Below are 56649 nucleotides of genomic sequence, written 5' to 3'. Positions count from 1 at the left end.
AGGCCCGCGGGTAGTCGGCACGGGACTGGCACCCACCTGCCGCTGTCCTCGTGCGGCACCCGCCGCCGCGGGGCCCCGGCCGCCGGTCGTCCGCCGGACCTCGTGGTCCGGACCCGCCACCCGATCTCTTCGCACCGTTGGAGCCGTCCGTGCCGCTGAACCGGCCCGCCCTCTCCCTGGGCTCCGGTCCCCGGGGCGTGCAGGATGCACGCCGCTGGGTGGTCGAGACGTGCCGCGACATCGGCCGCGACGAGCTCGTCGAGTGCACCGAGCTGGCGGTCTCCGAGCTGGTCACCAACGCCCTGCTGCACGGCTCGCCCCCCATCGAGGTGCGGGTGCGCGGCACCGTGGAGCACCCCCGCGTCGAGGTCCGCGACGGCTCCCCCGAGCGCCCCGTGCTCCCGACCGAGACCGGCGAGACCGACGACGACGACGTCGAGTCGCTGCTGCTCACCTTCGGCCGGGGGCTGAGCATCGTGGCGCGGTGCTCCCGGGCGTGGGGCGCCGAGATCGAGGCCGACGGCAAGACGGTGTGGTTCGAGCCGGCCGCGGAGTTCGCCGAGGACAACGGCGCCGAGGGCGTCGTCACCGGGCTCGACCAGCCACCCGCCGTGCCGTCCGACCCGGTCGCGGTGTCGGTGCACGGTGTGCCGCTGGACCGCTACGTCGCCTTCCAGCGCCACTTCCGCGAGCTGCGCCGCGAGGTCCGGCTGCTCGCGCTGGCCCACGAGTCGGAGTACCCCCTGGCCAAGGACCTCTCCGACCTCTTCGGCGACCTCGAGCGCCAGCTGCGCGGTGGCTCGGTCGGCCCCGACGTCGACCGCGCGGTCGCGGAGGGCCGCACCCACCTCGACCTCGACCTGCTCGTCTCCCGCGCGGCCTCGGGCAGCATGCAGCAGTTCATCGACCTGCTCGACATGGCCGACGTCTTCTGCCGCGAGCAGCGGCTGCTGTCGCTGGCCCGCACCCCGGAGCAGCGCCGCTTCCAGCAGTGGTACCTCGGCGAGTTCGTGCGCCAGGTCGCCGGCGAGGAGCCGCTCCCGTGGCGCGACCCGGCCTCCGGGCCCGACGACGGCGAGCAGACGCCCGAGGTGCGGCGTACCGTCGTCTCGTGACCGACGCCCCCACGCCGCGGTGAGCCCCGCTCCCCGGCTGCTCGCGCTGGTGGCGCTCGGCGGAGCCCTCGGCGCCGTCGTGCGCTGGGCCCTGCTCGAGGTCTTCCCCGACCCGGCCGGCGCCTTCCCCTGGACCACCCTGGCCATCAACGTGGTCGGCTCGGCGCTGCTCGCGACCGCGGGTCTCCTCGCCGCCGTACGCCGCAGCCGCGGCCGCGCGGCGTTCCTCGGGCCGGGGGTCATGGGCGGCTTCACGACGCTGTCGGCGGCCTCCGAGCAGACCCGGGCCCTGCTCGACGCCGGCCGCCCCGGGCCGGCCGCCGCCTACGTCGTGGGCAGCCTGGCCGCCGCGCTGCTCGCCGTCACCGCGGTGCACGCCTGGGCGGCGCGGCGCGAAGACGACCGCACGCCTCGCGGGGAGGGGCCGTGACGACCACCGACACCGTCGACACCGTGGTCCGCGGCCTGCTGGTGGCGCTCGGGGCGGGCGTCGGCGCGCCGCTGCGCTACGCCGTCGCCCAGCGGCTGGACGCCCGCTGGCCGACCGGGACGCTCGCGGTCAACCTGCTGGGCTCCCTCGTGCTCGGCGTGGTCAGCGCGCTGGCGCTCTCGGGCCACCTCTCGCAGGAGTGGGTCGCGCTCCTCGGCACGGGCTTCTGCGGCGGCTTCACGACGTACTCCTCCTTCGTCGTGCAGACCCGGGGCCTGGGCCCGCGCACCGGGGCCCTCTACGCCGCCGTGTCGCTGCTCGGCGGCCTCGGCCTGTGCGCCGTGGGCTTCCTGCTGGCCGCCTGAGGCCCTCAGGCGTAGCCCAGCTCGTGGAGGCGGTCGTCGTCGATGCCGAAGTGGTGGGCCACCTCGTGGACCACGGTGATCCGGACCTCCTCGACCAGCTCCTCCTCGCTCGCGCACATCCGCAGCAGCGGGCCGCGGAAGACGAAGATCCGGTCGGGCAGCTCGAGGATCGTGGAGAAGTCCCGCTCGGTCAGCGCGACGCCGTCGTAGAGCCCGAGCAGGTCGCGCGGCTCGCCCTCCGGCGGCTCCTCCTCGACCAGCACGACCACGTTGGTCACCAGCTGCGCCAGCTCGTCGGGGATCTCGTCCAGCGCGGCGTCGACGAGGGCGTCGAAGCGGTCGGGATCCATCGCGACGGGCACACCCGCATCGTGCCACCGCGCGACAACCGACCCACGCGGGTGGACCGCGCCCCAGGGTGCGGCGCCTAGGTTCGCCGGTGTGACCCACTACGACGTCGTCGTCCTCGGAGCCGGCTCCGGCAACACCGTCATCGACAAGTCCTTCGCGGGGCTCTCGGTGGCCATCGTCGAGCGGGGCCCCTTCGGGGGCACCTGCCTCAACCGCGGCTGCATCCCCTCCAAGATGCTCATCCGCCCCGCCGACGTCGTCGACGCCGCCGCCGACGGCCCCCGCCTGGGCGCGCGCACCAGCGCCGACGGCGCCGACTGGGACGCGGTCCGCGACCGGGTCTTCGGGCGCCTCGACGAGGTCTCCGCCGACGGCCGGGCCTACCGTGAGGGCCTGCCGGGCGTCGACCTCCTCTCCGGCACCGCCCGGTTCACCGGCCCGCGCGCCCTCCGCGTCGAGCTCGACGACGGCGGCACCGCCGAGCTCACCGCCGACCAGGTGGTGCTCGCCACCGGCAGTCGGCCGGTCGTGCCCGACATCGAGGGCCTCGACGAGGTCGAGCACCACACCAGCGACGACGTCATGCGCCTGGCGACCTTCCCGCGGCGCATCGGCGTCGTCGGCGGCGGCTACATCGGCGCCGAGCTCGCCCACGTCTTCGCGGCCTACGGCGCCACCGTGACCCAGGTCGAGTCGGGCGAGGCCCTGATCTCCAACCAGGACCACGACATCTCTCAGACCTTCACCCGGATCGTGTCGCAGCGCTGGGACGTGCGGCTCGGCACGTCGCTGGAGCGGGTCTCGCGCGCCGCCGGGGGCACGGTGATGCACCTCGACGACGGCAGCGAGGTGGAGGTCGACGCCCTCCTGCTGGCCATCGGCCGCCGCCCCAACGGCGACCTGCTCGACCTCGACCGCGCGGGCGTCGAGACCGACGACACGGGCCGGATCCTGGTCGACGAGCACCAGCGCACCAGCGCCGAGGGCGTGTGGGCGCTCGGCGACGCCTCCAGCCCCGAGCCGCTCAAGCACGTCGCCAACCAGGACGCCCGGGTGGTGAAGCACAACCTCCTGCACCCCGACGACCTGCGGGTCTCCGACCACCGCTTCGTGCCCAACGCCGTCTTCGCCTCCCCCCAGGTCGCCGCGGTCGGCCTCACCGAGGCCCAGGCCCGCGAGCAGGGTCTCGACCTCGCCGTCGCCCGCCACGAGTACGGCGACACGGCGTTCGGCTGGGCCCTGGAGGCCGACGACCGCCACGGCGAGGCGGCCGGCTACGTCGTCAAGCTGCTCGCCGACCGCGCGACCGGTCGTCTCGTGGGCGCCCACCTGCTGGGTCCGCAGGCCTCGGTGCTGGTGCAGCCGCTCATCCAGGCCATGAGCTTCGGCCAGCCCGTGGCCGACCTCGCCCGGGGCCAGTACTGGATCCACCCCGCTCTGACCGAGGTCGTCGAGAACGCGCTCCTCGCGCTGGCCGGGGAGCTCGCGGGCTGACCTGCGCACGGCCGGCGGTGACGTCGGCCCAGGCCTACCGCCACGGGCCGAGAACGACGACAGCCCCGGACCGTGGTGGTCCGGGGCTGTTCGCGATGGCGACCCCGACGGGACTCGAACCCGCGGCCTCCGCCGTGACAGGGCGGCGCGCTAACCAACTGCGCTACGGGGCCAGGTGCTCCGTCACCGGAGCGATGGAACCATAACCCACTCCTCGCGGGAGCACCGAATCGGAGTGGATCGGGCCCCGCCGGAGCGGGACCGCAGCACCCCCAACGGGATTCGAACCCGTGCTACCGCCGTGAAAGGGCGACGTCCTAGGCCGCTAGACGATGGGGGCCAGGCGCGGAGCAGTCTAGGGGAACCCGCACGCGCCCGACCCATCGGCGCCCGGCGCTCGTCCGGTGTCGGGCAGGGTCGATTCGTGGGGCCGCCCCCTCCCGTGTAACCTTCGTGTCGCTCGGGCAGGTAGCTCAGTTGGTACGAGCGTCCGCCTGAAAAGTGGAAGGTCGGCGGTTCGACCCCGCCCCTGCCCACGAGCACCGCAGGGCTCAGACCTGCGAGAAGGCCCCCGTCGGGATCCGACGGGGGCCTTCGCCGTTCCCCGCCCCTCACGGGCGTCCTCCCCGAACGCCTGCGGCCGTGGCGCCGCTCGCGGTAGAACCACCCCCATGAGCCTCCCCCACGCCCAGACCTCCCGGCCCACGACCGCTCGCACCGATGCGAGCGCGGGCCAGCGCGTCGGCGCCCTCCTGCTCGACACCCTGCTCGTCATGGCGCCGCTCTTCGTGGTCGCGGGGATCCTCTTCGGCGACAGCCAGGCCGGCGACGGCGGCGCGAGCGTCTCGCTGACCGGTGTGCCGTTCCTGCTCACGCTGCTCGTGGCGGCCGGGTACTTCCTCGTCCTCGAGCTGACGACGGGACAGACCCTCGGCAAGAAGATCGTCGGCATCCGCGTCGTCTCCGACAAGGGCGGCGACGTGACGGCCGTGCAGGCGCTCGTGCGCACCGCGCTCCGCGTGGTCGACGGCTTCGCCTTCTACCTCGTTGCCTTCGTGGCCGTGCTGGCCAGCCCGAGGAACCAGCGCCTCGGCGACATGGCCGCCTCCACCCGGGTCGTCCGCGCGAGGTGACGAGCGCCCGCCGGCACGCGGTGCGGGTCGGGCCCTCCGGGCACCGGGCAGACTCGCAGGCGTGACCCGCGCCCCGTGGAAGTGGCTGGCCGACCGGATCGAGTCCCTCGACCCGGAGACCGACAGCGACGAGATCATGCGACTGGTCGCCGATCACCAGCTCAACGACCCGATCGTCAACCTCACGCTCCTGGTCACCACCGCGCAGACCGCCCTGCCCCCGACGGCGTCGGCCACGCTGGTGGGCACGGGCAAGATGCTGCACCGCGGGGAGGAGCGCTTCCACGACGGCAGCGGCTACCTGATGACGTGGTTCACCCAGGGCGCCCGCAGCGAGGCCACCCGGGCCTCGGTGGAGCGGCTCAACCGCTACCACCTGGGGTTGGCCCGACGCTTCCCCGGCGCCTTCGGCGACAACGACGAGTACGTCTACACCCTCTGCGCCGTCGGTGACTTCCTGCCGCGCATGCGCGAGACCCTCGGCCTGCCGCCACAGAGCCCGACGCTCGACGTCGCCTGGTACCACTTCCTGCGCGACCTGGCCGGGCTCTTCCGCGGCGAGCAGGGTGACGTGACCGGCTTCCCCGACGACATGGCTGGGGTGCGGGCCTTCGCGGCGCGCTTCGAGGCGCGCGACTGGCCCTCGACCCCCGAGGGCCACGAGCTGGCCGAGGGCATGGTGCGTCAGTACGCCGAGCGCTTCTTCCCGCCGCCGATGCGGTGGTTCGCCCGCACCCAGGCACTGCTACTGATGCCGCCGCGCGTGCGCGAGGTGCACCGCACCGGTGAGCCCGGTCGGGTCGCGGGCGCCGTGGTGCGCCTGACCATGCGGTGGGTGATCCGGGCCCAGGAGTCGTGGTGGCCCGACCGGCGGCGCCGCTACTCCGAGACCCGCGCCGGGCGCCGCGGCCAGGCCCGCGCCCGTCGTCGTACGGCTCGGATGCAGCGGCGCTACGACCGCCGGGTCGCCCGCGGCGAGATCGCGCCGCCGCGACCCGAGGACGCCTAGGCCGTCGGGGCCAGGAGCCCCCGGGCAGACCACGACGCGAGCCCACCCCGGCGGGTGCGGTGGCCGTGCGAGCGCCTTCCTATCGTCGACCCATGGCTATCAGCAAGGGTGACGCGGTCACCTGGAACACCCCCCAGGGAAAGACGAAGGGCACGGCGAAGGAGAAGAGGACCTCGCCCTTCCAGCACGACAAGCAGACGTTCGACGCCAGCGACGACGAGCCCTACTGGATCGTGGAGTCGGAGAAGTCCGGCTCCACGGCGGCCCACAAGGAGTCGTCGCTGTCGAAGGCCTGACGGCAGGCCTCGACCGCGTCGTCGCGGTCCCCCACGCACAGGAGGAGCAGACCATGGCAGAGGGCAGGCACCAGCCGCCGAAGGGTGTGCAGGAGAACGGCGAGCGCGCGGTGCGCTGGATCGAGGAGGGCAAGGCCGGGCGCAACTTCACCGACGTGGGCGACCACCGCGCCCACCAGCTGGCCGCCGGTGAGAAGCTCACCGACGCGCAGGTCAAGAAGATGCAGGCCTACTTCAAGCGCCACAGCGTCGACAAGGACGCCGACGGCTTCACGCACGGCACCGACGGCTTCCCCTCCCCCGGTCGCGTGGCCTGGGACGCCTGGGGCGGCGACGAGGGCGAGCGCTGGGTGGGCGGCATCGAGCTCTAGCCCGGCCCGGTGCTGGGGCTGCCCGACTCAGTCCTCAGCCACCGCCTCCGGACCATCCACGTCCGGCGTGCTGACCGTCAACGGCCACCACGGCGGCAGCAGCCCCCGGTACACCTCGAGGAAGCGGCGTACGTCGAGCGACGGCTCGCGCAGCCACCCCTCGATCGCGCCGACCGTGCCGTCGGCGATGAAACGGGTGGCGACGTCAGCCACCACCGGGTCGGCGACTCCGGGCACGCTCACGTCGACCCCGGCGCCCACCAGCCGCTGGAGCAGCCGGCTCGACTCCTGGAAGTGGGCGCTGAGCAGGCCGTGCAGGCTGGCGGCGCCGCTGTCGGGCCCGAGTCCGCGGCGGTAGAGCGCCGCGTGGCGGGCGACGTGCTCGAGCACCCCCTCGGTCACCTCCCCCACGACCCGGGCGACCACGTCGGTCGCGACGGGTGCCGGGCCGGCGTCGGCCAGGTCGTCGCGCAGCCGGGCGCGCAGCAGGTCGAGTTCGGCCAGCAGCGCCGCCTGCAGCAGGTCGACCGGTGAGGAGGCGTGCTCGTAGAAGGTCGAGCGGTGCACCCCGGCCTCCGCGGCCACCGCGGTCGCGGTGAGGTCGCCGACGGGCCGGTCGGCGGCGAGCGCGAGCACCGCGGCGTGGAGCCGGGCGCGGCTGCGCTGCTGGCGGGGGTCCACGGGGTCCTCCTGGGGCGGTGGTGGGAACGATTTCCGACGATCGTAGGTTAGTCAGATAACCGACACATGTCGGATAGATTCGGCGCCGCCAGGGGCGACGCCCCGCACCCTGGAGGGACCCACCCATGGCCACCTACGACGTCTCCGACCGCTCCGCCATCGTCACCGGAGCCGGCTCCGGCATCGGCCGCGCCGTCGCCACGCTGCTCGCCGCCAACGGCGCCGCCGTCGTCGTCTCCGACCTCGACGCCACCGCCGCCGACGCGGTCACCGCCGAGATCACCGCCGCCGGCGGGCGCGCCACCGCCCTCGTGGGCGACGTGTCCGACCCCGAGGTCGTCGACCGGCTCGTCGCCGCCGCGGAGGACCTCGCCCCACTGCGCATCGCGGTCAACAACGCCGGCATCGGCGGCCCCGCCGTGCCCGTCGGCGAGTACCCGCTCGACGCCTGGCGCAGGGTCATCGAGGTCGACCTCAACGCCGTCTTCTACGCCCTGCGCGCCCAGGTGCCCGCAATGGCGGCCCACGGCGGCGGGGCGATCGTCACCATGGCCTCGGTGCTCGGCTCGGTCGGCATCGCCCACTCCTCGGCCTACGTCACCGCCAAGCACGCGCTGGTCGGGCTGACCAAGACCGCCGCCCTGGAGTACGGCGCGCAGGGCGTGCGCGTGAGCGCCGTCGGCCCCGGCTTCATCTCCACCCCGCTGCTCGAGGCCAACCTCGACGCCGCGACCCAGCAGGCGCTCGCTGACAAGCACGCGACCGGTCGCCTCGGCACCTCCGAGGAGGTCGCCGCCCTCGTCGCCTTCCTGGTCTCCGACGCCGCGACCTTCGTCACCGGCAGCTTCCACCTCGTGGACGGCGGCTACGCCGCCCAGTGACGGCCGCCTGACCAGCGCCTGACGAGCGCCTGAGGACAGGGGCCGCCCGGCGGGAGGGGCGGGCCTCAGGCCCCACCGAGCGAGACGAGCGGCTCGGTGGGGTCCACCTCGAGGCCCATGTCGCGCAGCACACCGTCGAGCACCGCCCAGATCCACCGGGCCAGCAGGTCGACCATGTCCTCCAGCGACACCCCGAGGGGGTCGTCGACCCAGCGACCGGCCGCGGCGTCGACGAAGCCGACCAGACCGAAGGACAGCGGCTGGGTGAGCCCGGGGTCGAGCCCGAGCAGCTCGACGTACTCGTCGAGCAGGCGGATCAGCAGGTCGGAGATCAGGCGCTTGACGTCGTTGACGACGTTCTCGCCGTCGGCGGTCGTCACGGAGTGGCGCACGAGGTAGCGGTAGAGCTCGTGATGGTCGGTCAGCCACCGCAGGTGGGTGGTCACGGCGGTGCGGATGATGCGGTCGGGGCTGTGCGAGGCGTCCCAGGCCGGGGCGAGGCCCTCGAGGATCATCTGCTCGGCGCGGGCCGCGATCGAGCGGTTGAGGTCCTGGGCGCCGGCGAAGTGACGGTAGAGACGCGTGCGCGCGACTCCCGCCCGCGCGGCGATCTGCTCGGTGGACACGTCGGCGCCGTGCTCCTCGATGGCAGCCAGCGCGGCCTCCACGAACTCCTCGCGACGCCGCTCCTGCTGGCCGGTCCACCGGGTCGCGCGACCGTCGACCCGGTCCGCCCGCCCTTCCGCGTCGGCGGGCTCGTCGGCGGGGTCGGACACCGTCCCGAGGTTACCGGGCTCACACCCGAAGGGGGCTGGGCACGTGGGGGTACACGCTGTACCTTCTATCTAACCGTGACGCCGCGTATCACTTAACCCACCCGTTGCGGCGTCACCCCACCCTTCTACGGAGGCCCGGCATGGACACGACCCTCGGCGCGACCCTGGACCCGGCTCGGCGCACCACCCACGACGCCTCGCAGCGTCTGCTCGACTCCTCGGCGGCGCTGTCCTACGACCCGATGACCGAGGTCGACTGGGACGCCCCCCTCGACCCGTCGCACTACGGGCTGAACCCCGAGTGGAGCACCCTCTACGGCACCCGGCTGTGGTCGGAGATGACCGAGCAGCAGCGCGTCACGCTGACCCGCCACGAGGTCGCGTCGATCATGAGCACCGGCATCTGGTTCGAGATGATCCTCCAGCAGATGGTGCTGCGCGACCAGTACTGCGCCGACTACTCCCGGCCCGACTTCCAGTTCGCGCTGACCGAGATCGCCGACGAGTGCCGGCACTCGATCATGTTCGCCCGGGCCTGCCAGAAGATGGGCATCTCGGCCTACTTCCCCACCCAGAGCAGCATCCAGCTCGGCCGCGGCTTCAAGTCGCTGGCCACCGCCGAGGTCGCCTACGGCGGGATCCTCGTCGCCGAGGAGGTGCTCGACGTGATGCAGCGCGACTGGATGCGCGGCGAGCAGGTGCTCCCGATCGTGCGCACCACCAGCAAGATCCACGTGGTCGAGGAGTCGCGCCACATGAAGTTCGCCCGCCAGGAGATGCGCGAGCGCATCGAGGGCGCCGGCCCCCGCCGCCGCCAGACCTCCGCGCTGGTCATCGCGGTGGCCGCCCACGTGATCGTCTCCAACATGGTCAACGAGAAGGTCTACGCCGCCGCCGGGCTCGACCCCGTGCGCGCCCTGGCCGAGGCGAAGGCCAACGAGCACCACAAGACCCTGATGCGCTCCAGCTGCGCCCACCTCATGGAGTTCCTCGACGAGCTCGGTCTGCTGACCCGCCCGGCGCTGGCCTTCTACAAGCGCGTGAGCATGGTCTGACCCATGGCCTTCGCGATCACGCAGTCGTGCTGCAGCGACGCCTCGTGCGTCTCGGTCTGCCCGGTCAACTGCATCCACCCGACGCCGGACGAGCCCGACTTCGGCACCACCGAGATGCTCTACGTCGACCCGCGCAGCTGCATCGACTGCGGGGCGTGCGCCGACGCCTGCCCCGTCGACGCGATCTTCCCGGTCGAGTCGCTCACCGGGCCGCTCGCGGCGTACGCCGAGATCAACCGGGCCCACTTCACCGGCCCGGGCGCCGCCCCGGCCGAGCCCGGCGAGGAGCCTGACGAGGAGCCTGACGAGGAGCGGGGTGAGGAGCCGGCGCCGGCCGCGGCGCGGGTCGCCTCGGCCGCGGAGCGACCCGACCCGGGCTGGACCGAGCCCCACTTCCCGGCGAGCCTCACCGCCCACGCCGCCGGGCTGCGGGTGGCCGTGGTCGGCACCGGGCCGGCCGCCAGCTACACCGCCATGGCGCTGCTGACCACCAGCGCGGAGGTCACCATGCTCGACCGGCTCCCGACGCCCGGCGGCCTGATCCGCTACGGCGTGGCGCCCGACCACCAGAGCACCAAGGCCATCGCCGACCGGTTCGCGACCGTGCTGCGCAACCCCCGCCTCGACCTCGTGCTCAACGTGGAGGTCGGCACCCACCTCTCCCACGCCGACCTGATGGCCCACCACGACGCGGTCGTCTACGCCGTCGGCGCGACCTCCGACCGCACCCTCGGCGTGCCGGGCGAGGACCTGCCCGGCAGCCTCGCTGCCCGCACCTTCGTCGGCTGGTACAACGCCCAGCCCGAGGTGCCCGCCGACGTCGTCGACCTCGGACCCGCCAGCCGCGGCCGCGCCGTGGTGGTCGGCAACGGCAACGTCGCCCTCGACATGGCCCGCGTGCTGCTCGGCGACGCCCGCCGCGGCGGCGACCTGGCCCGCACCGACATCGCCGACCACGCGCTCGCCGCCCTGCGCGGGAGCCAGGTCACCGAGGTCGTGCTGGTGGCCCGTCGCGGCCCCGCGGAGGCGGCGTACTCCCTCTCGGAGCTGCGGCCCCTGCTGCTGCGCGAGGACCTCGACGTGGTCGTCGACGCCGGACCCGAGATCGCCACCGCCATCGCCGAGGCCGCCCCCGGCAGCCACGCCGCCGCCCTCCAGGGCGTGCCGGTCGGCCCGGTCGACTACTCCGTGGCTCCTGCGTCCGGCCCCGGCGCCCGCCGCCGGCTCGTGCTGCGCTTCGGCAGCGTCGTCGAGCGCGCCGAGGGCGCCGACCGCGTGGAGCAGGTGCGCCTCGTGCCGACCCCGCTCCCCGGCACCGACCCGGGCTCCGCGGCCGACGCGAAGGAGCCGGGCGTGGCCGCGAGCACGGTGCCCACCGGGCTGCTGCTGCGCTCGGTGGGCTACCGCAGCGAGCCCGTCGCGGGCCTGCCCTTCGACGAGGTGGCCCACACGGTGCCCCACGACCGGGGCCGGGTCGTCGACCCGGTGACCGGCGCCGTGGTGCCCGCGACCTACGTCGTCGGATGGATCAAGCGCGGCCCGCGTGGCGGCATCGGCACCAACCGCGCCGACGCCGCCGAGACGGTCGCCGCGCTGGTCGAGGACGCCAACGCAGGGCGGCTCGACCACCGCGGCCCCGCCGGGGGCCGGGTCGGACGCGGCTCGCGCCGCTCCTTCCGCCGCCTGGTGCGCTCACGGCGCCCGGAGGCGATCGGACGCCGCGAGCACCTGGCCATCGACCGCGGCGAGCGCGAGCGCGGCGAGGCCCAGGGCCGGCCCCGGGTCAAGCTGGCCACGCTCGAGGACCTGCTGGCCACCGCGCGCCGCTGAGGTACGTGGGCCCCATGGTCGGGGTGGTCCGCGCCGGGTCGCGTGGCCCGGGTCGGGTCGCACGCTCCCGCCAGCGCAATGGCGCCGCTCGTGCAGCCCAGCCACGACACGGGCCGCACCAATCACGCAAACCGCCCGAGCGCCCCACCTGAGCCCACGCAATTGCGCCGCTCGCGCAGACGGGCCACCCCAGGAGCCGCACGGACCACGCAAACCGCCCGAGCGCCCCACCCCAGCCAGCGCAATTGCGCCGCTTCCGCAAACCGGCCACCCCAGGACCCGCACGAACCACGCATACCACCCGGGCCACCGCCAAGGCGACGGTCCGGTGGCGCTCGGTGGCGCTCAGCCCACCGCCACCTCTCGCCAGGCTCCCGCGGCCGGGGTCGCACCGGGGGCGCTCCGCTCGACGCGCTCGAGCGTGCCGCGCACCCACATCCGCTTGCTGGACCCGTAGCGGGGCCAGCAGGTCGTCAGCGTCAGCTGCCGCCCGGGGGTGGGGTCGAGCACCCAGGTGGCGTCGACGGGCACGACCTCGGGGTCGCGGGTGAGCCGGTAGGTCCACCGCACGCTCCCCTGGGTGATCACGACCTCGTCACCCCTCCGCAGGGTGTCGAAGTCCAGGAACGGGTCGCCGTGGCCCGCGCGGTGGCCCGCGAAGGCGCTGTTGCCGCGCGCACCGGGCAGCGGGGTGCCGGTGTAGTGGCCCGGCCCGGTGGCCAGCTGCGCGTCGTCGGTGCCCTCCACCGCGACCCAGGACCAGTCGGCCCCGAGCCGGGGCACGCGGATCTCGGCCAGCGCCCGACCGGTGGCGACCGGGCGGGCCACCGGCACCGGGCCGTGGTCGCCGTCGCCCACCACCCGCGGCCCCGCGGGCAGCTGGCCCGCGAGCCGCTGCTGGGCCGCGGCCGTCTCCCGCCCCTCCCCGACGTACGTCGTGCCCGCGGCCACCAGCACGGCACAGCCCGCGACCAGCAGCAGCCAGGCGAGGAGACGCCGGGGGTGGGGGCGACGGGGCCGGCGCGGGGTCACCGCTCGGCCCGCGGGACGGTGCGCAGCACGGCCAGGCCGAGCGCGAGCAGCGCGAACGCCGCGAGGAACATCCACAGCATGCCGGCGCCGAGGCCGGTCGCGGCCAGCACGCCGCCGCCGCTGACGACTGCAGGGTTGTTGTACATCTCCTTCACCACCTCCTCTCGCGACGCAGGGCCGACTGGCCCATCGCCTGGGCCTGCACGAGCTGCAGGAAGACGTCGTAGACCATCTCGACCACCAGCGGCGCGGCGAGCAGCTGCTGCCGCCAGCCGCGGGCGCGCACGGTGACCACGCGCTCGAGGGCGAAGACCAGCGAGGCGGCCAGCCAGAACGGGTGGAGCGTGATGCCGGCGACCACCCCCCACACCAGGGTGGCGAGGTAGAGCACCGTGGCCAGGACGCCGAGGGCGCTCATCGCCTGCCGACCCCAGTAGGGCGCGGTGATGCGGGTCAGGCCGTAGTCGACGATGTTCTCCAGGGCGCCGCGCTTCCAGCGGGCCCGCTGCTGGGCCAGGGCGCGCCAGGTCGTCATCACCTCGGTCTCCAGCGTGCAGCCGGCCGGCGCGGCGATGCCGTAGCCCAGGTGCATCAGGGCCAGCGACAGCTCGTTGTCCTCGGTGAGCACGTGGGTGTCGTAGACGCCGCCCGCCCCCGAGCGGTCGGGCAGCACGCCGGCGAGCCGGGCCGCGCGGACCTCGCGCAGCACCCGCACCGGGAAGACCGAGGCCGTGCCGGTGAGCACGAGCGCCTTGCCCTGGAGGCGGCGCACGTCGCGGGCGTAGCGGGCGTACTCGTTGCGCTGGAAGAGGCCGACGAGCCCGCCGCCCGGCCCGCCCTGGAAGGTGCCGCCGACGCCGCCGAGCTCCTTGCGGTGCCGGCGCGACAGGGGGCGCGAGCCGTCGAGGGTGGCTCGCGCCACCTCGAGGAAGCGGCTCTCCAGCAGCGAGTCGGCGTCCATGACCAGCACCAGGTCGGTGTCGTCGAGGGTCGGCAGGAGCAGGTCGAGGGCCTGGTTGAGCCCGCCGGCCTTCTTGTGGCGGTTGCCGACCGTGGTGAGCACCTCGGCGCCCAGCTCGCGGGCCACGTCCTCGGTGCGGTCGGTGCAGTTGTCGGCGATCACCACGACCCGGTCGGGCGGGCGGGTCTGCCCGGCCAGCGACCGCAGCGCCGGCGGCAGGCCGACCTCCTCGTCGTGGGCCGGCAGCAGCGCCACGAGCCGCCCGGTCGCGTGCGGGCGCGCCGGGCGCGGCGGCTGGATCTCGACACGGCGGCGACGGTGCCGGCCCCGCCGACGACGCTCCGCCTGCTGGTCGGACCGCTGCTCGGACCGTCGCTCGGGCTGCTGCTCGGGCTGCTGGTGCAGCGGTGGAGCCTGTGGTGCGGGCGCAGCGTCAGGCCGCGCCACGACAGTGGTCGTCACGTGTGTTCCCCCCAGAACATCCGGCCGTCCCCCCGACGACCGGCACGCGCGGGCCCGAGCCCCGTGCGATCCCCAAAATAGCCGACGTCGACGATCGACCCCAGGCGATGGCCCGAAGTGACTAGACCGGCTGTGGTCACCCCCGGCCCCCGGGAGCAGCCGGTCGGGCATTTCCGGCCCCCACCGGGGTGGAAGTGGCCCGCGAGGGGTGTGGTCGGGCGCGGTCCGGCCGATGGTCGCGGTGTGAGCGACCGTGACAGGTCCCCCCGGCTGTCGCGCTCACTCGGTCTGGCCCTGGTGTCGCTGGCGCTCCCCCTGGCGCTGACCCCGGCGGTCGCATCGGGTGTCGAGCACCCCGCCGGGACGACCGCCCTCCCCCCGACCCGCGCCACCGCCCCCGCAGCAGACCCCGCAGCAGGCCCCGCAGCAGGCCCCGCAGCAAGCCCCGCAGCAAGCACGGCAGCGAGCCCTGCCCCCGGCACCGCGCGAGCGGCCCGGACCGCGCCGCTCGTCGAGCGGGTCGACTTCGGCGCCTTCGTGCCCGGCATGACCACCGACCCCGGGCGGCTCGCCGCCTGGGAGCGCAGCGCCGGCACCGACGCCGCGGTCGCCTCCTACTACTACGGCTACGGCGACGTCTTCCCCGCGGCCACCGAGGAGCGGCTCGCCGACGACGGCGCGCGCGACCTGCTGCTGTCGTGGGACATGGGCCCGACCCGCTTCGCGGAGTGGACCGCGGGCGAGCACGACGCCTACCTCGACCAGATCGCCGCGGCCGCCCGCGCCTACCCCCACGACGTCTACGTGAGGCCCTGGCCGGAGATGAACGGCGACTGGCAGGACTTCCAGCCCACCGCGGCCGGCGAGCGCCGCTTCGGCGGCACCTTCCGCGAGTTCCGGCTCGCCTGGCGCCACGTCGTGACCCACCTGCGCGAGGCCGGGGCCGACAACCTGCGCTGGGTCTTCAACCCGACCGCCGACACCTACGCCGAGACCACGCCCGTGCGGCGGATCTGGCCCGGGGCGGCGTACGTCGACGTGCTGGGGCTCGACGGCTTCAACTGGGGCCGCGACGCCGGCTGGGGCCGGTGGCGCTCCTTCGGGCGGATCTTCCGCGCGCAGTACGACCACCTCGTGGCCCTCGCCCCGCGCCTGCCGGTGTGGATCTGCGAGGTGGCCTCCAAGGAGCCGCGCGTCGACGACGGGGCGCCCGTGGACCCCGAGCACAGCAAGGCCGCCTGGGTGCGCAGCATGCTGGCGCACCGCGGGATGCCGGCGCTGACCACCGTGGTGTGGTTCGACGAGCGCAAGGAGCGCGACTGGCGGCTGACCTCCTCGGCGGGCACGACCCGCGCGTGGCGTACCGCCGCACGCATCGCCGCACGCTGAGGGGCCCGGGACGCAGTACGGTGACGGCGCTCACCCCCCTCGGTCTCGGAGGTCCCCCATGTCCACGTCCACCACGTCCCGCCCGTCGGGCCCGGCCCCCCAGCCGAGCCGCGACACGGGCCGGATGACGCCACGCTCGATCGCCGTCTGGGTGGCCGTCGCCCTCGTCGGCGCCGTCTGCTGGACCGTGCTCGCGCTCAGCCGCGGCGAGTCGGTCTCGGCCCTGTGGATCCTCTTCGCGGCGCTGTCGTCCTACCTCATCGCCTACCGCTTCTACTCCCGCTTCATCGCCCGCCGCGTGCTGCGCCTCGACGACACGAGGGCCACGCCCGCGGAGCGGCTGGAGAACGGCAGCGACTTCGAGGTCACCGACCGCCGGGTGCTGTTCGGGCACCACTTCGCGGCCATCGCCGGCGCCGGGCCGCTGGTCGGCCCCGTGCTCGCCGCGCAGATGGGCTACCTGCCCGGCACGGTCTGGATCATCGTCGGCGTCATCTTCGCCGGCGCCGTGCAGGACATGGTGGTGCTCTTCCTGTCCATGCGCCGCGACGGCAAGAGCCTGGGCCAGATGGTGCACGAGGAGATCGGCGTCGTCGGTGGCACCGCCGCGCTGATCGCGGTCTTCGCGATCATGATCATCATCCTCGCCGTGCTCGCGCTGGTCGTGGTCAACGCACTGGCCGAGTCGCCGTGGGGCGTGTTCTCGATCGGGCTGACCATCCCGATCGCCCTCTTCATGGGCGTCTACCTGCGCTTCCTGCGCCCGGGCCGCGTGCTCGAGACCACCGCCATCGGCGTCGTGCTCCTGCTGCTGGCCATCGTGGGCGGCGGCTACGTCGAGACCTGGGGCCTGGGCGAGTCGCTGACGCTGTCGAAGGAGACGCTGACCGTCGCGCTGGTCGGCTACGGCTTCGTCGCCTCGATCCTGCCGGTGTGGATGCTGCTCACCCCGCGCGACTACCTGTCGACCTTCATGAAGATCGGCGTCATCCTGCTGCTGGCGGTCGGTCTCGTGCTGGCCCGCCCGGTGCTGCAGAACGACGCCGTCACCTCCTTCGCCACCGAGGGCGACGGGCCGGTCTTCGCGGGCCAGCTCTTCCCGTTCCTCTTCATCACCATCGCCTGCGGCGCCCTCTCGGGCTTCCACGCGCTCATCGCCTCGGGCACGACGCCGAAGATGGTCGCCAAGGAGAGCCAGGTCAGGATGATCGGCTACGGCGGCATGCTGATGGAGTCCTTCGTCGCCATCTCCGCCCTCATCGCCGCCTCGGTCATCGACCAGGGGCTCTACTTCGCCATCAACGCCCCCGCGGGCGTCACCGGCGGCACGATCGACGGCGCCGTGCAGTTCGTCAACGGGCTGGGCATGACCCTCACCCCCGACCAGCTCCAGGCCGCGACCGACTCCGTCGAGGAGGAGCTGGTCTCGCGCACCGGCGGCGCGCCGACCCTGGCCTTCGGCATCTCGACGATCTTCAGCGACGCCTTCGGCGGCGGGCTGGCGGCCTTCTGGTACCACTTCGCGATCATGTTCGAGGCGCTCTTCATCCTCACCGCCGTCGACGCCGGCACCCGGGTGGGCCGCTTCATGCTCCAGGACACCGTGGGCAACGTGTGGCCGCGCTTCGGCGACACCTCGTGGAAGCCCGCGGCCTGGCTCTCCTCGGCCGCGGTCGTGGCCTGCTGGGGCTACATGCTCTACGTCGGCGTGACCGACCCCCTGGGCGGCATCAACCAGCTCTTCCCGCTCTTCGGCATCGCCAACCAGCTGCTGGCCGCGATCGCGCTCACGCTGTGCGTGACGCTCTTCCTCAAGCACGGCTGGACGAGGTGGGTGTGGGTGCCGGCCGTGCCGCTGGCCTGGGACCTGGTCACCACGATGACGGCGAGCTACCAGAAGGTGTTCTCCGACAACCCCGCCATCGGCTACTTCGCCCAGGCCGACCGCTACCGCACCGCGCGCGACGCCGGCGAGGTCCTGGCCCCGGCGGCCGATCCCTCGCAGATGGACACCGTGGTCGTCAACTCCACCGTCAACGGCGTGCTGCAGGCCAGCTTCGCGCTGCTGGTCATCGTCATCGTGGCCAACGCCGCCCTGATCTGGGTGCGGGCGCTGCGGGCCGGCTCGCTGCCGACCACCGAGGTGCCGGCCGTGCCCTCGCAGCTGGTCGCCCCCGCCGACTTCGTCGCCACCGCCGAGGAGAAGCGGGCCGTCGCGGAGTGGGAGGCCCGGCGCGCGGAGACGGTCGGGAGCGGGCGGTGAGCGCGACGGGCCGGCCCGCCGCCGACCAGCGCCCCGGTGCCGTACGTCGGGCGCTGGCGGGGGTGCGGTGGTACGCCCGCGAGCTCAGCGGCGAGGGCCGGTGGGACGCCTACCTCGCCCGCTGCGAGCGCGAGGGCACCGAGCCGATGAGCCGCCGTGCCTTCGAGCGGCACCGCGACGACCACCGCGAGAGCTCCACCCAGGGCCGCTGCTGCTGAGCGCTGCTGCTGAGCCGCCCGTGACGCCTCCCGAGGGGGCCCGACGCACCGCGTCGGGCCCCCTCGCCGCGTCCGGCGCGGGACCCCGCACGACCCCCATGAGAGGACGCTCATCGGCGTCACAAGAAAGCCTCATGCGGCGTTCCTAGCGTCCTCGTCATGACCACGAACCCCGTCCTCCCCGCCCCCGCCGACCTCACCCCCGCCGGCACTGCCGCCGGCACCGCCGCGACGACCAGCACCCTCGAGCCGCTGCCCGCCGAGCGCCTGGCCCGGGCCAAGAAGGCCTACACCACCCGCTTCCTCGCGGCCGCCCTCGCGGTCGACGGCTCGGGGCACCAGCTGCTCCACGGCCCCGAGGTCGCCCCGCGCAGCGGCGACGTCGTGCTCGCCCGGGTCGAGGAGATCGGCAAGCACACCAGGCTCGAGGGCCCGGGCAGCCGGCGCCAGACCCTCTTCGTCGGCGACGAGGTGCTGGTGGCCTACGGCAACCGCTACGCCCCCGACCAGTTCGAGGCCGTCGTGCCCGACGACCTTGGCCCCACCGACCTCGTCGCGGCCGGCGGCGTCGCCGGCCGGGTCGTGGCCCAGCACGCCGCGCTCGACGACGCCACGCGACTGCGCCCCCTCGGCCTGCTCGCCCGCGACGGCGAGCGGGTGACCCTGGCCGACCACGCGCTGGTCGCCGCCCGCCCCGTGCGCGAGCGCGGTGTGGGACCGCGGGTCGTGGCCGTGCTGGGCACGTCGATGAACTCCGGCAAGTCCACCGCCCTGGCCTGCCTCGTGCGCGGGCTCAGCGCCGACGGCCTCCACGTCAACGCGGGCAAGGTCACCGGCACCGGGGCCGGCGGCGACCCGCGGCTCTTCGCCGACGCGGGCGCCCGACGGGTCCTGGACTTCACCGACGTGGGCCACCCGTCGACGTACCTGCTCTCCCACGCCCGCGTGCGCACGCTGCTCTCCACCCTGGTCGAGGAGCTCGCCGCCGACTCCCCCGACGTCGTGGTGGTCGAGATCGCCGACGGCGTCTACCAGGAGGAGACCGCCCGCCTGCTCGCCGACCCGCTCTTCGCGACGCTGGTCGACGACGTCGTCTTCGCCGCGGGCGACGCGCTCGGAGCGGTGGCCGGGCGACAGGCCCTCGCCGCCACCAGCGCCCGGGTGCGCGCGGTCAGCGGCGTGCTGACCGCCTCGCCGCTGGCGCACCGCGAGGCCGCCCGCGCCCTCGACCTGCCCGTCGTCGCGACCTACGACCTCTGCGACCCCGCCGTCGCCCGGGAGCTGCTCGCGTGACGCCCGCCCCCCACGCACCCCGCGAGGCCCCGGTGGTCGAGGAGCGAGCGCCGGCGAGCGTCCCGGGACCACCCGCCGACGACCGGCTACCCCCGCTGCTCACGGGCTCCCGCCGCACCACGCTGCTGCGCCTGCTCGGCACCGGGGCAACCCAGGCGGCGCTCGCGGTGCAGACGGTGCTGGTCGTGCCGATGGTGCTCGACGCCCCCACCACGCTGGTGCGGGTGCTCGGGGTGCTGGCGCTGGTCGCCGGCGCGGCGGTGCTCGGCCTCGTGCGGGCCCGCGAGCGGGTGCTGGCCGAGCGGCTCGGCCAGGACTACGTGCAGGAGATCCGCACCGGCCTGGTGGCCTCGGCGCTGACCGGGTCGGGGCCGAGCCTGGGCGTCACCGTCGCCCGCACCACCAACGACCTCACCTCGGTGCGCACCTGGGTCGCCCTCGGCGTCGCGCCGCTCGCGGTCGCCGGTCCGGTCGTGCTCGGTGTGCTCACCGCCCTGGTCGTGGTGCACCCGCTCCTCGGCCTGGCCGTGGCCGTGCCCCTGGTCGGCTTCGCGCTCAGCGTCGTGGTGGTCGCTCCACGGGTGCTGGCGCGTGCCTCCGAGCTGCGCCGTCACCGCGGGGTGCTGGCCGCCCACGTCGCCGACACGGTCGCCGCGGCGCCGGGCATCGTCGCCGCCGGCGGCACCACCCGCGAGCTGCGCCACGTCGAGCGCCGCGGGGCGCGGGTGCGCGACGCCGCGATCGCCCGCGCCGAGGCCAGCGGCGTCCTGCGCGGCAGCGCCGCCGCCACCGGCGCACTGGCCACCGTGGCGGTGCTGGCCGTCGCCGGACCCGCCGGTCTCGGCGCCAGCGGGGTGGCGACCGCGCTGACGGTGGTCGGCATCCTCGTCGCGCCGGTCGCCGACCTCGGCCGCGTGGTGGAGTACCGCCAGTCCTTCCTGGCCGCCCGCCGCATCCTCGGTCCGGCCCTGGCCCCCGGTCGCGCCGCGCGGGCGGCCGAGCTCGCTCGGCGTACGACGGGCCGCGCCGACGGGCGGGCCTCCTCGCAGCCGCCGGAGGCGCCGGCCGGGCTGGCCGTGCGGGGACTGGTCCTCGACGGCCGGGCGGTGCCCGACCTCGTGGCCACGCCCGGGGAGCGGGTGGTGCTGAGCGGGTCGGACCCCGCGCTGCGACGTGCCGTGCTCGAGGTGCTCGCCGGGGTGCGGGCGCCCGAGCAGGGCACGGTCGTGGTGGGCGGTGAGGACCTCGCCGGACTCGACGCCCGCCGACGCCGTGAGCGCGTCGGCGCCGCGCTGGCCGGGTGGTCCCTCGAGCGGGGCACGGTGGCCCGCGCGGTGGGCTACCGGCTGCCGGACTCCGGGGTGCCCGTCGCCGACGCCCTCGCCGCGGCGGGTCTCGACCGCACCCTGGCGACGCTGCCCGACGGCGACCGCACCCGGCTGCGGCGGGGCGGCGCACCGCTCGACCGGGCCGACCGCGCGCGGGTGCTGCTCGCCCGCGCCGTGCACGGTCGGCCGGCGCTCGTCGTGCTCGACCACCTCGACGACGAGCTCGACGGCGCGGGCCGCACCTCGTTGGCCGGATGCGTGCGCGAGCAGCCCGGCGTGGTCGTGCTGGCCAGCGAGGCGGCCTGGACGCTGGTGCCGCGGCACCGGGTCTGGGACCTCGACGCCGGCTGAGGTCCGGGTCCGCGGCCCCGGCGGCCACGGGGCCCGGGGCCCGGGGCCCGGGACGCTCGCTGCCGCCTCGCTCCTCGACCACCGTGGTCACCACAGCCGGGTGGCCCTCCGACACCGGTCGCGGCGGGGCGGCTAGCGGGCCTCGCGCTCCCGCAGCACCGAGAGCCGGGGCACGCCGCCGAGGGCCCGACGGTGCCGCACGTGGGCGGCGTGGCGGGCCAGGGCGTCCCAGAGCGCGGCGTGGGCCGCCCAGGGCAGGGGCTCGTCGCCGGTGCGCCAGGTGTCGCCGAAGGAGACGAGCACCGGCACCCAGTCGGCCGCCAGGTCCCAGGCCCCGCGGCGCGCCTCGATCATGCGGCGCCGCAGCTGGAAGGCCGCGCGGGGGCCGTCGACGTAGACCGGGGCCGTGGCCACCGGCCACACCCACAGGTCGAGGGCGCCCAGGTCGAGCTCGAGCTCGCGCAGCACGGCCGGGTCGACCAGCACCGTGGCGACGTTCTCGTGGGGCTCGCGCAGCACGACGGCTCCCCTAGACGTGACCCGAGAGCTGGGCCATGCGCGCCTCGAGGGCCTGGAGGTAGCGGTCGCGCTGCTCGGTGGAGACCGCGCCGTCGAGGTCCTCGAGGTGGCTGCAGGCGGGCAGCACGTCGACCGACAGGTTGGCCGCGCCCGCCAAGGAGCGCAGGTCGTCGAGCCGGTCGCCGAAGGGGGTGCCGCTGCCCGGGGAGTAGGAGCGCACGACCTCCTCGACGTCGTCGGCGAAGAGGTCGACCTTGGTCACCACGACCACGAGCCAGGTCGGCCGCGAGCGCCGCACGGCCATGGCGGCGATGCGGTGGGCGGTGACCGTCCAGTCCTCCAGCTCCGCCGCGAGCTGCTGCTCGCGCGTCACCTGCGCGGCGCCGCTGGTGCCGGCCGGGCGGCGACCCGTGGCGTGGCCGTGGGCCACGACGTGCAGGACCCCGTCGACGGGGTCGTCGTGGAAGACCTCGTCGAGGGCTCCGAGGCGGGTGGCGGCGTTGTCGCCGGGCACGACGCGGAACCGGAAGCCGGTGAGCCGTCGCCCGCGGCGCACCCGCCGCTCGAGCACCGCGGAGCCGGCCTCCGGGGTGCCGTCGGCGGAGGGGCGTCCGCAGAGGTGGTCGACCAGCTCGGTCTTGCCGACGCCGGTCATGCCGGTGACCGCGACCGAGGGGAAGCGGTGGCCCAGCACGCCGGTGACGCGCTCGCGCCCACGGCCCAGCGCGCCGCCCAGGCCGCGCACTCCCCCCCGCACCTCACGCGTACGACGATCCGGCACGGGCCCTCCCGGGGGTCGGTGGTCGCGGCGGGCCGGGTGCCCGTCGTGACGTCCCGACCGTAACCGGCGCACGGGGGCGGCGGCGCGGGGAGGGCCCACGGGCGGGCCGGGGCGGTGGCGGCGCCGGGTGCGGGGGCCGGGTCCGGCCCGGCGGGTGGCTCAGACGCCGGCGAAGCGCTTGTTGACCCGGCGGGTCAGCCAGGCCGGGGAGAAGCGCGCACCGAGGGCCATGGCCTTGGTCTGGGTGCCGACCGGGAAGTGCACCTGGTGCACGAGGCGTCGCGCCCGCGTGGGGTGCACGGCGTCCCAGATGGCGGTGGCGACGTCGTCGGCGCCCAGGTTGACGCCCAGGGAGTCGGTGGTGCCGGTGTGCACGCCCTGGGTCATGGCGGTCTGCACGAAGAGCGGCCACATCGCGACCACCCGCACCCCGTGGCGGCCCCACTCCAGGTCGAGGGCCTCGGTGATGCCGCGCAGGAAGAACTTGGTGGCGCTGTAGTTGGCCAGCTCGGCCTGGCCGTAGATGGCCGAGGCGGAGGCGAGGTTGACCACGTGGGCCGAGCCGTGGGCCGCGGCCGTCGCGCGCAGCGGCTCGAAGCCGGCGTGCAGGCCGTTGACGACGCCCTTGACGTTGACGTCGATCTCGCGGTGGTGCGCGGCGACGTCGATCTCGGCGAACTGCCCGGCCAGCAGGATGCCGGCGTTGTTGACGAGCACGTCGAGGCGGCCGGTCTCGTCCACGAGCTCGGCCGCGCGCGCGGCGTAGGCCTCGGCGTCGCGGACGTCGAGGGTGCCGCTGACGACACGGGCGCCGGTGCGCAGGGCCTCGACCTCGGTGGTCAGGGTGGCCAGCCCGGCCTCGTCGATGTCGTAGGCACCGACGGTCCATCCCTCCCGTGCGAAGCGGAGGGCGGTGGCGCGGCCGATGCCCGCAGCGGCGCCGGTGACGAGGACGGTCGGTGAGGTCATGACCCATGCCTACCAGTCGGTAACACGCCAGCGCGAGGGGCGATCTCGTCACACGGCACGCGAGGAGGCCGGGTCGGTCCCGGTGGTCCAGGTGGGTGATGGCCGCGGCCACCGGGCGGTGGGACGATCTCCCCGCCGCGCACGGCGGCCACGACCTGGGGGGCCCATGGGCACGACGCTGGTGTTCCTCGCCGTGATCGGCGGGCGGTTCCTGCTGCCGCTGGCGATCCCGCGCTGGCCGCTGCCCGCCATCGTGGCCTGCCTCGTGCTCGACGGCGTCGACCAGACCATCTTCCAGCTCTTCGGCCACGACCCGCCGGGCTACCAGTCCTACGACAAGGCGATGGACGTCTACTACCTCGCCATCGCCTACCTCGCGACCCTGCGCAACTGGACCAGCCTGCCGGCCTTCCGGGTCGCGCGCTTCCTCTACTTCTACCGCCTCGTCGGCGTGGTGGCCTTCGAGCTCAGCCACGCCCGCGCGCTGCTGCTGGTCTTCCCGAACACCTTCGAGTACTTCTTCATCGCCTACGAGGCGGTCCGCGCGCGCTGGCGCCCCACCCGCTTCGGCCTGCGCTGGTGGATCACGGCTGCGGCGCTGATCTGGGTGCTGGTCAAGCTGCCCCAGGAGTGGTGGATCCACGTCGCCCGGCTCGATGTGACCGACATGGTCGGCGACCACCCCGTCGGCGGTCTGGTGGTCGCCGCGGGCGCCGTCAGCGCCGCCTCGATCGGGTGGCGCCGCTACCACGCGCGGCTGCGCCCGCCCGACCACCCGACGCGCTTCGCGGCCGACCCGCTGCCCGCCGAGGTCGACACCGCCGAGGAGCGGCTGCAGTGGCACTGGGTGCACGGCGCCCTGCTGTCGTGGACGACGGTGGAGAAGGTCGTGCTCGTGGGTCTGCTGGCCGTCGTCTACGCCCAGACCCTCCCCGGGGTGCGGTCCACCCCGCTCCAGCTCTTCCTCGGCGTCGGCGTCGTCGTGGTGGTCAACGCCCTGCTGACCCTCGCCGCCGCCAGCCGGCGCCGCAGCATCGAGTCCTCGCTCATGGCCTTCCTGGCCCGCATGCTCGTCAACGTGGTGCTCGTGCTCGCCGCCGAGCTGCTGCTCGGCGTGACCGGCGGCGACCTCGACATCAGCGCCACGCTCTTCTACCTCGCCCTCATCAGCCTGGTCACCACCCTCCACGACGCCTGGCGACCGGTGCTGGCGCTGCGCCAGCGCGACGAGGCCGCCGCACCGGCCTAGGCCCTCCTACCCAGAGGCGGGAGTACGTCGGCCCTGCCGCGCGCCCCGCGGGCGCGCGAGGCTGCCCGCATGCTGCGCTACGCCGACCCCACCGTGTGCCCCGACTGCCGTGCCCCGCTGCCTCCCGCGCCGGCCGTCTGCCCGCGCTGCGACCTCCCCCTGCGCGGCCCCGTCGCCGCCGACCTGCTGAGCACGCTGACCCGCGCCGACCTGCTGCTCGAGCGCCTGCGCGCCGAGGCGCCCGTGCTCGTCGGCGCCACGGGAGCCAGCGCCGCGGGGGGCGCCGTCGACGGTGGGCGCGCCGGCAGCCCGGCCGGTCGTGCGGCCGGTGCAGCCGGTCGTGCTGGGCTGCTCGACGGCGTCGGACCGCTCCCGCGGGCCGACCGGGCCGACACGGTGCCCGGCGGACCCGACGGGCGGAGCACCGGGCGGGCCACCGGGCGGGCCACCGGGCGGGGGCTGTCCGCGTGGTCGGTGCCGCGGCTGCTGCTCGGCCTCGGTGCGCTGTGCCTGCTGGTGGCGGCCGTGGTGTTCCTCGCCGTGACCTGGTCGGCCCTCGGGGTGGGCGGCCGCACGCTCACCCTGCTCGGCCTCACCGTCGCCGCGGGCGTCACCGCCGACCGGCTGGCGCGACGCGGCCTGCGCGTGGGCGCGGAGTCGCTGACGGTCGTGGCCCTGGGGCTCGTGGTGCTCGACACCGTCGGCGCGCTCTCGGCCGGCTGGCTCGGCGACGTGGGGCCTGCAGGCGCTCTGCTCGCCTGCGGGGCCGCCCTGCTCGCCGGGGGCGCCGTCGTGCTGCTCGCCCGCACCGACCTGGTCGCGGCCCAGCTCGCCGTGCCGGTCGGCCTCGGCCTGGTCGGGGGCGCCCTGGTGGCCGACGGCGGCGACGCACGGCTCGTCGGGGCGCTGCTGGTGCTCGCCCACGCGGCCGTCCGCACCGCCCTCCGGCTGCTCCCGGGCGAGCCCGTGCCCGCCCGGGCGCTGCCCGGCGCGGCGCTGGTCGGCGCCACCGCGTGGTGGGGCCTGCTCCTGCTCGCCTCGCTCGGCGCGGCCGCCGACCACGCCTCCCTCACCGGGCTGTGGACCACGACCCACGGCCCGGCGCTGCTGGTCACCGCCGCGCTCGCGCTGCTCCCCGTCGTCTGGTCCCCGGCCCGCACCACCGCGGCCTCCACCGCGGCCTCCACCGGGACGCCTCCCGGGTCCGTCGCCGCTCCCGACGTCCCCGCCGGTGGAGTCGCCCCTGACGCGGGCGACACCTCCCGCCGTGGCCACGCAGGCCGCGCCGCCCACCCGGACCACCCGGACCACCCGGGCCGCGCGGACCGCGCGGGCCACCCGGGCCGCCGGCCGACGCGGCTGCACGCCTGCGTCGTGCTGGCGGGCGCCCTGGCCTCCCTGGCCCTCGTCCTGCCGGCCCTCGACGAGGGGCCCACCGGAGTCACCCTGGCCGCCGGCGCGGTCTGCGTCGCGTGGGCCCTGGCAGCGCGGGGCGTGCCGGCCCCGTGGCGGGTCGCGGTCACCGTGCCCGCCGTCGTCGCGGCCGCACCGGTCGCCGTCACCACCGCCACCCTGGCCGCGGCCGCCGTGGTCAGGCTGCTGGCGGTCGGCGAGCCGCTGAGCCGATCCGCCGGTGTGCGGCTCTCGGGCGAGCTGCCCGCCCCGGCCTGGCTGGTGCTGCCCTCCGCGCTCGCCCTCGGTGTGCTCGCCGCGACGCTGACGCGCCCGGGCACTCGGCCGGACGTCGCCGCCACCCCGACCCGCGCCCTCCGCGACCCGGCCCTCCGGCGCGGTGCGGCAGCGGTCACGCTGATCGCCGCGGTGCTGGTCGCGCTCACGAACGCCCCGCTGGCGGCCGTGGTGCTCCTCGTCTGCGTCGCCGGCGGCCTGCTCGCCCTCCCCGCCCCCGGAGCCGGCACAGGCACCGGAGCCGGCACCCACGAGACCCGTGGCACCCGCGACACCGACGTGGGTCTGGCGCTGCTCGTCGTGGCCGTTGTGGCGGCCCTCCCCAGCGCCGCCCTCGGCGCCGTGGCCGCCGTCGCGGCCCTCGGCGTCTCCCTGGCCGCGGCCCACCGGCGACCCGCCCCGCCGTCGCTCGTGGTGCTCACGGCCACCTGCGGGTGGGCGGTGTGGTCGGGCGGTGACGCCGCAGGACTGGGCGCCACCACGCTGGGCCCCGCCGTCGTGGTGGTCGTCGGGGCGCTCGCCCTGTGGCGGGCCCGGCCCGTGGTCGAGCTGACCGCGCTGGCGACCGCCACCCTCGCCTCCGCCGCGGCCGTCGACGCCGCGGCCGCCGCGGCCGGTGGCGACGGCGCGGGGTCGACGTACGACGCAGCGGCGGCGCTGGCCCTCCACCTCACGCTGGTCGGCGCCCTCGTCGTGGCCGCGGCGCTGCTGCGGGTCGAGCGACGACCGGCGGGGTGGCTCGGCGGCGCGCTGCTCACGGCCGCCAGCTGGGTGCGGTTGGCCGACACCGGCGTGACCCAGCCGGAGGCCTACGCGCTGCCGGCCGCGCTGGCCCTCCTCGTGCTGGGTGCGCTCCGGCTACGGCGCGACCCCGCCGCCTCGACCCGGTCGGCGCTCGGCAGCGGCCTGCTGCTCGCCACCGTGCCCAGCCTGCTGCGGGTGCTGGTCGACGACCCGGTCAGCCCCCGCGCCCTGCTGCTCGGGCTCGCCTGCCTGGGCCTCGTACTGCTCGGGGCCCGGCTGCGCCTCGCCGCTCCCCTGGTGGTCGGTGCCGTCGTCGGCGGCGCGCTCGTGCTGGCCGAGGCGGCGCCGTGGGCGGCGCAGACCCCGCAGTGGGTGCTGCTCGGCCTCACCGGGACGCTGCTGACCGTGGTCGGCGTGACCTGGGAGCGCCGGCTCGCCCAGGTGCGTGCCGGGTCGGCCTACCTGGCCCGGCTGCGCTGACCCGCCCGCCGGTGGGCCCGGCCCTCCCAGCGTCCCCTCTCAGCCCCCGAGGAGCGCGGCCACCTCGGCGGGCCGCTCCAGCACGGTGAGGTGGCCGGTCGCGGGCAGCACGTGGAGCGACGTCGGCAGGTGGTCGGGCCGCAGCCGCGCCATCTGCGTCGCGCGCTCGGGCGGGGTCTCCCCGTCCTCCTCGCCGAAGAGCAGCACGACCTCGCGGGGGTGGCCGGCCACCACCGCGGACGTGTCGGGCCGCCCGGCGACCGCCCTGGCGACCCAGGCGACGCCGTCGGGGTCGGCGCCCAGGATCAGCCCCCGCACCAGGTCGGCGAGCCCGGGCTGCTCGCGGCGGGCGGTCGGGCCGAGCCCTCCCTCGACCGAGTCGAGCAGCGAGGTGGTCGACCGGCTGGTCTCGACCTCCTCGGCCGTCGCCCGCCGCTCGGCGGGCACGTCGGGCTCGATGGGCCACGGGGTCGTGCTGGCGAGCACGAGGCGACCGACCCGCTCGGGTGCGAGGCCGGCCAGGCGCAGGGCGGCGTAGCCCCCGGTCGAGATGCCCAGCACGTCGGCCCGCTCGACCCCGGCGGCGTCGAGCACGGCCAGCAGGGCGGCGGCGACGTGGTCCATCGACGCCTCCTCCGTCGGCACGGCGCTGCGTCCCAGCCCCGGCAGGTCGACCACCAGCACCCGCGCGTCCTTCGCCAGCAGGGGGGCCAGCCGCTCGAAGATCCGACCCGACAGCGGGAAGGCGTGCAGCAGCAGCCAGGTGCGCTCGCCCCCGCCCAGGTCGTCGTACGCCGGGAGCGCCCCGGTCGAGGTCGGGGCCGGGGGCGGCGTCGTCGTGTCCACCGCTCGATCATGGCGGGCGCCCGAAACCGGACGGCGCTCGCCAGCCCCGGGTGGGCGACGCCGCAGGCGTCTCGACGTGAAGGTTCTGTGTAGGAGCCTCACGTCGGACTCGGCGGGGCCGACGATGGTCGGGTGACCACGTCCGCTGCTCTCGGACGCCGCGGGCCGTCGGCGCGCGGCGGCAGCCCCGACACCCTGCTGACCCTGCTGGCCCTGGCCGCGACCTTCGCCCTCAGTGTCGCGTCGGTGACCCTGCGTCCCGAGGGCGCGCCGGTGGCGGCGTGGTGGCCCGCCGCCGGGGTCTCGGCCCTCGTGGTGGCCCTCTCGCCGGTACGCCGGTGGGCGCTGCTGGCCGCGGCCCTCGTGGGCCTGTCCTTCGCGGCCAACCTGGTCGGCGACCGGCCACCGGGGCTGGCGTTGATGTTCGGCGTCACCAACACCGCCGAGTCCCTGGCCGTCGCGCTCCTGCTCGGGGCCCACCGCCGTCGCCCCGTCCTGGCGAGCTTCGAGGACCTGGGTCGACTGTTCCTCGCCGCGGCCGGGGGCGCGGCCGTGGCGGGCCTGCTGGCCGGTCTCGCGGTGGAGCTCTTCGGCACCGGCTCGCTGCTCGTGGTCGCGCGCACCGTGATGGCCACGCACGGCGCGTCGGTGCTGATCGTCGTGCCCCTCGGCCTCCTGATGGCCGGGAGGCTCACCGAGGGTGGGCCGGCGCGCGTCGCATCGTTCGAGGTGCTGGTGCAGTCGCTGGCCGCGGCCGCCACCTTCGGCGTCGTGTTCGGCGCCACCAACGAGTACCCGATCGCGTTCCTCCCGCTCCCGCTGCTGGCCTGGGCCGCCGCACGGTTCCCGGCGCGCGTCGCCTGCGGCCAGATGCTCGCGGCCGGTGTCGCGGTGACCGTGCTGAGCGACCTGGGCCGCGGTCCGTTCGGGGACCTCAGCGGCCCGGCCACCACGCTGGCGGCGCTCCAGCAGAGCTACCTCGTCATCCTCGTCCTGGTCACCCTCCCCCTGGCCATCGCCACCAGCCAGCGCGCCGCCGCCCTCCGGGTGGTCGTCGGCGAGCGCGAGCGCTACCGCCGCGGGATCCGGGAGTCGCTCATCGGCATGGTGCTGCTGCGCCACACCGACGGGGACCTCGTGGTCGTCGAGCTCAACGACGCGGCCGCCGACCTCCTCGGCGTCCCCGAGGCCGAGCTGGTGGAGCGGCCCTGGACCCGGGGCCTGGCCGCCTCCCAGCGCGCGCTCCTCCGCTCGGCGGTGGGGTCGCTGGAGGCCGGGCACTCCCCGACCTGGGAGAGCGAGCTGTGGCTGGACACCTCTCCGCCACGCTGCGTGCGGCTCGGCCTGTCGGTGGTGCCCGACGCCGCCGAGGGCCGGCTCGTGGTCGCGCAGCTGGTCGACCTCACCGCGGCCCGCACCTCCCAGGCCGAGCTCACCCACGAGCGCGACGTCACCCGCGCCGTGCTCGACAGCGTCGGCTCCCTCGTCGTCGTGCTCGACGCCGGCGGAGGTGTGCTCCAGGTCAACGCCGCCACCGAGTCCAGCACGGGGGCGCGCGCGACGAGCCTCGTCGGGGCGCCGGCGACGGCGGCGCTGGTGTGCCCCGACAGCGCGGCCGCCTTCGAGGCGGCACTCGCGGCGTGCCTGGCCGGGGAGACCGGCGCGGTGCACGAGCTGCTGTGGCGCGGGCGGTCGGCTCGCCGCGAGGTGCTGACCACGCTGGCGCTGCTCCGGCACGACACCGGCGCTCCGCTCGTGGTGATGACCGGGCTCGACGTGACCGACCAGCGCCACACCGCGCACCAGCTGCAGACCGTGCTCGACGCCACCTCGGGCGCGATCATCGTCGGCACCGACGCCGCCGGCCTCATCACCTTCTTCAACCGGGGCGCCCAGGAGAGCCTGGGGTGGAGCGCGGAGGAGGTCGTCGGGCGCATGACCAAGCTGGCGCTCCACGACCCCGAGGAGGTGGCCGGTCACGCCCGCCGTCTCGGCGTCGCTCCCACGTTCGAGGTCTTCACCGCGCTCGCCCAGCAGCCCGACCCGCCCGAGCTGGACTGGACGCTCATCCGCAAGGACGGCGGTCGCCTCACCGTCAGCCTCACCGTCAACCTCCTGCGCGACGCCTCCGGCGCGGTGACCGGCGTGGTCGGCGTGGCCCAGGACGTCACCGAGCGCCGTCGCAGCGAGCAGGCGCTCGAGATCGCCCTCGAGCACGAGCGGCAGGCGGTGAGCCGGCTCTCGGAGCTCGACCGCATCAAGACCGACTTCGTGGCCTCCATCAGCCACGAGCTGCGCACGCCGATGACCAGCGTGCTCGGCTTCACCCAGGTCCTCGACTCCGAGGCGGCCGGGCCCCTCTCCGAGGAGCAGCACGCCCTGCTGGGGCGCGTCGACCGCAACGGTCGCCGCCTGCTGCGCCTGATCGAGAACCTCCTCGACCTCTCCCGCATCGAGTCGGGCGCCATCTCCATGGCCCGCGAGCGCCTCGACGTGCACCGCGTCGTGATCTCGGCGATGGAGGCCTGCTCCGAGCTCGTCCGGGCCCGGTCGATCGAGCTGGTGCACGACCTGGACACCCCGCCCGCCGAGGTCGTCGGCGACTTCGACCAGCTGGAGCGCGCCGTGATGAACCTCGTCGGCAACGCCGTGAAGTTCACCCCCGACGGCGGCCACGTCACGCTCACCGTGACCACCGTCGGGTCAGAGGCCGTCATCGAGGTCAGCGACGACGGCATCGGCATCGACCAGGCCGACCTGCCTCGGGTGTGGGACCGGTTCTACCGCTCGGCCAGCGCCTCCGACGCCGCCATCGAGGGCACCGGGCTGGGCCTGAGCATCGTCCGCTCCATCGTGGAGGCCCACGGCGGGCGCGTCGACCTCGACTCCGCGCCCCACGCGGGCACGACCGTGCGCCTCGTCCTGCCGCTCGCCTGCTCCCCGAGCGAGCACGGTGCGACGCCTCAGGCCGGTCGACCGTCGGCGACGAGCCGGCCGACCCTCTCCACGAAGTAGCCCACGTCGAAGGGCTTGGCGATGTAGTCGTCGGCGCCGCTGTCGATGCCGGCCCTGACGTCGTCGGCGCGCGCCCGGGCCGTCAGCAGCAGCACCGGCAGGTCGGCGGTGGCCGGGTCGGCGCGCAGCGCCCGGGTCACCGCCAGGCCGTCGAGGTCCCCGGGCATCGCGATGTCGAGCACGGCGACCGCCGGGCGCCGCTCGCGGCAGGCCACGAGGGCGGCGTCGCCCTGGCCCACGCCGACCACCTCGTGCCCGGCCTGGCCGAGGATGAGCGTGACCAGCTCCCGCAGGTCGGGGTCGTCCTCGGCCACCACGATCACCGCCACGACGACCCACCTGCCTCCCCGACCGGCAGGGCGGGCGCGAGCACCCCGGGGTCGCGGACGCAGCGCCCCTCCAGCTCCACCGCATGGGTCGCGACACGGGCCAACAGCTGCTCGAGCCGGTCGAGCAGGTCACCGGGCGCCTGGGCGGCGCCGACCGGGGCGACCACCGCGCCGCGCAGCAGGTAGACCGTCACCCGCACCGAGCTCAGCAGCGTGCTGAGCTCGTGGACGAGCTCGCGTGCCCCCAGCCGACCGGGTCCGGCCTGCTCGAAGGCCCGGGTGTCGGCGGTGGCGCTCGGCACGGCGATCCAGCGGTAGCCCGTGCCGCTCTCGGTCCGGATGAAGGTCGGCGCGGACGCGTCGTCGCCGAGCTTGGCCCGCAGCGAGCGGATGTGGGCGCGCAGGGCGTCGCGCGTCTCGTCGCCGTGGCTCTCGTCCCAGGCCGAGCGCAGCAGCCCGCGATGGGTGAGCAGGACCCCCGGGCGGGTGGCCAGCGGCTCGAGCAGCCGCCACTCGGTCGGGGTCAGCCGCACCTCGCGACCGTCGCGGCGCACGCTGCGCTCGTGCAGGTCCACGACCAGCGGACCGAAGCGCAGCAGCGGTCCGGTCAGTGCCGCGTCGGGGTCGGGCTCGGCCCCGCACCGCCGCTCCAGGGCCCGCAGCGCCGCCGCGAGCAGCGCGTCGCCGCACCCGAGGTCGCGGACGTCGTCGGCGCCCGCGTCGAGCAGCCGCGCCGCGAGGAGCTCACCGGGCGCCGCGCCGTCGTCGTCACCGTCGTCGTCACCGTCGAGGTCACGGCCGAGGTCGGAGTCGCGGTCGAGGTCGGCCAGCACCAGCACGGGCAGCGAGGACCACGCCCGCAGCTCGGCGAGCAGCGGTGCGACCCACCCGCCGTCGGTGCGCTCGGCGGCCACCACGACGCACCGCGGACCCGTCGTGGCCACCGCCTCCAGCGCCGAGTCGCGGTCGGCCGTCGCGGTCCGTCGGTCGGCGGACTCGATGCGGGCCGCCACGGCGTCGGCGCGGTCCTGCCCACCGGCGACGACGAGGATGTGGGGCATCGAGCCAGGCTAGTGCCCCGCCGGGCCCGGCGGGGCGCTTCGGGCCTGCTCCACACGCCCAACCGGGGGAGCGCAGCCGCCGCCCGCCGACCCTAGGCTGTCCGCGCCGGCACACCGCCGACCCACCGAGCAGATGGAGCGTTGACGATGGAAGTCCCCACCTGGGTCTGGACCCTCACCGTGGTCGGCATCGTCGGCATGCTGCTCTTCGACTTCGTCTTCCACGTGCGCAAGGCCCACGTGCCGACGCTGAAGGAGGCCTCGGTCTGGTCGGCGCTCTACGTCGGCATCGCCGTGCTGTTCGGCCTCGGGGTGCTGTGGTTCGGCGGCGGCACGATGGGCGGGGAGTACTTCGCGGGCTACATCACCGAGAAGGCGCTCAGCGTCGACAACCTGTTCGTCTTCCTCATCATCATGACCAGCTTCCGGGTGCCGCGCGAGGACCAGCAGAAGGTGCTGCTCTTCGGCATCGTCTTCGCCCTGATCGCCCGCACAGGCTTCATCTTCCTGGGCGCGGCCCTCATCAACCAGTTCGCCTGGGTCTTCTACTTCTTCGGCCTCATCCTCATCCTGACCGCCGGCAACATGCTCAAGGGCGAGGCCCAGGGCGGCCACGACGAGGACGAGCAGAACTTCGTGGTGAAGCTGGCGCGCCGCTTCATCCGGACCTCCGAGGAGTTCGACGGCGACAAGCTGACCACCGTGGTCGACGGCAAGAAGATGCTCACCCCGATGCTGCTGGTCATGGTGGCCATCGGCGGCACCGACATCCTCTTCGCCCTCGACTCCATCCCGGCGATCTTCGGCCTCACCCAGAACACCTTCATCGTCTTCACCGCCACGGCCTTCTCGCTGCTGGGGCTGCGCCAGCTGTTCTTCCTCATCGAGGGCCTGCTCGAGCGCCTGATCTACCTGTCCTACGGCCTCGCGGCGATCCTGGCCTTCATCGGCGTGAAGCTCATCCTCCACGCGCTGCACGAGAACAACCTCGGCTTCATCAACGGCGGCGAGCACGTCGACGTCACCGAGATCAGCACCGGGGTCTCCCTCAGCGTGATCCTCGGCATCCTCGTCGTCACCGTGGTCGCCTCCCTGGTCAGCAAGAAGGGTCGGGCCAAGACCGCGATCGGCAACGCCCAGCGCCACGTCGACGCCTACCTCGACCTCGACTACACCGCCGACACCGCCGAGCGCGAGCGCATCTTCGGCAAGCTGATCCAGGAGGGCGAGCAGATCAAGGCCCTCGGCCCGAAGTACCGCCGCATGGTGCGCGACGAGCCGGGTCTCATGGCCAAGATCGAGAAGGCCCGCCAGCAGCACGAGGAGACCGTCACCGACGGTCGCCAGCGCAACCCCCTCACCGAGGTCTGAGCGCGGGCCCGCCGGTCCGGAGCGGACCGGCGGGCGGCGCGGAGGGGCGGCGCAGCGCGGGCACAGCGGCGTCTCATCGGGTCCTCATCGAGGCGACCTACCCTCGTGCCATGGCACCCGAGCCCACCCCCGGTCCCCCGGCCCCGCGTCGCCGTACGACGGTCGTGCTCAACGCCGGCTCCCGCAGCGGCGCCGCGGCGCGCGACCGGCTGCCCGCCCTGCTGGCGCGGCACGACCTCGCCGACGCGCGGGTGCTGAGCGTCACCACCGGCTCCGAGCTCGCCGCCACCTTCGAGCGGGCCCTCGCCGAGGGTCCCGACCTGCTCGTGGTGGGCGGCGGCGACGGCAGCGTCTCGTGCGCCGCCGACCGCGTGGCCGGGTCCGACGTCGTGCTCGGCGTGCTGCCGCTCGGCACCGCCAACGACTTCGCCCGCACCCTGGAGATCCCGTCGGCGCTGGAGCAGGCCGTGGAGCACCTCGCGACGGGCAAGGTCGTCGACGTCGACCTCGGCCGCTGCGACGGGCGCGGCTTCCTCAACGTCGCCTCCCTCGGGCTCTCGGTCGGGGTCACCCAGCGCCTGCGCCCCGGCCTGAAGAAGCGGCTCGGCCCGCTGGCCTACCCCGTGGCGACGCTCGGGGCCTACCGCGGCCACGAGCCCTTCACCGCCCGGCTGGAGTTCCCCGACGGCGACCACGACACCCTCGCGCTGCACGACCTGATGCAGGTCGCGGTCGGCAACGGCCGCCACTACGGCGGCGGCAACGCCGTGGCGCCCAACGCCTCGGTCGACGACCACCTGCTCGACGTCTACGCCATCGAGCGCGGCGGGCTGCGCGACCACGTCTCGATCGCCCGCTTCCTCAAGGACGGGTCGTTCGTGGAGCACGAGAAGGTCCACCACCTCACCACCCGTCGGGTCCGCGTGGTCACCGACGAGCCGCTCCCGGTCAACCTCGACGGCGAGATCGCCGCGACCACGCCCGCGACCTTCGAGGTCCAGCGCAACGCCCTGCACGTCGTCGTGCCGCAGACCAGCCGCGCCGCCGAGCTCGACGGGCCCCGCGCCGCCGCCGCCGACCAGGGCTGAGCGCTGCGACCACGGCTGAGGGCTGCGACCACGGCTGAGCGCTGCGACCCGGGCCGGGAGCGGGGCCCGTAGGCTGGAGGGGCCATGAGCACACCGACCCCGCCGGCCCCGCGCCGCGCCCGCCACCTCATCGACCCGGCCAACCCGCCGGCACCGCCGTCGAGCCGGTCGCTGACCAACGTGCAGCAGTGGGTCATGTCGGTGCTGGCCGTCACCACGATCATGCACCTGTCGGTGGGGCTGGTGATCTCGGCGTTCTTCCTCGACGACTCCGAGGTCTCCGCCCGGGTCGGCCTCAACGTCATCGGCGCCGCCTTCGGCGTGGTCGCGGTGGCCGCCGGGCTGGCCATCCACCGTCGCTCCCCGCTCAGCCCGTGGCTGCTGCTCGGCACCCTGCCCGGCGTCGTCGGGCTCGTGCTCGTGCTCGCCTGACCCCGTGGGCGGCGCGACGGGCCTGCCCCGCTTCGAGGTGGCGGCCCGGCTGCGACCGGTCGACCTCGTCTCTCCCGGGTCGGTGCTGGTCGACGACGCCGCACCGGGCCCCGCCTCGGCCCACCCCACTCCCCACCCGGCGCCCTACGCCGCCGTGGAGGTCGAGCTGCCCGCGGCGGGGACGGCGCCCGGCCGGGACGCCCCGGTGCGCCTCGCCCTCGCCTCCGGCGACGACGAGCTGGGAGCGCTGTGGGACCCCGCCACCGGGGAGGTCTCCCTCGAGCTGCGCGTCGGCGCCACCACGTCACGTCACCTCAGCCGGCGGCACGGCCGGCCCGAGCAGCGCCCCGTGCGGCTCGGCCTGACCCTCACCGGGGTCCACCTCGCCGTCCACACCCACGACGGGCGGGCCTGGACCACCCGCGCCCGGGTCGCGCTCGGCGCCGAGCGCGCCGCCGACCGCGGCGGGGCGGGCCGGGTCGACACGCGCGACGAGCGGTGGCTCGCGGCTCTCGTCACCACCCACTCCGGCCCCGTCGCGCGGGTGCGCGCCGGCGGCTTCGGCCAGCTCGGCCTGCGCGACCTGCGGCTGGTCGGCCACGCCGACGGCTCGGCGTACCGGCCCGGGGGCGACCTGCTGCTCACCGCCACCAGCGCCGGGCCCGGCTTCTTCGACACCGCCCACACCGCGGTGTGGTCCCTCGACCCCGTCACCCTGGCACTCACGCACCGCTCCGACCTGTTCTTCCGACGGCCCGACCGGCCCGGGGCCTTCGGCGACCACGCCACCCACCTCGTGCGCGACGGCGAGCGCTGGCTGGTGGCCACGAGCACGTGGGGCGACTTCGACCGGCGCCGCGACGACGCGAGCGTCGCCGTCACCCTCGCCCGCCCGGACGGCGACGTCGACCTGCTCTCGGGCCGCCACCTGCTCGACACCGAGCCGCTGGCCCTCCCGGTCGACGGCCTGCGCGCGGCCGGGGTCCGCTCGGTCGGGGTGTGGGACCCCCACCTCGTGCGCGACGGCGACGACTGGCTGGTGGGCTTCGTCTCGGCCCGGCGCTTCTTCGACTTCCACCCCGCCCTCGCCACCGGACCCGCCCTCGACGCCCTCACCCTGCGCGCGGTCTCCGCGCGGCGCCGCGCCACCGAGGGCACCACGCTGCTGCGCGTCGACGGCGCGTGGCGGGTGCTGGTCAGCGACGGGCGCGACGGGCGCCGGGGCCAGCGCCAGCAGCACGCCGTGCTCGACCTCGACCTCGCCGAGGTCGGCGTGCTCGACGCGCCCTACCCCACCAACATCCCCTGGCCCACGCTCGTCGACCTGGGCGAGGAGGGCTGGCTGATGGTCGCCTTCGACGGCACGCCGTACGCCGGGCCGCTGCCGGGCTACGGCACCCACGGGCGGGTCGTGGTGGCCCGGTCGGTCGCCGGGACCTGAGCCGCGGGGGCCGCTAGCCTGGACGTGACCCGCGCCACCCCTGCGGGTCGTCCGTCAGCGCCACACCACCTCGTGGCCCGAGCAGAGAGCGGCCCCACCATGCCGACCAGTCCCACCATGACGACCAGCCCCACCACGACCGGCAGCCCCACCACGACCGGCAGCCACACCACGACGACGCGGCCCGGCCCGGCGCAGCCGGCGTCGGTGCCCCTCGACGTCTTCGAGGCCGGCGCCGAGCACGAGCAGGTCGTCTTCGCCCAGGACCCCGCCACCGGCCTGCGCGCCGTCGTCGCGATCCACTCCACCGCCCTGGGTCCCGCCCTCGGCGGCACCCGGTTCCACCCCTACGCCTCGACCGCCGACGCCGTCCGCGACGTGCTCGCCCTCTCCCGCGGGATGTCCTACAAGGCGGCGCTGGCCGGGCTCGACCTGGGCGGCGGCAAGGCCGTCATCATCGGCGACCCCGCCACCCTGAAGTCCGAGGCCCTGCTGCGGGCCTACGGCCGCTTCGTGCAGACCCTCGGCGGTCGCTACAACACCGCCTGCGACGTCGGCACCTTCTCCGAGGACATGGACCACGTGGCCCGCGAGTGCGACTTCGTCACCGGCCGCACCCAGGCCCACGGCGGGGCCGGCGACAGCTCGGTGCTGACCGCCTACGGCGTCTTCCGGGGCATGCTCGCCTGTGCCGAGCACGTGTGGGGGTCGGCCACCCTGGCCGGACGCACCGTGGGCGTCGCCGGCGTCGGCAAGGTCGGACGCCACCTCGTGGGGCTGCTCGTGGAGGACGGCGCCGACGTCGTGGTCACCGACGTGCACGGCCCGGCCGTCGACGCGGTGCTGGCCGCGCACCCCGGGGTCCGCGCCGCCGCCTCGACCGCCGAGCTCGTCGCGCTGCCGCTCGACGTCTACGCACCCTGCGCGCTCGGTGGCGCGATCGACGACGACGTGCTCGCCGTGCTGCGCGCGAGCGTGGTGTGCGGCGCCGCCAACAACCAGCTCGCGCACCCCGGGGTCGACAAGGCGATGCTCGACCGAGGAATCGTCTACGCGCCCGACTACTGCGTCAACGCCGGCGGCCTCGTGCAGGTCGCCGACGAGCTCGACCCGCGTGGCTTCTCCTTCGAGCGCGCCCGCGCGCGGGCCCACCTGATCGGCGACACCACCCGCCGGGTGCTGGGACTCGCCGACACCGACGGGGTCTCCCCCGCCGTCGCCGCCGACCGGCTCGCCGAGGCCCGCATGCGCGACGTGGGTCGCCTGCGAGGCATCTGGGTCGGCTGAGGCCGAGAGCGACACCGGGCACACGCAGACGGCCGCCGGGCAGGGCCCGGCGGTCGTCTGGTGCGTGCGTCAGACGGAGTCAGTCACGACGCGGGTCGGCGTAGTCCGACCACTTCTCGAGCTCTTCGGGCTCGAGCTCGTCGGTGCTGTCCTGGTGGTTCTCGCCATGCAGCTCGTTGGCCAGCGCCCCGAAGTCCGTCTCGTGAGTGCGGTACTTCAGGTCGCGGGCGACCTTCGTCTGCTTGGCCTTAGCTCGGCCGCGCCCCATAGGGTCAGCCCCCTCGCACGCTCGGCCGGGGCCCATGGCTCCCGGGCTGTCTCTCGAATACTCGTGGCGCCAACGCTACCTGCTGCCCGGTCGTTCCCGCACACCAGTCCGGTGTTTCGGACCACCGATCTCGTCGGTCCGCCCCGCCGCGGGGCCGCCGACGGTGGATCGTGTCGTCGAAATCACCGTGGCCGGGCGAGCCGGGCCGTGCCGGGCCGGGCCGGTCCGAGCCCCGGTCCGACCCCGCCCGGAGGCCTCACCAGCCCGGGTGCTGGCCCGTCAGCAGGACGCGTCCGCCGTCGGTGTCGCTGCTGCTCACGTGGCCCGCGACCCAGGCCCGCACGCCGTGGCCGGCGAGCACGCCCACGGCCCGGTCGACCTCGGCGGCCGGCAGCATCGCCACCATGCCGACGCCGCAGTTGAGGGTGGCCTCGAGGTCGGGCTGCGAGACGTCGCCGACGCGCCGCACCAGGTCGAAGATCGGCTGCGGGGTCCAGGTCGCACGGTCGAGCACGGCCACGAGCTCCTCGGGCATGACCCGCTCGAGGTTGGCCGCCAGGCCACCGCCGGTGACGTGCGACATCGCGTGCACCTCGACGCTGTCGGCGAGGTCGAGGCAGGCCTTGGCGTAGATCCGGGTGGGGGTGAGCAGCTCCTCGCCCAGGGTGCGGCCGAGCTCGGGCACGTCGCGGTCCAGCGCCCAGCCGGCGCCGCCGTCGGCGGGGGCGCCGAGCAGCACGTGGCGCACCAGGGAGTAGCCGTTGGAGTGCAGGCCGCTGGCCTCCATGGCCAGCACCACGTCGCCGGGGCGCACCCGGCCCGGGCCGAGGAGGCGGTCGGCCTCGACCACGCCGGTGGTCGCGCCGGCCACGTCGTACTCGTCGGGGGCCAGCAGGCCGGGGTGCTCCGCGGTCTCGCCGCCGATGAGGGCGCAGCCGGCCTCCAGGCAGGCCTCGGCGATGCCCTTGACGATCGCGGCGATGCGCTCGGGCACGACCCGGCCGGTGGCGATGTAGTCGGTCATGAAGAGCGGCTCGGCGCCGCAGACCACGAGGTCGTCGACGACCATGCCGACCAGGTCGAAGCCGATGGTGTCGTGGACGTCCATCGCCTGGGCGATCGCCACCTTGGTGCCGACGCCGTCGGTGGAGGTGGCCAGCAGGGGCCGCTCGTAGCGGGTGAGGGCGGAGGCGTCGAAGAGGCCGGCGAAGCCGCCCAGCCCGCCGATCATCTCCGGGCGCCGGGCCTTGTCGACCCACACCTTCATCAGCTCGATGGCCTTGTCGGCCGCCTCGATGTTGACGCCCGCCTCGGCGTACGCGTTGGACTCGCTCACGGGTGACCTTTCGGGGTGGTGTCAGGGGTTGTTGAGCACGGGCAGCGCCTTGCCCAGGGTCGGCGAGGAGAGGGTGGTCTCCAGCAGGTGCTTGCCCAGCAGGTTCTCGTCGGGCAGCGGCACGGGGTACTCCCCGGTGAAGCAGGCCTGGCAGATCCGCTCGGCGGGCTGCTTGGTGGACTGGATCATCCCGTCGAGGGAGATGTAGCCCAGGGTGTCGGCGCCGACGCTGGCGGCGATCTCCTCGGGGCTGAGGCCGTTGGCGATCAGCTCGGCGCGGGTGGCGAAGTCGATGCCGTAGAAGCAGGGCCACTTCACCGGCGGTGAGGAGATCCGCACGTGCACCTCGCGGGCGCCGGCCTCGCGCAGCATCCTGACCTGGGCCCGCTGGGTGTTGCCGCGCACGATCGAGTCGTCGACCACGACGATCCGCTTGCCGCGGATCATGTGCTCCAGCGCGTTGAGCTTGAGCCGGATGCCGAGCTGGCGCAGCGTCTGGCTGGGCTGGATGAAGGTGCGCCCGACGTAGGCGTTCTTGACGAAGCCCTGACCGAAGGGGATGCCGCTCTCCTCGGCGTAGCCGGCAGCGGCCGGGGTGCCCGACTCGGGCACCGGGATGACCAGGTCGGCCTCGACGGGGTACTCGCGCGCCAGCTGGCGGCCCATCTCCACGCGCGACTCGTGCACGCTGCGCCCGGAGATGGTGGCGTCGGGGCGGGCGAGGTAGACGTACTCGAAGACGCAGCCCTTGCGGTCGGGCTCGGCGAAGCGGTGCGAGCGCAGGCCGTTCTCGTCGATGACGATCATCTCGCCCGGCTCGACCTCGCGCACGACGGAGGCGCCGATCGTGGCCAGGGCGGCGTCCTCGGAGGCCACGACCCAGCCGCGGTCGAGGCGGCCCAGCACGAGCGGGCGGATGCCCTGGGGGTCACGGGCGGCGTAGAGGGTGTTCTCGTTCATCCACACGAAGCAGAAGGCGCCGCGCAGCAGCGGGAGCACCTCGAGGGCACGCTGCTCCAGGGTGGAGTCGGGGTGGTGGGCCAGCAGCGCCGTCACCAGGCCGGTGTCGTTGGTGGAGTGCTCCACCGGGCGCTGGTGCAGGTCGAGCTCGTCGTCGGGGCCGGGCAGCGCCTCGACCATCTCGCGCAGCTCGTGGGAGTTGATGAGGTTGCCGTTGTGGCCCAGGGCGATGGACCCGTCGACGGTGGGCCGGAAGGTGGGCTGAGCGTTCTGCCACGTGCTGGCCCCGGTGGTGGAGTAGCGGGAGTGGCCGATCGCGAGGTGGCCCTTGAGCGAGTCGAGGGTGGTCTCGTCGAAGACCTGGGAGACCAGGCCCATGTCCTTGTAGACCAGGATCTGGCGGCCGTTGGAGACCGCGATGCCGGCCGACTCCTGCCCGCGGTGCTGGAGGGCGTAGAGACCGAAGTAGGTCAGCTTGGCGACGTCCTCCCCCGGGGCCCAGACGCCGAAGACGCCACACGCGTCCTGCGGTCCTTGGTCCTGCGGGTCGAGGGCCGTCGTGAGCCGGCCGTCCCCACCCCTGCGCGCGCTGCTGATGAAGGGCACGGCCCCCAGTCTAGGGCCCTCCCGGGGCGGCCGCCGACCATCGCCCAGCCCGCGGCGGCCGTGGCGCACGACACCCGGCGCGGCTCGCGCCGAGCCCCCTCCCCAGGTCGGGTGCCGCCCGGACTAGGCCGATCGACCCACCCGGCCCCGGACCGAACGGACAGGAACCGGGCCTGGCCTGGGCCGATCCCGGGTCAGCGCAGCCCCCTCACCCCTACTCTCGGGAGGAGCGCCCCACCGCCGGCGGGCGCTCGGAAGGGGTGCAGGGTGACGACGTGGCGCGCAGCGCTCGACGAGCCGACGCACGCTGCCCGCACGCTCGCGACCCGCCCCGCCGACGCACCCCGCCCCACGCCCAGCCCGGCCGGCGACGGGCTCCAGGTCGTCGCCGAGGGCGTCACCCGCATCGCCGGCTTCGGCGTGGCCGCCCTGTCGCTGGTGCGCGACGTCGACCAGCTCGAGGTGGTGGCGGTGGCCGGCGACGAGGACGCCGCGGGCGCGCTCCTCGGCACCCGCACCACGGTCGCCTCCCTCGAGGCGGAGATGGAGATCGCCGACGCGTGGGGGGCGCTGCGCTTCGTGCCCCAGGAGCGCCTCGACCACCTCGACCCCGACCTGACCGTCGACGGCTGGGTGCCCGAGCTCGTGCCGCTCGAGGGCCCCGACGCCTGGCACCCCCTCGACCTGCTGTGCGCCCCGCTGCTCGCCCCCGACGGCCGGCTCATCGGCCTGCTCTCGATGGACCTCCCCCGCGACGGTCGCCGCCCCGGGCCCGCGGCGCGCCGGGTGCTGGAGGAGTACGCCCGTCAGGCCGCCCACGCGGCGCTGCTCACGCTCCAGCGCGAGGAGCTGGCCGAGCAGGTGCGCCTCGCCGGCACCGCCCGCGAGATCGTCCGCAACGCCAGCAGCCACCACGGGCTCGCCCAGATCCTCGAGGAGACCGGCTCGGCGCTGGTGGAGGGCTTCGGCGCCGCCGGCATGTGGATCCAGGTCTTCGACGCCGACGACCGCGGCGCCAGCGTGCTGCTCGCCGTCGACGGCAGCGAGGTGGTGCTGCCCGCGCGCCTGGTGCGCGTCGCCGAGGTCGCCGCCCGCGAGTGCTGGTCGCGCCAGCGGGTCGAGGTCATCGACACCGGTCGGGAGCGCCACGCCGAGCTGCCGGCGGGTGACCACGCCGCCGTCGTGGCCTTCCTCGACTCGATCGGGGTCGGCTCCATCATGTTCGTGCCTATCGGCGCCGGCCCGGAGTGCCTGGGCAACCTCGTGCTCACCCGCGCCGCCACCTGCCCGGAGTGGACCGACGTGCAGGTCGAGGCCGTGCTCGACATCGGCCACGACCTGGGCCGGGTCGTGCTCAACGCCCGCGGCTTCGAGCGCGAGCACCGGCTGGTCAAGGAGCTCCAGGCCCTCGACGTCTACAAGACCCGCCTCATCGCCACCGTCTCCCACGAGCTGAAGAACCCCCTCACCTCCGTGGTCGGCCACCTCGAGCTGCTCACGGTGCTCGACGAGCTGCCTGCCCGGGCCACCGCCTCGCTCGCCGCGATCGGTCGCGGCACGACCAAGCTGGCCCGCGTGGTCGACGACCTGCTGCTGCTCTCGCGCGTCGGCGACCCCGAGCGCCTCGTCGAGGCCGAGCGCGTGGACCTGCTCGGCGTGGTCGCCGAGGCCCACGACCTGGTGCGGGTGGAGGCCCAGCGCCGCGAGGTCGCCCTCGCGCCGCCCCGGGCCGACGGCGCACCCGCGCGGCTGGTGGTCGAGGGCGACGCCGACGAGCTCGAGCGCGCGGTCACCAACCTGCTGGGCAACGCGGTCAAGTACAGCCCCCCGGGCAGCGAGGTGCAGGTGGTCGTGCGCTCGCGGCGTACGGCGGGGGCGGCGGAGGTCGTGGTCGACGTCGTCGACCAGGGCATCGGCATCTCGGCCGAGGACCGCGGTCGGCTGTTCGAGGAGTTCTTCCGCTCGACCAACCCCGAGGCGCTCAGCCGCCCGGGCACGGGCCTGGGGCTGGCCATCGTGGCCCGCATCGCCGCCGGGCACGGCGGACGCGTCGAGGTCGCCTCCGAGCTGGGCCGCGGGAGCACGTTCTCGCTGTGCCTGCCCGCGGCCGCGCCCTGAGGCGACCCCGACTGCTGCTCACATGTCGCGGGCGCCCTGCAGGATCGCCTCGCGGATGCGGGTGTAGGTGCCGCACCGGCAGATGTTGCGGATGGTGTCGAGGTCGCGCTCGGTGATGCTGCGACCCTCGCGACGCACCTTGCGCACCAGCGCCACCGCGGCCATGATCTGGCCGGGCTGGCAGTAGCCGCACTGCGCGACGTCGCGGTCGATCCAGGCCTGCTGCATCGGGTGGAGCTTGCCGCCGTCGGCCAGCCCCTCGATGGTGGTGACGCGGTCCTTGGGCTTGAGGTCGCCCACCCGCACCGAGCAGGGGTTGAAGGCGCGGCCGTTGATGTGCGACGTGCACGCCTTGCACACGTTGATGCCGCAGCCGTACTTGGGGCCGGTGACCCCGAGCAGGTCGCGGAGCACCCAGAGCACGCGCACGTCGTCGTTCACGTTCACCGTGACCGGCTTGCCGTTGAGGATGAAGGTCTGCTTCGCCATGTCGGGCTCCTGGTCAGTAGGTGAGCTTGAGCCCGTTGGTGGGCGAGGGGGGCACGGGCGGCACGAACGACTTCGGCTTGAAGGCGATCGGGTCGTCGTGGTTGATCGGGAACCGCTTGGGCAGCGTGCCGGTGGCGCGTGCGTAGGCACAGGCCACCGCGGCCGCCGTCGAGCCCACCGCGGCCTCGCCGACCCCGCCCGGGGTGTCGGAGTCGGTCTCGATGATGTGCACCTCGACCTCGGGCGGCACGTTCCACTGGCGGGTGTAGAAGTAGTTGTCCCAGCTGGCCTCCAGGAAGCGCCCGTTCTTGAAGTGGCAGGAGCTGGTGAGGGTCAGCGCGATGCCGTCCATCACCCCGCCCTGCATCTGGGCCTCGACGCCGCGGGGGTTGATCACCAGGCCGCAGTCGACGGCCACGACGACCTTGGTCACGCGCGGGCCGGTCACGGTCTCGGGACCGAGGTCGCGGTTGACCGTGGAGGGACGGGTGTCGATCTCGACCAGGATGGCCGTGGCGCCCTTGTACTCCTTGTGGATGGCCACGCCCTGGGCCACGCCGGCGGGCAGCGAGCGACCCCAGTTGCCCTCCTTCCCGACCTTGTCGAGGACGGCCTTGACCCGGTCGTTCTTGAGGAACTTCATGCGGAACGCCAGCGGGTCCATCCCCACCTTCTTCGCCAGCTGGTCGATGGTCAGCTCGGCGGCCACGGCGACGTCGGGAGAGTAGATGTTGCGCATGGAGCCGGTCCGGAAGCGCTGGTCGGTCTCGTTGAGCAGCTGCGTCACGACACCGAAGTCGTAGGGCAGCTCCTGGGTCAGGGTGAAGATCGACTGCGAGAAGGTCAGGCCGCCGAGGTAGCGGCCGACCTCGGTGGGCAGCTCGTCGGCGGTGGCGGTGAGGATCTCGCCGAGCCCGTGGCTGAAGTCGGTGACGACGCTGGTGTGGCGCTGCTCGAAGCTCAGCACCTGGTCCTCGCCGGTCAGCCCGCCCTTGAGCACCGTGGCGCGCACCCGGGAGGTGGCCATCGGGTGCAGGCGACCCTGGCGCGGCTCGTCGGCGCGGTGCCACATCAGCTTCACGGGCACGCCCATCGCCTTGCTGATCTCGGCCGCCTCCAGGGCGTGGTCGCCGAAGAGCTTGTGACCGAAGGAGCCGCCGCCGGTGATGACGTTGACCTTGACCGCGTCGACCGGCAGGCCGAGCATGATCGCGATGTTCTCCTGGGCCAGGATCGGCACCTTGAGACCGGCCCAGATCTCGGCGCCGTCCTCACGCACGTCGGCGATGGCGGCGTAGGGCTCGAGGGCCGCGCTGCTGCGGAACATGAACTCGAACTCGGTCTCCACCGACTCCGCCAGCACCGGCACGTCGGGCACCACGAGGGGCAGCTCGGCGCGCTTGATGCCGGCCAGGACGGTCTCGTCGGACTCGCCGCTGGCGGTGCCGGGGTTCCAGTCCACCTGCATCTCGCGGATGGCGTCGATGCAGTGGCCGAAGGTCTTGGCCCGCACGGCGATGCCGCTGCTGATCTGCGCGACGTGGGTCACCCCGGGCATCCTCTTGATGGCGGCGAGGTTCTTGAGGCCGTTCTCCTTCGGGGTGCCCTGGTGCTCGGGGGCGCGGCACACCATGGTCGGCAGCGCGCCGGGCACGTCGAGGTCGGTGGTGAAGTCCTTCTTGCCCGTGACCGCCGCGCGGGCGTCGAGCCGGTTCTTCGGGGTGCCGATGACCCGGAAGTCGGACGGGGGCCGCAGCACGACCTCTACGGCCTCCACGACCTGGCTCGCGGCGTCACCGGCGATGTCGCCGTAGGTGACGTTGTTGCCGGCCAGGTCGCTGATCACGCCGCCGGTGGTCGTGAGGCGGTCGGCGGTGGTGCCGAACAGGATGGCCGCCGCCTCGAGCAGCTTCTGCCGGGCCAGCGCTCCCGCGACGCGCACGGGCGTGTAGGTCGAGAAGGTGGTGTTGGAGCCGCCGGTGAGCTGGTTGAAGACCAGCTCGGGACGAGCCGGGGCCAGAGTGACCTTGACCTTGCTCATCGGCAGGTCGAGCTCCTCGGCGAGGATCATCGTGGTCGAGGTGAGGATGCCCTGGCCGACCTCGGTGCGGGGCAGCTCGAACGACGCGGTGCCGTCCTCGTTGATGGTGACGGTGATCAGCTGCGAGGTCGGCAGCGCCGAGTCGGTCTGCAGGTCCTCGAGGTCGTAGAGCTCGGGCAGCTGCGGGCCCGACGGGATCGCGGCCGAGGCACGGTTGCTGCCCGTGGCGAGGTCGGCGCCGACGACGAGGGTCGTGCCGGCGAGGACGTAGCCGATGAAGCTGCGGCGGCCCAGGGCGGCCGGCGGGGCGGCTGACTGGTGGTCGTGGAGCTCGGTCATGCGTGGCCTCCAGGTGGGTGCCGGGCGCTCCCCCATGAAGCGTCCCGAGGATGACAAGACTGACAGGGAGTGCTGTCAGTCACCATGCCCACCGCGCCCACGATGTGACCACTGCCACTGTGCATCCTGCACAGCGGCGCCAGGTCGGGGCCGCGCCGGCTCAGCCGCCCGTGCGCAGCGCCCGCAGCGCGAGGTCGAGCTCGACCGGGGGTGCGCCGCCGAGCACGTCGCGCCCGGTGAGCTCGCCGACGCGGCGCAGCCGGTTGAGCACGGTGTTGCGGTGGCAGTGCACGCGCTCCGCGGTGGAGGTGGCCGAGCCGCCGGTCGCCACCCAGGCCTCGAGGGTGTCCACCAGCGGCACGAGCTCGACCCGGGGCAGTGCGAGGAGGGGGCCCAGCCACACCGACACCAGCCGGGCCGCGACGTCGGGGGCGCTCATGAGCAGCGCCTCGGGGAGGCGGCTGTCGAAGGTGGCGAGCCCCCCGTCGCGGCCCAGGGTGCGCAGGGCGAGCGAGGCCTGCCGGAAGCCGGTGTCGACCCCGGCGAGGCCGTGGACGACGGCGGAGACGCCGAGCCCGCCCGCCGCGGCCGCGACGCGCTCGAGGCGCTGCAGCGCCTCGCGCGGTGAGTCCTCGCGCAGCGCGACCAGGCCCACGACGCCGCCCGTGCGGCGCACCCAGGCCGAGGCGTGGGGCGCCACCACCGACCCGGCCTGGAGCGGGTCGACGCCGCCACCGATCGCGACGATGACGTCACCGGACACCGGCAGGTCGAGGATGCGCGCCGCCTCGAAGGCGAAGGACGCCTCCTGGGCCCGCCCGCTCAGCAGGCCCTCCCACAGCTCCGCGCGCTGCTGCTCGTCGGCGCGCACGACCGCGCGCTCGTGGGCGTGGTAGGCCGCCGCGACCTGGGCGGAGGTCTCGTCGACGACCTCCCACAGCCGGCCGCCGACCGCGCGCAGCTCCACGGAGGTGAGCGCCGCCTCGGCGTGGTCGACCAGGTCGTCCCAGATCAGGCGCCCGCCCATCCGGAAGGAGCGCAGCACGTCGTCGAGGGGCAGCCCCTGCTCGGCGCGACGGCGGCCGGTCTCGCGCGCCGCGTCGTACGCCGGGTCGTGGGCGGGGCTGCCGGTCGGCTCCTGGCCGAGCAGCTCGAGCACGCGGTCGATGTTGTCGTGGCAGGAGCGGCGCAGGTCCTCGCTCGGCACGACCCGCCGCAGCTGGTAGCCCGGGTTGCTGGCCTCGATCGTCGCGACGAGCCGGTCGGTCAGGGGGGCCAGTCGCTGCGCGCGGTGGTCGCCGAGGAAGGCGAGGGTCTCCGCGTCCATCCGCCCACCGTAGCCCGGCCCTCCCCAGGGGGCCGGCCGTCGGCACGTGCCCCCGCGTCGGCCCGGGTCGGCCCCGTCCCGGCCCGGCGTCGGACCCCGTGTCAGGCCCTGCGTCAGGCCCGGCTCACCGCTGGGCGAGACGCGCCAGCAGCAGCGCCTCGGCCAGCACGACGCGCTCGAACTCCGCGAGGTGGAGGCCCTCGTTGGCGCCGTGGGCGCGGGTGTCGGGGTCCTCCACGCCGGTCACCAGCACGCTGGCCTCGGGGAAGGCCTCCAGGAACTCGGCGATGAAGGGGATCGACCCGCCCACGCCCATGTCGATCGGCTCGGTGCCGTCCCAGGCCTCGGCGAAGGCGGCGCGGGCGGCGTCGTAGGCCGGGCCCGTCGCGTCGATGCGGGTGGGCTCGCCGGTGTCGACGACGGTGAGGGTCAGCTCGGCACCCCAGGGGGTGTGGGCCTCGAGGTGGGCGCGCAGGCAGGCCAGGGCGTTGTCGGCGGTGTCGCCGGGGGCCACCCGCAGGCTGATCTTGGTGCGGGCCGCGGGCACCAGGGTGTTGCTCGCGCCGTCGACCCTGGGCGCGTCGAGGCCGGTGATGCTCAGCGACGGCTTGGTCCACAGCCGCTCGACGGCGGAGCCGGTGCCCATCCAGGTGATGCCGGGCACGGCGCCGGACTCCGCGCGCAGGCGCTCCTCGGGGTAGGTGACGTCGGCGGCGGGCGACGACACCAGCCCGGCGATCGCGACGTCGCCGGCGTCGTCGTGGAGGCTGGCGATGACGCGGCTCAGGGCGATGAGCGCGTCGGGCACGAGCCCGCCCCACATGCCCGAGTGCACGGCGTGGGTCAGGGTGCGCACCTCCACGTCGGCGCGCACGAGGCCGCGCAGGCTGGTGGTGAGCGCGGGCTCGCCGATGTCCCAGTTGCCGGAGTCGGCGATGACGATGACGTCGGCGCGCAGCGCCTCGGCGTGCTCGGCCAGCAGTGCGGGGAGGGTGTCGGAGCCGACCTCCTCCTCGCCCTCGATGAACATCGTGACGCTCACCGGGAGGTCGTCGCCGAAGACGCGCAGCGCGCCGAGGTGGGCGGCGATGCCGGCCTTGTCGTCGGCCGCGCCGCGGGCGTAGAGCCGGCCGTCGCGCTCGGTGGGCTCGAAGGGCGGGGAGTCCCAGTCGGCGTGGTCGTTCTCCGGCTGGACGTCGTGGTGGGCGTAGAGCAGCACCGTGGGCGCACCCTCGGGACCCGCCTTGTGGGCGATCACCGCGGGCGCCCCGCCCTCGGCGCTCACCACGTCGACGGAGTCGAAGCGCTCGGCGCGGAAGAGTTCCGCGACGGCCTCGGCGCTGCGGCGCACCTCGCCGGCGCGCGCCGGGTCGGCGCTGACCGACTCGATGCGCACGAGGTCCTCGAGGTCGCGACGGATGCCCGGCAGGAGCTCGTCGACGCGGGCACGGATGGCGGCGGAGTCGGTCAGGAGGTCGGGCTGGCTCATGCCGGCCAACCTATCGCCGTCGCCCGGCGCCGGGTCGCGCGCGGGTGGCTGCGGTCGCGCGGGGGGCAGGTCAGGATCAGGTCAGGGGCAGGTGGGGCGCGAGGTCGGCGCGCTGCCCGCTGGCGCTCACCCGGCCCGCGGCGTCGGCCTCGCCCCAGGTGAGCGAGCCGGAGGCCAGGGCGATCCACGTCAGGGCGTCGGTCTCCACGACGGCGGGCGGGGTGCCGCGGGTGTGGCGCACCCCCGGGATGACCTGCACGGCGGCGTACGGCGGGACCCGCACCTCGACCGAGTGGCCCGGCGCGCGCTGCTCGAGCACGGCGAGGAAGTGCTTGACCAGCAGCCGGAGGTCGGCGCGGTCGGGCGCCGACCCGGCGGCCCCGGCGACCTCGACCCGGGCGAGGGCGGCGGCCACGTCGGCGGCGGGGGCGACCCGGAGCCGGGCGGGCATCAGCGGCGCCCGCGAGGACGGCCGGGGCACGGTCGGTGGATCACCGGGTCAGCCTAGGCGGCCCCGGAACCGGCGCGGTCCGGGCGCTGACCACCGGCGAGCACCACCGGGGAGTCCCAGGGAGCCCATGCGAGCCCCGGGGAGCACCAGGGACCCCGGGGAGCCCAGCGGCTCGCCCCTCCGCCGTGTAGACAGACCCCATGGACCCGAAGACCTCCGGGCGCGTCGCCCGCTCCCTCGAGACCCTGCACGCCCTCTGCTACTTCGCCCCGGAGGTGTCCGACGAGATCACCGCGCTCGGCGTGCGCCCGGGCCGCGCCGCCTACTTCGCCGGGCGCTCGGCGCCGATGGGGCGCGTGGGGGCGGGGCCGGTGGCGGCGACGTTCTACGTCTTCAACCCCGACCTCGTGGCCCACTTCGTGCCGGCCTGCTGGGAGGCGGCCGCCCCCGAGGACGTCACCGCCGCGCGCTACCGCGGTGTCGACGCGGCCTACCGCCGCCTGCTGGGCGAGGAGGTCCTGGCCTCCGCCGAGGTGGCCGAGGCCGCCGAGCTGGCCCGCACCGCGGCCGCCGGCTGCTCGGTGGCCGGGCGCCCCCTGCACGCCGCCCACGCCGACCTGGCCTGGCCCTCCGAGCCCCACCTCGTGCTCTTCCACGCCCTCACGCTGCTGCGCGAGCACCGCGGCGACGGCCACGTGGCCGCCCTGCTCGCCGCGGGCCTGACCGGTGTCGAGGCGCTGGTCAGCCACACCGCGACCGGCCGCGGCTTCACCGTGCCGGCCGCCCAGGCCACCCGCGGCTGGACCCCGGAGCAGTGGCAGGAGACCGTCGAGGCGCTGGCGGCCCGCGGGCTGACGGGCCCCGATGGCGGTCTCACCGAGGAGGGCGCGGCGCTGCGCTCGCGCGTCGAGGCCGCCACCGCCGAGATGGCCGCCGCGCCCTGGGACCACCTCGGCGAGACCGGCGCCCTCCGCCTGGCCGAGCTGGGCCAGCCGCTGGTGCGCCGCGCCCTCGACCACGGCGCCTTCCCCGACGGGGTCTTCGCCTGAGCGGCCCGGGGCCCGGGGCGTCGCGGGTCCCCGCCGGACGGGTGTGGTCGCACGCGCGCGCAGCGCGTTGACTCTGACCCGTGCCGGAGGGTGACAGCGTCCACAAGCTCGCACGTCGGCTGGAGCCGACGCTGCTGGGCCGCACGATCGCGCGCAGCGACCTGCGGGTGCCGCGGCTGGCGACCCGTGACCTCGCCGGGCGCGAGGTGCGGGAGCTGGCCACCCACGGCAAGCACCTGCTGACGCGGCTCGGGCCGGGCCGCGACGGCTCCGACGACGGCGTCACGCTCCACTCCCACCTGCTGATGGACGGCGAGTGGGCCACCACCGGGCCCGGCAAGCAGCTGCCGCGGCGGATGATGCCCGAGGTCAGGGTGGTGCTCGAGACCGACCGCGGCACCACGGCCTGGGGCCTGCGCCTGCACCAGCTCGACCTCGTCGCCACCCGCGACGAGCACCGCCTCGTCGGTCACCTCGGCCCCGACCCGCTGCGCGCCGACTTCGACCACGACGAGGCCGTGCGCCGGCTGCGCGCGGAGCCGGCGGTGCCGCTGGTGAGCGCGCTGCTCGACCAGACCAAGCTCGCGGGCCTGGGCAACCTGTGGGCCAACGAGCTGGCCTTCATCACCGGCACCAGCCCCTGGACGCCGGTGGGCGACCTCGACGTCGACCGGCTGGTCACCAACGCCCGGCGCGCGCTGCGCCACTCCGCCCTCGTGCCCGGGGCCTACCAGGTCACCACCGGCAGCAGCCGCCGCGGCGAGGACCACTGGGTCTCGGGCCGCGCCCGCAAGCCCTGCCTGCGCTGCGGCACGACCGTCCTCGTGGTCGCCGACCTGCCCGACGACCCGGCCAACCGCCGCACCTGGTGGTGCCCCCACTGCCAGCCCGGCCCCGGACCCGAGGCGCGGGTGCCGACCCCGCGCTCGGTCCGGTACGGCGGGGGCGCCAGCGCCTGACGCGGCACGGGACCCCGACCGGGCCGGCGTCAGGCGCTGGCGTCGCGCAGGGCGCGGCGGGTCACCACGATGGCCAGCGCCATCAGCACGACGCCGCCGGCGGCGGTGAGGCTGCTGCCGTCGACGAAGGCGGCCTGGGCCGAGGCCGTCAGCGCGGCGCCGGTGTCGGCCGGCAGGGTGGGGGCGAGGGCGAGCGCGCCGGCGAGGGTCTCGCGGGCGGCGTCGGCCTGGGCGCCGTCGAGACCCGCCGGCACCTCGAGGTGGGAGCGGTAGGTCGCGGCGAGCAGCCCGCCGAGCACGCTCGTGCCGAGCACGGCACCGACCTCGTAGGCGGTCTCGGAGACCGCCGAGGCCGCGCCGGCCTCGGCGGGCGGCACCGCGGCGATGATCAGGTCGTTGGACAGCGTCTCCGCGATGCCCACGCCGGCGGCCAGGGCGGCGAAGGCCACGACGAGCAGGGCGACCCCGCCGGAGCCGCCGGCCACCGCGACGCCCGCGTAGGCCGCGGCGGCCAGGCCCAGCCCCGCCGTCATGAGGGTGGCCGGGCGCCAGCGGCGTACGAGGCGCACCACGAGGAGGCTGGCCAGCACCATCGCGACCGTGCCGGGCACGAGCACGAGGGCGGCGTCGAGCGGGCTGAGACCCACGACGAGCTGGAGGTGCTGGGAGAGGAAGTAGAGCAGCCCGACCAGCGCCATCACGCTGAGCAGGTTGACCAGCACCGACCCGGCGAAGGCGGGCACGGTGAAGAGCCGCACGTCGAGCATCGGCCGGGGCCGCGCCAGCATCCGGTGCACGAGGGCGACCCCGGCGGCGACGCCGAGCGCCGCGCAGCCCAGGGCGAGCAGGTCGGGCCCGGCGACGGCGACGTGCTTGATCGCGAAGACGACCGGCGCGAGCGTGGCCATCGAGAGCACCATGCCGACGGGGTCGAGCGGCCCGGGCGCGGGGTCGCGCGACTCGGTGACCAGCACGGGAGCCAGCACGAGCAGCGGCAGCAGCATCGGCACCGCGATCAGGAACACCGCGCCCCAGTCGGCCACCTCGAGCAGGACGCCGCCGACGACCGGCCCGATCGCCGCGCCGGCCGCGAAGCCGGTGGCCCACACCGCGATGGCCAGGCGGCGCTGGGCGCGGTCCTCGAACATGCCGCGCAGCAGCGAGAGGGTGCACGGCATGAGCGCGGCGCCGAAGACGCCGAGCAGGAGCCGGGCCAGCAGCAAGGCCTCGGCCGAGGCCGCGAAGGCCGCGAGCACCGAGGTGGCCGCGAAGCCGGTGGCGCCGACGAGCAGCAGCCGCCGGCGGCCCACCCGGTCGCCGAGGCTGCCCATGGTGACCAGCAGCCCGGCCAGGACGAGGGGGTAGACGTCGACGATCCACAGCTGCACGGCGGCGCTGGGGCGCAGGTCGAGCGCGATCGCGGGCAGGGCGAAGCTCAGCACCGTGTTGTCGATGGAGACCAGGAGCACGGGCAGCATCAGCACGGCGAGGCCGGCCCACTCCCGGCGCCCGGCCCGCCGGGGCGCCGCGGTCACGGGGTGGAGGGTCGACATGACGGCCACTGTACCGACTGGTCGGTACAGTGGCCAGTCGTAGGCTCCTCCCCATGACCTCTCCCCGGTCCTCCGCCCGCGAGCGGATCCTCGACGCCTACCAGGCCTGCCTCAACGACCTGGGCGAGCGCGCGGCCACCCTCGACGCCGTCGCCGCCGCCGCCGGGGTCTCCAAGGGCGGGCTGATCTACCACTTCGCCTCCAAGGAGGCCCTGGCCGCCGGGCTGGTCGAGCGCCTCGAGCGGCTGGGCCGCGACGACGTCGAGGCCATGGGCTCCACCGCCGAGAGCGCCGTGGGCCACTTCATCCGCAGCGCCGCCCACGCCCAGTCGCCCTTCGGCCTGACCGCCCAGGCCGTGCAGACGCTGGCCCGCAGCGGCCACGTCGGCGCCGTGCGCACGATGCACGCCCTCGAGCAGGAGTGGTACGACGTGCTCCTGCGCGCCACCGGCGACCGGGTCGTGGCCCGCATGGCCCAGCTCGTGGGCGACGGCATCTACTACAACGCCGCCCTCGCCGTCACCGAGCCGGTCGCGGTCGACCCCGACGAAGCCGGGGAGGCCGGGGAGGCCGAGGCGCACCCCGCCCTGCCCTCGCCCGCCGAGCAGGAGGACCTCGTCCGCGCCCTGCTGCGGATGATCGGCGACTGAGGGCGCCAGCGGGCGCGGCACCCGGGTCGAGCGGCCGGGTCAGGCGGCCGGGTCAGGCGGCCGGACGGGTCAGGCGATCGCGTCGAGCACGGCGAGCGTGGCGGTCCAGGCCTCGGAGCCGGGGTCGATGACGACGAAGTGGTCGCCCTCGACGCGCACCAGCTCGGCGCGGGCGCCGGCGGCGACGGCGGCGTCGACGTAGGTCTCGGACTGGCTGACCGGCACGATGGTGTCCTCGGAGCCGTGCACGCACCAGACCGGCACGTCGAGCGGCACCTGCGCGAGCGGGTCGACGGGGGCGTCGTCGGGGCCGTAGTCGTGACCGAGGAAGGCCTGCACCGCTCCCCCGCCGAGGTCCTGCCGCGCGGCGCCGCCGAGGTCGACGACGCCCGCCTGCGAGACCACGTGGGTCACCTCGACGCCGCCGGCCCACGACGCGAAGCGCCCGCGGGAGGCCGCCCAGGTCGCGAGGTGGCCGCCGGCGGAGTGGCCCAGCGCGACCACCGTGGTGAGGTCGAGGCCGAGGTCGCGCAGCGCGTCGATGCCGGCGGCGACGTCGTCGAGGGTCTCCGGCACGCCCCCGCCCCCGGCCGCCCCGGTGCCGACGCGGCGGTACTCCAGGTTCCAGGCCGCCCAGCCCTGCTCGGCCAGGCTCTCCGCGAGCGGCTGGCCGAGGTCGAGGCCGTACTCCGCGCGCCAGAAGCCGCCGTGGAGCACCACGACGACCCCGCGGGGCGCACCCTCGGGCAGGTAGAGGTCGCCGAACTGGCTCGGCCCCTCGCCGTACGCCGTCCGGCCCTGGGCCGGCCTGCTCGCCTGCGGGTCCACGGGGTCCAAGCCCTCCTCCTGGTCGGCGCACGCGGTCGCGGCCAGCCCGAGCGCGCCGAGCGCGGGCAGCGACAGGAGCGTACGCCGCCGCAGCGGGCCGCCCCGGCCGGCCGGGGTGGGGGCGGAGGGGTGGCGCGGGGAGCGGGAGGGCACGGGGGGTGTTCGGAGCCGCGCCGCGGGCGGCTCGGGCGGAGGGCTGGTCAGTCCCAGCCGCCGCCGCGCCCCCGCTTGACGTCGCCGCGGCGCTTCTTGGCCGAGAGCCGGCGCTCCTTCGACCCGCGGGTGGGGCGCGTGGCCCGGCGCGGCGGCGGGGGTGGCGCGGCGGCCCGGCGCACGAGGTCGGCGAGCCGCTCGCGCGCCGCGCGCCGGTTGGCCAGCTGGGTGCGGTGCTCGCTGGCGGCCACGGTGAGCACGCCGTCGACGAGCCGGCCGGCCAGCGCCGCCAGCACCCGGGCCCGGGTGGCGGCGGGCAGCGAGGAGGCGGCGACGTCGTAGCTGAGCTCGACGCGGCTGTCGGCGGTGTTGACGCCCTGGCCGCCGGGTCCCGAGGAGCGCGAGAAGCGCTCGGCCAGCTCGGAGCCCGGGATCACCAGGGTCCTCGTCAGCGGCAGGTCGTCGGGCACGACCCCATCATCGCCGACCCGGGCGCGGGCTCAGCTCCCGGCAGGGGCGGGGGCGGGGGCGTAGCGCAGGTGGAGCACGCCGGAGTCGAGCACGGTGGAGCCGATCAGCTCCAGCGGCACCTGGCCGGTGTCCTCGAAGAGCCGCTGCCCGGTGCCGACGGCGAGGGGGTGCACGAGGAGCTCGAGCTCGTCGAGCAGGCCGTGGGCCAGCAGCCAGCGCACGGTGGTGGCGCAGCCCGACATGCCGATGTCGCCCTCGGTCTCCTCCTTGATCCGGGCGACCTGGGCCGCGACCTCGGCGTCGTCGCCGGTGACGAGGTGGCTGTTCTCCCAGTCGGTGTCGAGCGGGCGGGAGGAGAGGACGTACTTGCGGAGGGGGGTGATGAAGGGCCCGAACTCGTCGTCGTCGGGGTGGGCGGTCCAGTGCGCGGCCCACTCGTCGTAGAGCCGCCGGCCCATGAGGTAGGCCCCGCGCGTCTGCATCCCGGCGCCGATCACCTCGCCCATCTGCTCGGTGAAGTAGGGGAAGTGCCACTGGTCGGGGCGCTCGACGACGCCGTCGAGGGAGATGAAGAAGGTGGCGACGATGCGGGCCACGGGGGCCTCCTGGGTCTGGTTCGGGGGTGCGTACGGACGGGCTGACCCGCCCGGCGGCCCGGACTCATCGGCCGCGGGCGGGTCCGCTCGACGTCGATGCCGGACGTGCTGGGGTGCTGGGGTGCTGACGTGCTGGGGCCTAGGCGAGCGAGGCCTCGGTGACCGGGCCGGCCATGGCGGCGGGCAGGGTGGCCATCCAGGCGCTGCGCAGCTCGAGCAGCGGCGCCTCGAGGTGGCCCTCGACGACGAGGGTGTCGCCGCCGGTCGTGCCGAGGTCGGTCAGCGGCACGCCGTGGCGCTCGGCCAGGGCGCCCAGCCGCTCCAGGTCGCCCTCGGCGACCGTGACCAGCGCGCGGCCGGCGGACTCGGCGAAGAGGGCGACGAAGGCGTCGCCGCCCGCCACACCGGCGAGGTCGACGCGGGCGCCGACCATGTGGCGCAGCCCGGCCTCGACGAGGGCCTGGGCGAGACCGCCATCGGAGAGGTCGTGGGCGGAGGTGAGCAGCCCGGCGCGCTGGCCGGAGGCCTCGTGGAGCAGCTCGGCCAGCGCCTTCTCCGCGCCGAGGTCAACCCGCGGCGGC

53 protein-coding genes and 3 tRNA genes (1 of these 56 running past the window's edge) are annotated in these 56649 nt (G+C 75.3%); 29 read left to right on the top strand and 27 right to left on the bottom strand.

Annotated features, from left to right (window positions below; all coding sequences use genetic code 11):
• Positions 1-149: 149 nt before the first annotated feature.
• Genes ASF50_RS19870 through ASF50_RS02315 form a run of 3 tightly spaced genes read left to right on the top strand, consistent with a single transcriptional unit; the run spans position 150 to position 1910 of the window.
• Positions 150-1115, top strand: a complete 966-nt coding sequence (locus ASF50_RS19870; protein ID WP_056903368.1) for an ATP-binding protein — start codon at positions 150-152, stop codon at positions 1113-1115.
• Between the two features lie 19 nt (positions 1116-1134).
• Positions 1135-1545 carry a fluoride efflux transporter FluC gene (locus ASF50_RS02320; RefSeq protein WP_056903367.1) on the top strand — a complete coding sequence of 137 codons (411 nt, stop codon included), beginning with the start codon at positions 1135-1137 and terminating at the stop codon, positions 1543-1545.
• Positions 1542-1910 carry a fluoride efflux transporter FluC gene (locus ASF50_RS02315; protein ID WP_235557530.1) on the top strand — a complete coding sequence of 123 codons (369 nt, stop codon included), beginning with the start codon at positions 1542-1544 and terminating at the stop codon, positions 1908-1910. Before ASF50_RS02320 ends, ASF50_RS02315 begins: the two co-directional genes overlap by 4 nt.
• Before the next feature lie 5 nt (positions 1911-1915).
• Here ASF50_RS02315 and ASF50_RS02310 read toward each other — a convergent pair whose 3' ends face one another.
• Positions 1916-2272: a metallopeptidase family protein gene (locus ASF50_RS02310; protein WP_056863383.1), complete on the bottom strand. Its 357-nt coding sequence runs from the start codon at positions 2270-2272 to the stop codon at positions 1916-1918.
• A 79-nt stretch (positions 2273-2351) separates the two neighbouring features.
• Between ASF50_RS02310 and ASF50_RS02305 the strand changes: the two genes are divergently transcribed.
• Positions 2352-3755 (top strand): mycothione reductase, encoded by a 1404-nt coding sequence (locus ASF50_RS02305; RefSeq protein ID WP_056903366.1) that lies wholly within the window; start codon positions 2352-2354, stop codon positions 3753-3755.
• A 96-nt stretch (positions 3756-3851) separates the two neighbouring features.
• On the opposite strand, the gene ASF50_RS02300 is transcribed toward ASF50_RS02305, so the two are convergent.
• Positions 3852-3928 (bottom strand) — tRNA-Asp (locus ASF50_RS02300).
• Positions 3929-4022: 94 nt separating this feature from the next.
• Positions 4023-4095 (bottom strand) — tRNA-Glu (locus tag ASF50_RS02295).
• 122 nt (positions 4096-4217) lie between these two features.
• Between ASF50_RS02295 and ASF50_RS02290 the strand changes: the two genes are divergently transcribed.
• The 5 genes from ASF50_RS02290 to ASF50_RS02270 all read left to right on the top strand — a co-directional run bounded on the left by ASF50_RS02290 (position 4218) and on the right by ASF50_RS02270 (position 6564).
• A tRNA-Phe gene (locus ASF50_RS02290) sits at positions 4218-4291 on the top strand.
• Between the two features lie 135 nt (positions 4292-4426).
• Positions 4427-4888, top strand: a complete 462-nt coding sequence (locus ASF50_RS02285) for an RDD family protein (RefSeq protein ID WP_056903365.1) — start codon at positions 4427-4429, stop codon at positions 4886-4888.
• Positions 4889-4949: 61 nt separating this feature from the next.
• The gene (locus ASF50_RS02280) at positions 4950-5897 is read left to right on the top strand and encodes a hypothetical protein (RefSeq protein WP_056903364.1); all 948 of its coding nucleotides are present in this window, start codon (positions 4950-4952) and stop codon (positions 5895-5897) included.
• Between the two features lie 92 nt (positions 5898-5989).
• A complete protein-coding gene (locus tag ASF50_RS02275; protein ID WP_056863379.1) occupies positions 5990-6193 on the top strand; it encodes a DUF2945 domain-containing protein in 204 nt (67 codons plus the stop codon).
• A 53-nt stretch (positions 6194-6246) separates the two neighbouring features.
• On the top strand, positions 6247-6564 hold the full coding sequence (locus ASF50_RS02270; RefSeq protein ID WP_056903363.1) for a hypothetical protein: 318 nt from the start codon (positions 6247-6249) through the stop codon (positions 6562-6564).
• 27 nt (positions 6565-6591) lie between these two features.
• On the opposite strand, the gene ASF50_RS02265 is transcribed toward ASF50_RS02270, so the two are convergent.
• On the bottom strand, positions 6592-7245 hold the full coding sequence (locus ASF50_RS02265) for a TetR family transcriptional regulator (RefSeq protein WP_056903362.1): 654 nt from the start codon (positions 7243-7245) through the stop codon (positions 6592-6594).
• 125 nt (positions 7246-7370) lie between these two features.
• Here ASF50_RS02265 and ASF50_RS02260 point away from each other — a divergent pair, with 125 nt between their 5' ends.
• Positions 7371-8126: an SDR family NAD(P)-dependent oxidoreductase gene (locus ASF50_RS02260; protein ID WP_056903361.1), complete on the top strand. Its 756-nt coding sequence runs from the start codon at positions 7371-7373 to the stop codon at positions 8124-8126.
• 65 nt (positions 8127-8191) lie between these two features.
• Here the strand turns inward: ASF50_RS02260 and ASF50_RS02255 are convergent, their stop codons facing one another.
• Positions 8192-8902: a TetR/AcrR family transcriptional regulator gene (locus ASF50_RS02255; RefSeq protein ID WP_056903360.1), complete on the bottom strand. Its 711-nt coding sequence runs from the start codon at positions 8900-8902 to the stop codon at positions 8192-8194.
• A gap of 140 nt (positions 8903-9042) precedes the next feature.
• On the opposite strand from ASF50_RS02255, the gene ASF50_RS02250 reads away from it, so the two are divergent.
• Entirely contained in the window at positions 9043-9957 is a 915-nt protein-coding gene (locus ASF50_RS02250) for an AurF N-oxygenase family protein (RefSeq protein ID WP_056903359.1), read from the top strand.
• A 3-nt stretch (positions 9958-9960) separates the two neighbouring features.
• Entirely contained in the window at positions 9961-11787 is a 1827-nt protein-coding gene (locus tag ASF50_RS02245) for a 4Fe-4S binding protein (protein ID WP_056903358.1), read from the top strand.
• Positions 11788-12132: 345 nt separating this feature from the next.
• On the opposite strand, the gene ASF50_RS18735 is transcribed toward ASF50_RS02245, so the two are convergent.
• From ASF50_RS18735 to ASF50_RS02235, 3 genes are read right to left on the bottom strand one after another with little or no spacing between them, the layout of a single operon-like run.
• On the bottom strand, positions 12133-12819 hold the full coding sequence (locus ASF50_RS18735; RefSeq protein ID WP_162242355.1) for a sortase: 687 nt from the start codon (positions 12817-12819) through the stop codon (positions 12133-12135).
• The gene (locus ASF50_RS18730) at positions 12816-12974 is read right to left on the bottom strand and encodes a hypothetical protein (RefSeq protein WP_156718038.1); all 159 of its coding nucleotides are present in this window, start codon (positions 12972-12974) and stop codon (positions 12816-12818) included. Before ASF50_RS18730 ends, ASF50_RS18735 begins: the two co-directional genes overlap by 4 nt.
• Positions 12971-14227, bottom strand: a complete 1257-nt coding sequence (locus ASF50_RS02235) for a glycosyltransferase (protein WP_200920024.1) — start codon at positions 14225-14227, stop codon at positions 12971-12973. The genes ASF50_RS18730 and ASF50_RS02235 overlap by 4 nt, the downstream gene beginning before the upstream one ends.
• A gap of 258 nt (positions 14228-14485) precedes the next feature.
• Here ASF50_RS02235 and ASF50_RS02230 point away from each other — a divergent pair, with 258 nt between their 5' ends.
• The 5 genes from ASF50_RS02230 to ASF50_RS02210 all read left to right on the top strand — a co-directional run bounded on the left by ASF50_RS02230 (position 14486) and on the right by ASF50_RS02210 (position 21084).
• Positions 14486-15631 (top strand): glycoside hydrolase family 26 protein, encoded by a 1146-nt coding sequence (locus ASF50_RS02230; RefSeq protein WP_235557529.1) that lies wholly within the window; start codon positions 14486-14488, stop codon positions 15629-15631.
• 124 nt (positions 15632-15755) lie between these two features.
• The gene (locus ASF50_RS02225; protein ID WP_082502664.1) at positions 15756-17894 is read left to right on the top strand and encodes a carbon starvation CstA family protein; all 2139 of its coding nucleotides are present in this window, start codon (positions 15756-15758) and stop codon (positions 17892-17894) included.
• Positions 17891-18112: a YbdD/YjiX family protein gene (locus ASF50_RS02220; protein ID WP_056863369.1), complete on the top strand. Its 222-nt coding sequence runs from the start codon at positions 17891-17893 to the stop codon at positions 18110-18112. Before ASF50_RS02225 ends, ASF50_RS02220 begins: the two co-directional genes overlap by 4 nt.
• 159 nt (positions 18113-18271) lie before the next feature.
• A complete protein-coding gene (locus ASF50_RS02215) occupies positions 18272-19405 on the top strand; it encodes a hypothetical protein (RefSeq protein WP_056903355.1) in 1134 nt (377 codons plus the stop codon).
• Positions 19402-21084 carry an ABC transporter transmembrane domain-containing protein gene (locus tag ASF50_RS02210; RefSeq protein ID WP_082502662.1) on the top strand — a complete coding sequence of 561 codons (1683 nt, stop codon included), beginning with the start codon at positions 19402-19404 and terminating at the stop codon, positions 21082-21084. The genes ASF50_RS02215 and ASF50_RS02210 overlap by 4 nt, the downstream gene beginning before the upstream one ends.
• A 132-nt stretch (positions 21085-21216) precedes the next feature.
• Here the strand turns inward: ASF50_RS02210 and ASF50_RS02205 are convergent, their stop codons facing one another.
• The 3 genes from ASF50_RS02205 to ASF50_RS02195 form a co-directional block, all read right to left on the bottom strand.
• On the bottom strand, positions 21217-21603 hold the full coding sequence (locus ASF50_RS02205; RefSeq protein WP_056863366.1) for a hypothetical protein: 387 nt from the start codon (positions 21601-21603) through the stop codon (positions 21217-21219).
• A gap of 10 nt (positions 21604-21613) precedes the next feature.
• A complete protein-coding gene (locus ASF50_RS02200) occupies positions 21614-22348 on the bottom strand; it encodes a GTPase domain-containing protein (protein ID WP_200920023.1) in 735 nt (244 codons plus the stop codon).
• 195 nt (positions 22349-22543) lie between these two features.
• Positions 22544-23353 carry an SDR family oxidoreductase gene (locus ASF50_RS02195; RefSeq protein ID WP_056903354.1) on the bottom strand — a complete coding sequence of 270 codons (810 nt, stop codon included), beginning with the start codon at positions 23351-23353 and terminating at the stop codon, positions 22544-22546.
• A gap of 166 nt (positions 23354-23519) precedes the next feature.
• Between ASF50_RS02195 and ASF50_RS02190 the strand changes: the two genes are divergently transcribed.
• Both ASF50_RS02190 and ASF50_RS02185 read left to right on the top strand, forming a co-directional pair.
• Positions 23520-24602 carry a hypothetical protein gene (locus ASF50_RS02190; RefSeq protein ID WP_056903353.1) on the top strand — a complete coding sequence of 361 codons (1083 nt, stop codon included), beginning with the start codon at positions 23520-23522 and terminating at the stop codon, positions 24600-24602.
• Positions 24603-24671: 69 nt separating this feature from the next.
• Entirely contained in the window at positions 24672-27515 is a 2844-nt protein-coding gene (locus ASF50_RS02185; RefSeq protein WP_056903352.1) for an SCO7613 C-terminal domain-containing membrane protein, read from the top strand.
• Between the two features lie 39 nt (positions 27516-27554).
• Here the strand turns inward: ASF50_RS02185 and ASF50_RS19220 are convergent, their stop codons facing one another.
• Positions 27555-28361 (bottom strand): alpha/beta fold hydrolase, encoded by an 807-nt coding sequence (locus tag ASF50_RS19220; RefSeq protein ID WP_056903351.1) that lies wholly within the window; start codon positions 28359-28361, stop codon positions 27555-27557.
• Between the two features lie 132 nt (positions 28362-28493).
• Here ASF50_RS19220 and ASF50_RS02175 point away from each other — a divergent pair, with 132 nt between their 5' ends.
• The gene (locus ASF50_RS02175; protein ID WP_056903350.1) at positions 28494-31376 is read left to right on the top strand and encodes a sensor histidine kinase; all 2883 of its coding nucleotides are present in this window, start codon (positions 28494-28496) and stop codon (positions 31374-31376) included.
• Here the strand turns inward: ASF50_RS02175 and ASF50_RS02170 are convergent.
• Together ASF50_RS02170 and ASF50_RS02165 are read right to left on the bottom strand one after the other, a co-directional pair.
• Entirely contained in the window at positions 31325-31705 is a 381-nt protein-coding gene (locus ASF50_RS02170) for a response regulator transcription factor (RefSeq protein WP_056863359.1), read from the bottom strand. The genes ASF50_RS02175 and ASF50_RS02170 overlap by 52 nt on opposite strands.
• Complete coding sequence (locus ASF50_RS02165; RefSeq protein ID WP_056903349.1) at positions 31696-32766, bottom strand: winged helix family transcriptional regulator; 1071 nt, start codon at positions 32764-32766, stop codon at positions 31696-31698. Before ASF50_RS02165 ends, ASF50_RS02170 begins: the two co-directional genes overlap by 10 nt.
• A gap of 147 nt (positions 32767-32913) precedes the next feature.
• On the opposite strand from ASF50_RS02165, the gene ASF50_RS02160 reads away from it, so the two are divergent.
• The 5 genes from ASF50_RS02160 (at position 32914) to ASF50_RS02140 (ending at position 38385) form a co-directional block, all read left to right on the top strand.
• Positions 32914-34137: a TerC family protein gene (locus tag ASF50_RS02160; RefSeq protein ID WP_056903348.1), complete on the top strand. Its 1224-nt coding sequence runs from the start codon at positions 32914-32916 to the stop codon at positions 34135-34137.
• 110 nt (positions 34138-34247) lie between these two features.
• A complete protein-coding gene (locus ASF50_RS02155; protein ID WP_056903347.1) occupies positions 34248-35225 on the top strand; it encodes a lipid kinase in 978 nt (325 codons plus the stop codon).
• 84 nt (positions 35226-35309) lie between these two features.
• Positions 35310-35657, top strand: coding sequence for a hypothetical protein (locus ASF50_RS02150; RefSeq protein WP_056863355.1), 348 nt, complete (start codon positions 35310-35312; stop codon positions 35655-35657).
• A 4-nt stretch (positions 35658-35661) separates the two neighbouring features.
• Positions 35662-37098, top strand: a complete 1437-nt coding sequence (locus ASF50_RS02145; protein ID WP_235557528.1) for a hypothetical protein — start codon at positions 35662-35664, stop codon at positions 37096-37098.
• A 117-nt stretch (positions 37099-37215) separates the two neighbouring features.
• Positions 37216-38385 carry a Glu/Leu/Phe/Val family dehydrogenase gene (locus tag ASF50_RS02140; RefSeq protein ID WP_082502660.1) on the top strand — a complete coding sequence of 390 codons (1170 nt, stop codon included), beginning with the start codon at positions 37216-37218 and terminating at the stop codon, positions 38383-38385.
• A gap of 79 nt (positions 38386-38464) precedes the next feature.
• Here ASF50_RS02140 and ASF50_RS02135 read toward each other — a convergent pair whose 3' ends face one another.
• From ASF50_RS02135 to purF, 3 genes are all read right to left on the bottom strand, one after another.
• The gene (locus tag ASF50_RS02135) at positions 38465-38653 is read right to left on the bottom strand and encodes a DUF3073 domain-containing protein (protein ID WP_056863354.1); all 189 of its coding nucleotides are present in this window, start codon (positions 38651-38653) and stop codon (positions 38465-38467) included.
• Between the two features lie 256 nt (positions 38654-38909).
• Positions 38910-39989 (bottom strand): phosphoribosylformylglycinamidine cyclo-ligase, encoded by a 1080-nt coding sequence (gene purM / locus ASF50_RS02130; RefSeq protein ID WP_056863353.1) that lies wholly within the window; start codon positions 39987-39989, stop codon positions 38910-38912.
• A gap of 21 nt (positions 39990-40010) precedes the next feature.
• Positions 40011-41555: an amidophosphoribosyltransferase gene (gene purF, locus ASF50_RS02125; RefSeq protein ID WP_056903346.1), complete on the bottom strand. Its 1545-nt coding sequence runs from the start codon at positions 41553-41555 to the stop codon at positions 40011-40013.
• Between the two features lie 267 nt (positions 41556-41822).
• On the opposite strand from purF, the gene ASF50_RS02120 reads away from it, so the two are divergent.
• Complete coding sequence (locus ASF50_RS02120; protein WP_056903345.1) at positions 41823-43673, top strand: ATP-binding protein; 1851 nt, start codon at positions 41823-41825, stop codon at positions 43671-43673.
• Between the two features lie 18 nt (positions 43674-43691).
• Here ASF50_RS02120 and ASF50_RS02115 read toward each other — a convergent pair whose 3' ends face one another.
• From ASF50_RS02115 to ASF50_RS02095, 5 genes are all read right to left on the bottom strand, one after another.
• Complete coding sequence (locus tag ASF50_RS02115) at positions 43692-44162, bottom strand: (2Fe-2S)-binding protein (protein ID WP_056863350.1); 471 nt, start codon at positions 44160-44162, stop codon at positions 43692-43694.
• Between the two features lie 13 nt (positions 44163-44175).
• Complete coding sequence (locus tag ASF50_RS02110) at positions 44176-46542, bottom strand: molybdopterin cofactor-binding domain-containing protein (protein ID WP_056903344.1); 2367 nt, start codon at positions 46540-46542, stop codon at positions 44176-44178.
• A 160-nt stretch (positions 46543-46702) separates the two neighbouring features.
• Positions 46703-47869, bottom strand: a complete 1167-nt coding sequence (locus ASF50_RS02105) for a PucR family transcriptional regulator (RefSeq protein WP_056903343.1) — start codon at positions 47867-47869, stop codon at positions 46703-46705.
• Positions 47870-47993: 124 nt separating this feature from the next.
• Positions 47994-49358 carry a dipeptidase gene (locus ASF50_RS02100; protein ID WP_056903342.1) on the bottom strand — a complete coding sequence of 455 codons (1365 nt, stop codon included), beginning with the start codon at positions 49356-49358 and terminating at the stop codon, positions 47994-47996.
• Between the two features lie 76 nt (positions 49359-49434).
• Complete coding sequence (locus ASF50_RS02095) at positions 49435-49839, bottom strand: sterol carrier family protein (protein ID WP_414855729.1); 405 nt, start codon at positions 49837-49839, stop codon at positions 49435-49437.
• A gap of 170 nt (positions 49840-50009) precedes the next feature.
• Here ASF50_RS02095 and ASF50_RS02090 point away from each other — a divergent pair, with 170 nt between their 5' ends.
• Both ASF50_RS02090 and ASF50_RS02085 read left to right on the top strand, forming a co-directional pair.
• Positions 50010-50858 carry an SCO6745 family protein gene (locus tag ASF50_RS02090; protein ID WP_056903340.1) on the top strand — a complete coding sequence of 283 codons (849 nt, stop codon included), beginning with the start codon at positions 50010-50012 and terminating at the stop codon, positions 50856-50858.
• Between the two features lie 80 nt (positions 50859-50938).
• Positions 50939-51817: a DNA-formamidopyrimidine glycosylase family protein gene (locus ASF50_RS02085; RefSeq protein WP_056903339.1), complete on the top strand. Its 879-nt coding sequence runs from the start codon at positions 50939-50941 to the stop codon at positions 51815-51817.
• A 29-nt stretch (positions 51818-51846) separates the two neighbouring features.
• Here ASF50_RS02085 and ASF50_RS02080 read toward each other — a convergent pair whose 3' ends face one another.
• Positions 51847-53370: an MFS transporter gene (locus tag ASF50_RS02080; RefSeq protein WP_056904186.1), complete on the bottom strand. Its 1524-nt coding sequence runs from the start codon at positions 53368-53370 to the stop codon at positions 51847-51849.
• A gap of 53 nt (positions 53371-53423) precedes the next feature.
• On the opposite strand from ASF50_RS02080, the gene ASF50_RS02075 reads away from it, so the two are divergent.
• Positions 53424-54020 carry a TetR/AcrR family transcriptional regulator gene (locus ASF50_RS02075; RefSeq protein WP_056903338.1) on the top strand — a complete coding sequence of 199 codons (597 nt, stop codon included), beginning with the start codon at positions 53424-53426 and terminating at the stop codon, positions 54018-54020.
• A gap of 69 nt (positions 54021-54089) precedes the next feature.
• Here the strand turns inward: ASF50_RS02075 and ASF50_RS02070 are convergent, their stop codons facing one another.
• The 4 genes from ASF50_RS02070 to purL form a co-directional block, all read right to left on the bottom strand.
• Positions 54090-55001 carry an alpha/beta hydrolase family protein gene (locus tag ASF50_RS02070; RefSeq protein WP_235557527.1) on the bottom strand — a complete coding sequence of 304 codons (912 nt, stop codon included), beginning with the start codon at positions 54999-55001 and terminating at the stop codon, positions 54090-54092.
• 47 nt (positions 55002-55048) lie between these two features.
• Positions 55049-55471: an alternative ribosome rescue aminoacyl-tRNA hydrolase ArfB gene (arfB, locus tag ASF50_RS02065; protein WP_056903337.1), complete on the bottom strand. Its 423-nt coding sequence runs from the start codon at positions 55469-55471 to the stop codon at positions 55049-55051.
• 30 nt (positions 55472-55501) lie between these two features.
• Positions 55502-56068 carry a dihydrofolate reductase family protein gene (locus ASF50_RS02060; protein WP_056903336.1) on the bottom strand — a complete coding sequence of 189 codons (567 nt, stop codon included), beginning with the start codon at positions 56066-56068 and terminating at the stop codon, positions 55502-55504.
• Between the two features lie 139 nt (positions 56069-56207).
• Positions 56208-56649, bottom strand: the 3' portion of a protein-coding gene (gene purL / locus ASF50_RS02055; protein ID WP_156718035.1) for a phosphoribosylformylglycinamidine synthase subunit PurL. Its footprint extends 1868 nt past the window's final position; 442 of the gene's 2310 nt are visible here — the last part of the coding sequence; its start codon lies off the right edge, out of view; its stop codon occupies positions 56208-56210.

Origin of the sequence: Nocardioides sp. Leaf307 (assembly GCF_001423135.1) — a bacterium.
Lineage (GTDB): Bacteria > Actinomycetota > Actinomycetes > Propionibacteriales > Nocardioidaceae > Nocardioides > Nocardioides kribbensis.
This window is presented reverse-complemented; position numbering and strand designations above follow the sequence as displayed.

What these genes read in the sequence shown, in the direction of transcription:
- ASF50_RS02155 (WP_056903347.1), top strand. Translation starts at nt 34,248, where the DNA reads ATGGCACCCGAGCCCACCCCCGGTCCCCCGGCCCCGCGTCGCCGTACG.
- ASF50_RS02080 (WP_056904186.1), bottom strand. Translation starts at nt 53,370, where the DNA reads ATGTCGACCCTCCACCCCGTGACCGCGGCGCCCCGGCGGGCCGGGCGC.
- ASF50_RS02105 (WP_056903343.1), bottom strand. Translation starts at nt 47,869, where the DNA reads ATGGACGCGGAGACCCTCGCCTTCCTCGGCGACCACCGCGCGCAGCGA.
- ASF50_RS02075 (WP_056903338.1), top strand. Translation starts at nt 53,424, where the DNA reads ATGACCTCTCCCCGGTCCTCCGCCCGCGAGCGGATCCTCGACGCCTAC.
- ASF50_RS02275 (WP_056863379.1), top strand. Translation starts at nt 5,990, where the DNA reads ATGGCTATCAGCAAGGGTGACGCGGTCACCTGGAACACCCCCCAGGGA.
- ASF50_RS02285 (WP_056903365.1), top strand. Translation starts at nt 4,427, where the DNA reads ATGAGCCTCCCCCACGCCCAGACCTCCCGGCCCACGACCGCTCGCACC.
- ASF50_RS02165 (WP_056903349.1), bottom strand. Translation starts at nt 32,766, where the DNA reads ATGCCCCACATCCTCGTCGTCGCCGGTGGGCAGGACCGCGCCGACGCC.
- ASF50_RS02250 (WP_056903359.1), top strand. Translation starts at nt 9,043, where the DNA reads ATGGACACGACCCTCGGCGCGACCCTGGACCCGGCTCGGCGCACCACC.
- ASF50_RS02190 (WP_056903353.1), top strand. Translation starts at nt 23,520, where the DNA reads ATGGGCACGACGCTGGTGTTCCTCGCCGTGATCGGCGGGCGGTTCCTG.
- ASF50_RS02150 (WP_056863355.1), top strand. Translation starts at nt 35,310, where the DNA reads ATGAGCACACCGACCCCGCCGGCCCCGCGCCGCGCCCGCCACCTCATC.
- ASF50_RS02195 (WP_056903354.1), bottom strand. Translation starts at nt 23,353, where the DNA reads ATGACCTCACCGACCGTCCTCGTCACCGGCGCCGCTGCGGGCATCGGC.
- ASF50_RS02140 (WP_082502660.1), top strand. Translation starts at nt 37,216, where the DNA reads ATGACGACCAGCCCCACCACGACCGGCAGCCCCACCACGACCGGCAGC.
- ASF50_RS02160 (WP_056903348.1), top strand. Translation starts at nt 32,914, where the DNA reads ATGGAAGTCCCCACCTGGGTCTGGACCCTCACCGTGGTCGGCATCGTC.
- ASF50_RS02245 (WP_056903358.1), top strand. Translation starts at nt 9,961, where the DNA reads ATGGCCTTCGCGATCACGCAGTCGTGCTGCAGCGACGCCTCGTGCGTC.
- ASF50_RS02135 (WP_056863354.1), bottom strand. Translation starts at nt 38,653, where the DNA reads ATGGGGCGCGGCCGAGCTAAGGCCAAGCAGACGAAGGTCGCCCGCGAC.
- ASF50_RS02115 (WP_056863350.1), bottom strand. Translation starts at nt 44,162, where the DNA reads ATGGCGAAGCAGACCTTCATCCTCAACGGCAAGCCGGTCACGGTGAAC.
- ASF50_RS02270 (WP_056903363.1), top strand. Translation starts at nt 6,247, where the DNA reads ATGGCAGAGGGCAGGCACCAGCCGCCGAAGGGTGTGCAGGAGAACGGC.
- ASF50_RS02100 (WP_056903342.1), bottom strand. Translation starts at nt 49,358, where the DNA reads ATGAGCCAGCCCGACCTCCTGACCGACTCCGCCGCCATCCGTGCCCGC.
- ASF50_RS02185 (WP_056903352.1), top strand. Translation starts at nt 24,672, where the DNA reads ATGCTGCGCTACGCCGACCCCACCGTGTGCCCCGACTGCCGTGCCCCG.
- ASF50_RS02225 (WP_082502664.1), top strand. Translation starts at nt 15,756, where the DNA reads ATGACGCCACGCTCGATCGCCGTCTGGGTGGCCGTCGCCCTCGTCGGC.
- ASF50_RS02215 (WP_056903355.1), top strand. Translation starts at nt 18,272, where the DNA reads ATGACCACGAACCCCGTCCTCCCCGCCCCCGCCGACCTCACCCCCGCC.
- ASF50_RS02260 (WP_056903361.1), top strand. Translation starts at nt 7,371, where the DNA reads ATGGCCACCTACGACGTCTCCGACCGCTCCGCCATCGTCACCGGAGCC.
- ASF50_RS02110 (WP_056903344.1), bottom strand. Translation starts at nt 46,542, where the DNA reads ATGACCGAGCTCCACGACCACCAGTCAGCCGCCCCGCCGGCCGCCCTG.
- ASF50_RS02090 (WP_056903340.1), top strand. Translation starts at nt 50,010, where the DNA reads ATGGACCCGAAGACCTCCGGGCGCGTCGCCCGCTCCCTCGAGACCCTG.